This is a genomic window from Kitasatospora sp. NPDC048296, from assembly GCF_043201815.1.
GTDB lineage: Bacteria > Actinomycetota > Actinomycetes > Streptomycetales > Streptomycetaceae > Kitasatospora.
This window is the reverse complement of record NZ_JBICZB010000059.1, coordinates 6,412-51,293: the sequence shown is the minus strand read 5'-3', so window position 1 is coordinate 51,293 and position 44,882 is coordinate 6,412. Positions and strand designations below refer to the sequence as shown.

Genomic DNA, 44,882 nt, shown 5'->3' with positions numbered 1-44,882 from the left:
GAACAGTGATCTTGGCCGACACGGTTCTAGCAGGAGCTCCGTCCCATTTCAGGCGACTTGACGCAACCGCCCAAGGCTCTATCTACACGGCGTTGAGGCTAGCCCGGCCCGCGGCACCGCCCGGCACACCCCCCGACGACACCCACGGCACCGCCCGGCACACCCCCCACACCCGCGACACCGCCCGGCACACCCCCCGACACCCCCCGGGGTGCGCCCCACCGCCCCCACGGTGTACAGAGGAAAGGTGCCCCTCCGGCAGCGTGCCGAACAGCCGCGTCCTCGCGCCCGCCGCCGCGCCTGGCGGCCCGACCGCCGCGTGCTGACGGCGCTGTCGCTCGCGCTGATCATCCTGATCACCGTCGTCGACATCCTCTCCCCGCCGGAGATCCACCTCGGCCCGCTGCTGATCGTCGCCCCCGCCCTCACCGCCTCCTTCGCGGGTGCCCGCGCCACCGCCGGGGTCGCCCTGCTCGCCCTCGGCGCGCTCACCTTCATCGGCGCCGTCCGGGACGGCCTGACCAGCGCCAACATCGAGACCCAGCTCGGGGCACAGGTCGTCGTCTCGGCCCTGATCGTCGGCCTGCGGGTGCTGCGCGACCGGCACGAACGCGAGCTGGCCCGGGTCCGCTCGGTCTCCGAGGCCGCCCAACGGGTGCTGCTGCGCCCGCTGCCCGAACGGATCGGGCCGCTGCACCTGGCCTCCGTCTACCTGGCCGCCGAGGCCGAGGCACAGGTGGGCGGCGACCTGTACGCGGCCGCCCGCACCGCCACCGGCACCCGGCTGCTGGTCGGCGACGTGCGCGGCAAGGGCCTGTCCTCGCTCGGCGACGCCGCCCTGCTGCTCGGCGCCTTCCGCGCCGCCGCCCACCTGCACGCCGACCTGCCGGACCTCGCCGCCTACCTGGACGGCAGCGTCTGCTGGGACCTCGCCCAACTGGCCGAACAGTCGCGGCAGGCCCGGCTGGCCCGTGCGTCCCTGCGCCCGGGGGTCCACGAGGCCCCCGACGAGGGCGGCGAGTCCTTCATCACCGCCGTCCTGCTCGACATCCCCGACGACGGCTCGCCGGTCCGCCTGATCGACTGCGGCCACCCGCCGCCGCTGCTGCTGCGCCCCGAGGGCATCACCACCATCGTCGCCCCCCACCCGGCGCCGCCGCTCGGCCTCGGCGAGCTCACCCCGGTGGAATACGAGGTGGAGGCTTTCCCGTTCCGCCCCGGCGACCGGCTGCTGATCTACACCGACGGCGTGATCGAGGCCCGCGACGCCCAGCGCCGCTTCTACCCGCTCACCGACCGGGTCACCGACTGGCAGGCCGAACGCCCGGCCGCCCTGCTGCAGCGGTTGCGCCGCGACCTGCTCGCCCACGTCGGCGGGCGGCTGGACGACGACGCGGCGATGGTCGTGGTCGAGCGGCTGCCGTAGCCGCCGCCGTGCCCCCTGACCGCCCCTGGTCCGTACCGCCCGATCGTCCGGTCGGCTCCCTCCCCCAGCCGGTGACGCCCGGCCCGGGCGGCGCACCCTCCGACAAGTCGGCACCGTTCGCCATGACCTCCCCCACCGACGGCAAACGGGTCGTCAACTTCCCTCCCCAGCCCTTGTTGTCGTGACCTCGCCCTCACTACCGTCATCGGGCCCGCGCCGCTCGACCCCCAGGTGGCCGTGGGCAACTCCCGACGCACTGCCCCAGGTTCACCCCCAGACCGCAGGAGGCATCCCGTTGCGCGATCGCAGACTCGCCCTGCTGCTCGGCCCGGCGCTGCTCGGCCTCTCCCTCCTCTCCCCCTCCTCCTCCGCCGCGACCGGGGGCCCGGCCCTGCCCCAGGGCACCCAGAGCGACTCCGCGTACGCGGCGAGCCAGGCGGCCGACGCCGTCAGCAACGTCGAGGCCACCACCGCCCGGACGAGTTGTTTCCGGCCCGAGGTGCCGTACACCACCGACAGCGGCCCCGCCGAGGGCTACAGCGGCATGACGCCCTGCCCGGCGGGCGGCGCGACCACCGGTGAGGACACCGGCGCGGCGGGCCCGTACGCGTCCCAGGTCGGCAGCAACCCGGGGTACCCGGCGGCGACGCCGATGCTGGTCAAGGGGCACTCGGAGTCCGACCTGCGGGTCGACCCGACCAACCCGAGCCACCTGATCGGCGCCTCCAAGTGGGTGGCCGGCGCGGAGGGTTACAACCACCTGCTCGGCTTCTTCGAGTCCTTCGACGGCGGCCACAGCTGGCCGGTGCAGGGCCACATCCCCGGCTACGAGGGCTGGACCGACAACACCGACCCGGTCGGCGCCTTCGACACCTGGGGCAACTACTACTCACTGCTGCTGCCGTACCAGTTCGTCTACGACGCCGACGGCTCCCACGACTTCGTCCCCGGCACCGCCCAGGAGGCCAACCCGGCCGTCCCGTCCCAGGTCATCTCGGTCTCGGTGCGCCCGCACGGCGCCACCACCGCCACCCAGTGGCTGAGCACCCACGGCGGCCACCCGGACTACGTGGCGACCTACGACAGCATCGGCAACGGCCCCGACAAGCAGTGGATCGCGATCGACACCAACCCCAACAGCCCGCACCTAAACCGCATCTACGCCATGTGGGTGGACTTCCACAGCAAGACGGCGGTGCCGTACGTCGCGTACGCCGACGCCCGCCCGGACGGCACCCACACCGACTGGTCGACCCCGCAGGTGCTGCCCGAGCCGCCGAGCACCCCGCAGGGCGCCACCTACCTGCTGCCGCACGTCGCCCCGGACGGGACGGTGTACACCACCCTCACCAACTCCGACCCGGCGCACCGGTTCTGCTGCGACGCGATCGTCCTGGACGCCTCGCACGACGGCGGCCGGACCTGGTCCACGGTGTCCGGCCTGCCCGGCACCATCACCCCGCCGCCCGGCTCGTACGCCAACACCACGTTCCGCGACGGCATCGAGGACACCTTCACCCTTGGCAGCCGGCCGGTGAACGGCCACTACCCGCTGTACGTCGCGTACGAGGACTACGCCACCGGCGTGGTCAACGTCCTGCTGACCGCCTCCTACGACGGCGGCGCGAGCTGGAGCGACCCGGTCCGGGTCAACGACAACGCCGCCCCGGTGGACGAGTTCCAGCCCAACCTGACCACCGGCCCCGACGGCACGGTGAGCGTCGCCTTCTACGACCGGCGCCTCGCCTGCCCCGCCGCCGGCACCGCCGAGGCGCAGGCCGCCGGGCTCGCCCTGGACACCGCCAACCCCAAGCACCCCGGCGCGCCCTACGGCGCCACCGACTACTGCGTGGACACCAGCGTCCAGTTCTACGACCCGACGCTGAACCCGCTGGGCCACAACCTCCGGCTCAGCGCCCACTCCTTCGACCCGCAGCTCGACGCCCCGGTCGAGGGCTCCGACACCTTCATCGGCGACTACTTCGGCAACACCATCGGCGGCACCACGGACTACACGACCTCGGTGACCACCTACGACGACGGCACCAACCCGGCCCACCTGCAACAGCAGCAGGTCACGGCGGTGGCGGTCCCGCGCCACTGACCCGGCCCACTCGAACGGCCTGGCCCCCGGCGTCCGCCGCACCGGGGACCAGGCCTCGCCGCTTCCTACGGCTGGTACACGTACGGCGTGGTGGTGCTCAGCCGCGCGAAGCCGAGACGCTCCAGGATGGGGCGGCTCTGGTCGCTCGCGTCGACCTGGAGGTACTCGTAGCCGAGGTCGGCGGCGAGGCGGGCCCGGTGGGCCACCAGGGCGCGGTAGATGCCGCGGCCGCGCCAGCCGGGCACCGTGCCACCGCCCCACAGGCCCGCGAAGCCGGTGCCCGGGGTCAGCTCCATCCGGGCCGCGCTCACCGGCTGGTCGCCGGCCATCGCGAGGACCATGAGGACCGTCTCCGAGTTGTGCCGCAGGGAGTCCAGCATCTGCTCCCGCAGGCCGGGCCGGTCGGCGCCGAAGGCCTGCTCGTGGGCCGCCACCATGAGCTCCACCCCGGCCGGGTCGGTCACCGCCTCCAGCCGGACGCCCTCGGGCAGCACCGGCCCGGTCGGCAGGTCCGCGATCCGGGCGATCATCAGCGCCTCATCCGGCTCGGCTGTGAACCCGGCCGCCAGCAGCCGCTGCCCGAGGTCGGCGGGGCGGTCGTGGGCGTAGGTCTTCCACTCGAACTCCCGCCCCAGTGCGCTGAAGTAGCGCACCTGGGCGGCGATCACCGCGTCCGCCCCGGCCTCGTCCAGGCCGGACCAGACGACGCCGTTCCAGTCGTGCTCCCCGCCCACCTGGCGCACCACGGCTCCGTCGAGCTCGACGCGGACCCCCGGGCCGTCGGGCCGCGCGTTGCGCCGGATCCGGTCGTCAAACAGGGCGAGCACCTGATCATGATCCATCCGATCACTCCAGCACGGCCGGCCGGTGCGTGCCACCGGTTTTCCGTCCCGGCGTGTCGGCCCTCGGCCTGCGGATCAGCTCGCTCGGCGCCTCCGCGCCCATGATGGCGTCCAACAGCGCCCGCGCGGCCGCGAGTTCGTCCAGCTGCCGGGTGATCCGGGCTCGCTCCCGGGCCAGACCGTTCAGCAGCTCCGGGCAGGTCGGACCGGGGCGGCGGCGCCCCGGCAGCGGCAGGCCCGGGAGGATCTCGGCGATCACGGCGCTGTTGAGGCCGGCCGCGAGCAGGGTGCGGATGCCGTGGACGGTGTCCACGTCCCGCTCGCCGTACTCGCGATAGCCGCTCGGACGGCGCTCGGGGGTGAGCAGCCCCTGCTCCTCGTAGTAGCGCAGGGCGCGCGGGGTGGCCCCCGTCCGCCGGGCGAGCTCTCCGATCCGCATCGCGGCACCTCCCTTCGACCGTCCGACGGCCTTGACTCTGCCGCCGGCGTGAAGGTCTAGCGTAACCGCCGTGCCGAACGAACGATCTTCCTCAATCTCCCCTGCCCGCACCGCGGTTGCCGTCCTCGGCCTGGGCCCGATGGGCCGGGCGCTGGCCGAGGCGCTGCTGGCCGCCGGCCATTCCGTCACCGTCTGGAACCGCACCCCGGGCCGGGACACCGAACTGCTCGCCCTCGGCGCGCGACCGGCCGCGAGCGCCGCCGGGGCCGTCGCGGACGCCCCGCTCGTCCTGCTCTGCGTCCGCGACCAGCCGGCCGGCCGGACCGTACTGGATGCCGCCGGGCAGGCGCTGCGCGGCCGCACCGTCGTCAACGCCACCTCGATCGCACCGGAGGACGCCCGGGCCAACGCCACCGACGCCGGGGCCCGGGGCTTCCGGCTCCTCGACGCCGCGATCCTCACCCCCACCCCGACCATCGGCCGCCCGGAGGGCACCGTCCTGCTCAGCGGCGCCCCGGAGGCCTTCGCCGCCCACGAGGCGACGCTCCGGGCCCTGGGCACCGTACGCCACGTGGGCGCGGACCCGGGGCGGGCGGCGGCCTTCGACGCGGCGCTGCTGGACCTGTTCTGGACCACCGTGCACGGCTGCCTCCACGCCCTGGCACTGGCCCGCGCCGAGGGCATCAGCGGCGCCGAACTCGCCCCGTACGCCCAGGGGTTGCCACGCCTGCTGCCGCCGCTGATCGAGGACTTCGCCCGGCGCGCGGACGACCGCCACCACCCGGGCGACCGCAGCAACGTGGCCTCCGCCGCGGCCGGGCTGGAGCACGTCGCCCACACCGCCCGCACCCGCGGCCTGGACACCTCCGTCCTGGACGCCGCACTCGCACTCACCCGGCGGGCGGTGACGGCGGGGCACGGCGCGGACGGGGTGTCGGCCCTGGTCGAGTTGCTCGGCCGCTAACTGTCGGACACGGCCCCGCCGTTCACGCTCCAGGTGCCCTACTGCGCCAGGTACCCGCCGTCGACCGGCAGCACCGCCCCGGTGATGAAGGAAGCGTCGTCCGAGGCGAGGAAGAGGACAGCGGCCGCGACCTCGGCCGGGTCGCCGAGCCGCCCCATCGGGTGCAGCTTCTCGATCGCCTCCAGGTACTCGGGCCCGCCGGGCTCGTCCCGCAACCGGGCCACCCGCTCGGTGGAGATGGTGCCGGGGGCGACGGCGTTGACCCTGATCCCGCGGTCGGCCCACTCGACGGCGAGGTGCTTGGTCAGCCCGGAGGCGACGAACTTGGCGGGCCCGTACACCGCCTGGCCGCGCTGGCCGGCCTCGCCGGAGATCGAGGACAGGCACACGATCGAGCCGCCGGGCCGCTCCTGCGCGGTCATCGCCCGGATCGCGTACTTGCAGGTGAGGAACATGCCCCGGCCGTCGACGGCCATCACCTGGTCCCAGTCCTCGGCGGTGGCCTCGGTGATCTCCATCAGCGGGATCACCCCGGCGTTGGCCACCAGCACGTCCAGCCGCCCGTACCGCTCGACGGCCGCGTCGACCATCCGCCGGGCGTCCCCGTCCCGGGACACGTCGCCCACCACCGTGCTGACGGCGCCCGGCAGTTGCTCCGCCAGCCGGCGCAGCCCCTCGGCGTCCACATCGGTGGCGACCACCGACGCGCCCTCCCGCACGAACCGCTCGGCCACGGCCCTGCCGATGCCACTGGCCGCCCCGGTCACCACGCACGAGCGCCCGGCCAGCCGCCCCGCCGCGTTCAGAGTCACCATGGGCGGGACTCTACCGAGCAAGGGGCCGGAAACCGGGCTTCCACAACGATCCCGTGTTCGGTCAGACCGTGAGGACGATCTTGCCGCGCAGGTGCCCGCGCTCGCTGACCCGCTGCGCCTCGGCCGCCTCCGCCAGCGGGAACACCCGGTGCAACGGCAGCCGCAGGGTGCCCGCCTCGTGCAGGGCGAGCGCGGCGGCGTAGCCGCGCCGGTGGTAGGACTCGACGCCCTCGGCGCCGCCGGAGAAGCGGATGCCGTGTTCCTGCGCGCCCGGGATGTCGGCGATCGTCAGCACCCGGTCCGCACTGCCCGTCAGCTCGACCGACAGCGGCAGCACCCCGCCCCGCCCGGCCGCGTCCAGCGCCCGGTCCACCCCGCCCGGGGCGGCCGCCCGCACCCGCTCGGCCAGGCCCTCGCCGTACGTCACCGGGATCGCGCCCAGCTCGCGCAGATGGGCGTGGTTGGCCTCGCTCGCGGTGCCGACCACGGTGATCCCGCGCTCCCGGGCGAACTGCAGCAGCAGAGTGCCGACCCCGCCCGCTGCGCCGTGCACCAGCAGCGTCTGGCCGGCCCGCACGCCGAGCAGGCCGAGGACGCGCTCGGAGGTCTCGGCGGCCACCGGGATCGCTGCGGCCTCCTCCCAGCCGAGCGTGGCGGGCTTGGCCACCAGCTGGTCCGCGGCCACCAGCGCGTGCTCGGCGTAGCCGCCGCCCATCAGGGCGCCGAACACCTCGTCGCCGGGCGCGAAGCCGGTCACCTCGGCGCCGACCGCCTCCACCACGCCGGACAGCTCGTAGCCGGGCACGGCGGGGAAGGTGACCGGGAAGAACCCGGCCAGCTCACCGCTGCGCACCTTGTGGTCCAGCGGGTTGACGCCCACCGCGCGGACCGCGACCCGCACCTGGCCGGGGCCGGGGGCGGGCAGTTCGATGTCGATCGAGCGCAGCACGTCCGCGCCGCCGTACTGCGGGAAGGCAATCGCCTTGGTCATGGAAGATCCTTGAGGTTTCGGTGAGTTGAATGCTTCCGGCAGCTCCATCCTGCGGCGGGGGCAGCGGACGCCCGGCCAGCCGTTCGGACAGTTCGACCTGGCCGAACGGACGGGCGGCCGGCATCGGCTCCCGGACTAGGCTGGACGGCATGGACGAGACGTGGCAGGAACACTGGGGCCGCCCCGAGGACGCGCTGGCGCGGGCCGTCGAGGTGCTGCGCGCACCCCGGCCGGATGTCATGCTGCGACTGTCTGAGGTAATCGCCACCCTGGTCCCACACGCGGCGATCGCGCACCTCAGCGGCATCTGCACCTACTCGCCCACCCACAGCTACGGCCCGCCCGAGCTGACCGAGGGCATCAGCGGCCTGGAGCTGGCCCAGCTGGCCGACCGCGCGGCCGCGACGACCGCGACCGGCAACCCCTGGCAGGGCGAGGCCGAACTCGCGGGCCGCAGCCGGCCGGTGGTGGTGGTCTCGGCGGCGCCGGGCGACGGCAAGGGCGCGGTCCTGGTCCTCGTCCGGGCGAGGGACGAGCCGGTGGCCCCGGGCGCGCTCGCCGTCCTCCAGCAGCTGTGCGATCTGGTGATCACCCACTCCGACCACCGCGCCACCGACGCCGACCCCGGCCGCGCGGCGGTCTCCCGCGCCGCCGCCAACGCCCGCGCCCGCGCCATCGCCGAGTTCACCGGCACCCACAGCGCCGCGCTGAGCGCGATCCTGGCACCGCTGCGCTCGGCCGACCTGGACGACGCGGCCGCCCGCCGCGCCGCCGCCGAGCTGGCCGTCACCGCCCTGCTCGACCTGCGCCGGGGCGCCGACCTGGACCGCACGCTCAGCGAGGAGCCCGCCGACGCCGCCTTCGCCCGGCTCGCCCGCGAACTGCGCCCGCTGCTGCGGCACACCCGGGTCCGGCTCGACCTCGCTCCGCCGTCGGACGCCACCCGGTCCGTCCCGGCGGACACCGCGCACACCGCGCGCGACGCCGTCCGGGCCGCCGTCCTGCTGATGCTGGAACAGGACAAACCGACCCGACTGCACGTGAGTTGGCAGTTCACGGTCGGCGGTTCGCTGCGCGCCGTGGTCCGCGACGACGGCCTCGGCCTACTCGCCACCGACGCCCTGACCGTCCACCGCACCGCCGACCGGATCGCCGCCCTCGGCGGCCACCACACCGTCGAGGCCGTCCCCGGCTGGGGCACCACCGTCACCGTCGACCTGCCGCTCGCCCTGCCCTCGCCCACGGTGGCCACCGACCCGCTGGACGGGCTCCAGCCGCGCGAGCTGGAGGTCCTCGACCAGCTGGCCCAGGGCCGCCGCAACCGGGACATCGCCGCCGCACTGCACATCAGCGAGTCCACGGTGAAGTTCCATGTGGCCAACATCCTGGCCAAGTTGGGCGTCGCCTCCCGCGGCGAGGCGGCCGCCCTCGCCCACCGGGCGGGCCTGCCGGGGGCGCCGCGGCTGCACGTGGCGTCGTGAAGCTCTTGGGCCACCCCGGAATCTGATAGATCAGACGGCATGACCGACCAGCCGCCGCCCACCGCCTGGGACCCCGCCGCCCCCGGCGTACTCCGCCTGCCCTCCGGCCGCCTGCTGCGCGGCCGCGGCCTGAGCAACCCCCTGCCGCCCGGCCCCCGACCCACCTTCGGTGTCTACCTGCTGGGCCGCCCGCCCAAGGCCCTCGACTGGCAGACCCGCTGGGTCCGCTGGCCCGACTTCCGGCTGCCCTCCGACCGCGCCGACGCGGCCGCCGCCTTCCGCGAGGCCTGGTCACGCTGCGCCGTCGACCGCGTCGAACTCGCCTGCGCCGGCGGCCGCGGCCGCACCGGCACCGCGCTCGCCTGCATCGCCATCCTCGACGGCGTCCCGGCAGCGGAGGCCGTCGCGTACGTCCGGGAGCACTACAGCCCGCACGCGGTGGAGACGCCCTGGCAACGCAAGTTCGTCGAGCGCTGGAGCGGCTGACCCGGGTTCGCTCACGCCTCCCGGACGAGCGAGTCCCCCGTCATCGTGAAGCGCAGCTCCGCCCCCGTCTCCTCCGGCCGCCACCCGGCGGCCAGGCCCGAGCGGACGAGGTCGGCAGTGAGCGCCGGGGTGACGGGTTCCAGCTGGAACACCTCGGCGATCCGCTCGGGCGGGGCCGTCAGCAGCACCCCGTAGTGCAGCCACGGGTCGTCGAAGCGCCGGGTCACGACGAGAGGCCGGAACGGCCCGCCCTCGCCGTCGAGCCAGACGCGCACGACCACGTGTTCGCCGTCGCGGAAGCGGACCACCCAGCGGTAGTCACGGCCGTCGACGCGGATGCTGCGCGGTGTCCTCTGTGCCACCCCGCGACGATACGCCCCCGGCCCCGGGGACCAGCAGGGCGCGGTCCCGCCAGCCGCGCTCGAACTGGCGGGTCATGCCCGGGTAGACGACGTAGTGGCGGAACGGTGCGATGAGGTCCATGTAGCGGCGGCCGAGCCAGCCGTTGGGCTTGACCAGGACGGCCATCCGCAGCTCGTGGCCGCCCCCGGCGAGGGGGACCCAGCCGAGGTGCATCAGGCCGTGGACGGTGCGGTTGGCGATCTCGGCGACGTACTCGGTGTTGGTGCGGTACACCGGGGTGAGTGGCGAGCCGACGGGGTCGACGGTGTCGCGGAGGTCCTGCGGCAGGCGCTCGCGCAGGGATGGGACGCGGCTGCCGAGGCCGGTGGCGGGGTCGTCCCAGCCGAGGAGGGCGCCGAGTTTCCAGCGGACGGCGAAGAGGATGCGGGCCGGGAGGTCCTGGGCGGAGGGTCCGCGGTCGGCGCGGACGGCGGCGAGCACCAGGGGGAAGTCGTCCGGGCCTGCGCCCGGGGTGCGGTAGGACCAGACGTCCTCGATCCGGAAGTCCCCGGCGAACTCGTGGATCCGCCAGGGCTGTCGGGCGTGTGCTGCACGTGGAAGCCGCATGATGGCCACCCCCTTCACCGGACGAGGCTAGACCTCCTTATCCGGTCACCGCTCCCAGGGCTGCTCGGCCGCCCACTCCTCCACCGTCTGCCAGCGGATTCCCGGGTGGGCGGCGTGCAGGGCCGCGGTGTCGACGTCGAGGCCGGGCTCCTGGAAGTAGCGGAACATCGCGGCCAGGTCCTCGGAGTAGGTCTCGACGACGGCGAGCGGCACCTCCTCGCAGCGGATCGGGCGGCCGCTCGCGGCGGCGATGGCGGCGGCGATCTGCTCGCCGGTGCACCACTGGGAGGCGATGTCGATGCGTCGGCCGGTGTAGGCCTCGGGGTGGGTGAGGACGTGGGCGGCGAAGGCACCGATGGTCTCGGCGGCGATCACCGGGAGGGGGACTCCGGGCGGCATGGGGAGGTGGTAGACGCCCTCGCGGAGGGACTGGAGGGTCCAGTCGTTGGCGTAGTTGTCGAGGAAGGCCGCCGGGCCGATGACGGTCCAGGGCAGGTCCAGGCCGGCGAGGTGCTGTTCGATGCGCTGCTTGGTGTCGAAGTGCGGGATGCCGGTGGAGCGGTCGGCGTTGGTGGCGGAGGTGAAGACCACGTGCCGTACGCCGGCGGCGGCCGCCGCGTCGAGCAGGGCGATGCCCTGGCGGACCTCGGTGTCGAGCTCCGTCCCGAACGGGGTGGACATCGCGAACAGCGCGCCCGCGCCGTCAAGGGCGGCGGCCAGCGAGGCCGGGTCGTCGAAGTCGGCGCGCACCAGGTCGGCGCCGAGGGCGGAGAGTTCACGGGCGGCCGGGGAGTCGACGGCACGGGTCAGCGCCCGGACGGGACGGCCCGCGCGCAGCAGTGCGCGGGCGGTGGCTCCGCCCTGGGCGCCGGTGGCACCCGTGACGGCGACAGGAAGCTCAGTTATCTGCGTCATGCAGATAAAAATAGAGAGGGACGCCTGCGTCGCGCAACTATTTATCGGGAACCCGGCTACCCTTCCCCCCATGACCACCCGCGACGAACTGATGGCGCAGCTGTGGCCGGTCTCGCGCCGCTACCTGGCCTCCTACGTGCTGTTCAACCAGGCCGTCGCCGACCACCTCGGCATGCACCCGACCGACGTCCAGTGCCTGAACCTGCTCACCCTGGAGGACGGACCGGTCACCACCGGACGGATCGCCGAGCTGACCGGCCTCACCAGCGGCTCGGCGACCCGGCTGGTCGACCGGCTGGAGAAGGCGGGCCTGGTGGCCCGGCAGCGGGACGAGGCGGACCGCCGCCGGGTGCTGGTGGCCGTCCTCCCCGAGGCGCTGGAGCGCTTCGGGGAGGTGTGGCGCGCCCTCAGCACCGGCTGGGTGGCGATCTTCGCCGAGGACAGCGAGGACGAACTCGCCTTCCTGCTCAAGCACATGAACCGCACGGTGGACCTCAGCCACCGGCAGATCGCCCGCCTCGCCGACAAGGACCTCTAGGTCTTCCGCAGTTCCGGCGCCGGAACCCCGATCAGCAGCCGCCGCACCGCGTCCCACGCCGTCCGCAGCGCGGCCGCGCAGGCCCGGGAGTCCGAGCCGAGCAGCCGCAGCCAGGCGCCGCCGTCCTGCGGCAGCACGCTGACCCCGTACAGCAGGCCGCGGTCGGCCAGCGCCTCGTGCAGCACGTCCGCGATCCGCGCCGCCGGGGCGAGCGGGCTGAGCACGTACAGGCTGGACATCACATCGTGCCCGCCGAGCACGGCCGGACCGGCGACGCCGCCGCCCGCGGGCTCCAGCCGCACCGTGTCCAGGGCCACCAACTCCCCGTCCGGCCGCCGCACTTCGAGGTCCGACGCGAACACCTGGTAGGCGTTCCGCTCGCCCCGGGCGAGCCGGCCGGCAAGCAGGCTCTCCCCGGCGACGACGGTCGCACCGGCGTCCACGGTCAGCACCGTCCGCTGGTAGAACCGCGAGTCGACGAAGGGGATCACCGGCTCGGGCAGGTACTCGACGTAGGAGCCCGGCCCGGCCGAGAGGTTGACGAGCTGGGTCGCGTAGTCGTGCTCCATCCGGTAGACCTTGGTGGCCGCCTGGGTGGTCAGGTGCACCGCCGTGTCGGCGCCGCAGCGGATGTCCGTGCGCAGCCGGTCGGCCTGCAGGATGCCGCCGCCGGTGGACATCAGGAAGGTGACGGCGAGGTCCGGGCGGGCCGGGTCGAAGTAGAGCGGGCGCATGATCTGCAGCGGCGACTTCTGGTAGTGGCCGGTGAGTTCGGTGCGTCCGCCGATCCGCTCGAAGGTCAGCTCCAGCAGCCCGACCTTGCCGGGGCGCCCGACCGCGAGGGTGTCGGGCGTCCCGGCGTGCCGGCGGACCTCGTACGGGACACGGGCCGGCTCGTAGTGGCGGGGGTCGAGCCGGGGCACCGGCCCCTGCGGGGGCGCCGACCCCTCCGCCAGGACGGTCACGCCGGGACCTTCCGGAAGGTCTCCAGGAAGCTCGCGATCTCCTCCAGGCCCTCCCCCGTCAGGCAGTTGGTGAGCACCACCGGCCCGCCCTCCCGGACCCGCCGGGCGTCGGACTCCATGATGCCGAGGTCGGCGCGGACGTACTGGGCGATGTCGATCTTGTTGATGACCAGCAGCTCCGACTCGGTGATGCCCGGGCCGCGCTTGCGGGGCATCTTCTCGCCCTCGGCGGTGTCCAGGACGAACAGGAAGAGGTCGACCAGCACCGGGCTGAAGGTCAGGGTCAGGTTGTCGCCGCCGGACTCGTACAACAGGGTGTCGACGTCCGGGAAGCGCTCCAGCATCTCGGCCCCGGCCGCCAGGTTCATCGTCGGGTCGTCCCGTACGGCGGTGTGTGGGCAGGCGCCGGTCTCCACGCCGACCACCCGCTCCGGGTCGAGCACCCCGGCGAGGGTGCGGCGCACGTGCTGGGCGTCCTCCTGGGTGTAGATGTCGTTGGTGATGACCGCCGGGCGGTGGCCGCGCGCGATCAGCACCGGGACGAGCGCCTCGATCAGCGCCGTCTTGCCGGAGCCGACCGGGCCGCCGACGCCCACCCGGAGCACGTTCTCGGTCATGCTGTCTGGTCTCCTCTGCTTGCTTGTGTACGAAGGGGGTTCAGCTCGCGAACAGCCGGGCCTCGGCCCGCTCGTGCCGCCCGGACATCGCGTCCGCGACCGGCACGCAGCCGCCGAGGTCGGCCGGCTCCCGCACCAGGGCGGCCGCCACCACCTCCCGGATCACCGGCGCCACGGCCCGCAGCACCACCTGCGCCTTGCGGTGGTCGGTCAGCCGCAGCCGCAACGCGGCGCCGACGAAGCTGGTGCAGAAGGCGAACAGGTCGCCGGCGACAGCCTGTTCGACGGGGACGGCGGCCGAGGCGTAGACGACCCCGGCCGCCACCGCCTGGCAGCCGGGGGCCCGCTTGGCGGCCACCAGTTCGGCGTACCGCTCCAGCGGCTCGCCGCCCACCGACTCCCGGGCGATGTCCAGGAGTTGGCGCCCGGTACGGGTGGCGGCCAGCCGCAGCTCGCGGTTGAGCTTGGTGGCGTGCAGCCGCTGGTCGGTCTCGGCCAGCAGCGGCCAGTCCCCGGCCGAGGCGGCCCGGTGGGCCAGCGCCAGTGCCGTGGCGTCGGACGGTCCGACGCTGTGCCGCAGCAGGTCGGCGAGCAGCTCGGGCATGGTGTCCGGGGTGACGGCCTTGGCCTGGGCGTAGCCCTCCAGTCCGTGCGAGAGGGTGTAGAAGCCGCTGGGGAAGGCGGAGTCGGTCAGCTGGAGGCTGACCAGCAGGGCGTCCAGTCCGTTGCCCGAGAACGGGACCGGGACCGACTCCGAGACCGACTCCGAGACCGACTCCGGGTCCGAGCGCGAGCCCGAGGTGATGCTCATGCGAGGTAGAACAGGTGGTTGAGCGGCAGCTCACGGGCGGGCTCGATGGTGGCCGGTTCGCCGTCCAGGGTGACCTTGTACGTCTCCGGGTCGACCGCGATCTTCGGCAGCGCGTCGTTGCGCACCATGTGCTGCTTGCCCACCGAGCGACACCTCCGCACCGGCAACACCCGGCTGTCCAGCCCGAGTTGGGCCGGGACCCCGAGGTCCACGGCGGCCTGGGACATGAACGAGACCCGGGTGGCCTGCTTGGCCCGCCCGTACGCGCCGAACATCGGGCGGTAGTAGACCGGCTGCGGGGTGGGCAGCGAGGCGTTCGGGTCGCCCATCAGGGCCCAGTTGATCACGCCGCCCTTGATGACCATCTTGGGCTTGGCGGCGAAGGAGTTGATCGGCCAGAGCACGATGTCGGCCAGCTTGCCGGGCTCCAGCGAGCCGATGTGGTCGGCGGTGCCGGAGGCGACGGCCGGGTTGACGGTGAGCTTGGCGAGGTAGCGCAGGACGCGGAAGTTGTCGTTGCGCTCGGTGTCGCCGGCCAGCTTGCCGCGCTGCTCCTTGCAGTGGTGGGCGGTCTGGAAGGCGCGGGTGAAGGACTCCCCGATCCGGCCCATGGCCTGCGAGTCGGAGGAGAAGATCGAGATCACGCCCTCGTCGTGCAGCACGGTCTCGGCGGCGATGGTCTCGGCGCGCACCCGGGAGTCGGCGAAGGAGACGTCCTCGGGGATGTCGTGGCTGAGGTGGTGGCAGACCATCACCATGTCCAGCAGCTCGTCCACCGAGTTGACGGTGTAGGGCAGCGTCGGGTTGGTGGAGGACGGCAGCACGTTGGGCTCGCCGGCGATCCGCATGATGTCGGGGGCGTGGCCGCCGCCCGCGCCCTCGGTGTGGAAGGTGTGGATGGTGCGGCCGTCGATCGCGGAGAGGGTGTCCTCGAAGTAGCCGGACTCGTTCAGGGTGTCGGTGTGGATGGCCACCTGCACGTCGTACTCGTCGGCGACGCCCAGCGCGCTGTCGATCGCGGCCGGGGTGCTGCCCCAGTCCTCGTGCACCTTCAGGCCGCACACGCCCGCCTCGACCTGCTCGCGCAGCGCGCCCGGCAGCGAGCCGTTGCCCTTGCCGAGCAGACCGACGTTGACCGGGAGGTCCTCGACCGCCTGGTACATCCGCCCGATGTTCCACGGGCCGGGGGTGCAGGTGGTGCCGTTGGTGCCGTCGGACGGGCCGGTGCCGCCGCCGATCAGGGTGGTGATGCCGTTGCTCAGCGCCTCCTGGACCTGCTGCGGGGCGATGAAGTGGATGTGGGTGTCGATGCCGCCGGCGGTGGCGATCAGGTGCTCGCCGGAGATCACCTCGGTGCCGGGGCCGATCACCAGCCGGGGGTGCACCCCGCTCTGGGTGTGCGGGTTGCCGGCCTTGCCGACGGCGGTGATGAAGCCGTCCTTGACGCCGATGTCGCCCTTGACGACGCCGAGCACCGGGTCCATGACGATCACGTTGGTGATGACCAGGTCGAGCGCGCCCTGCACGGAGGTGGCGGCCGGGTCCTGGGCCATGCCGTCGCGGATGCCCTTGCCGCCGCCGTAGACGGCCTCGTCGCCGTAATGGCCCTGGTTGTGGTCCTGCTCGATCTCGACCACCAGGTTGGTGTCGGCGAGGTGGAAGCGGTCGCCGACGGTGGGGCCGAAGAGGTCGGTGTACTGCTTGCGGGACAGGATGGCCATCAGCGGTCGCCTTCCTTGCGGTTCGCGCGGTTCTCGGTGCTCTCGTGGTTCTCGGTGCTCGCGCGGTTCTCGTGGTTCTCTCGGTCCTCGCGGCTGTCGGCGTGGAAGTCCGCGCGGGGGTGGTCTTCCTTGAGGTCGAGGTTGGTGCCCTTGAAGCCGAGGGCGATCGCCCGGTCGATGGCGCGGGCGCGGGTGGCGGGCGCGGTGGTGCCGCCGTCCACGAGGTTGCTGAAGCCGACCAGACGGCGGTGGCCGCCGAACTCGGCGAGCGTGACGTCCTTGGTGTCACCGGGCTCGAAGCGGACGGCGGTGCCCGCCGGGATGTCGAGGTGCTTGCCGAAGGCCGCGTTGCGGTCGAAGTCGAGGGCGCGGTTGGCCTCGAAGAAGTGGTAGTGGGAACCGACCTGGATCGCCCGGTCGCCCGTGTTGCTGACCGTGATGACGGCCTTCGCGCGGCCGGCGTTGATCTCCACCGGGTCGTCGCCGTACAGGTATGTGGCGCCACCAGACATGGCTGGCCTTCCTCTCTGCCGGTTCAGTGGGGGGTGTGTGCGGGGGTGTGTGCGGGGGTGCGGGGGTGTTGGTGCGTGTGCCCGTGGCCGTGGGAGTGCGCCTCCCCCGGCCCGTGGCTGTGGGCGTAGCCGTGCCCGTGCTCGGCATCGAGGCCGGCCGCGATGCCGTCCTCGCCGTGGCCGAGCAGGTGCAGCGCCGCCGCCGTCCGGGCCGCGACGACCCCGGCGATCGCGGACGGCCGCAGCAGCGGCCCGCCGTCCCGTACGCCGGGCAGGGCGGTGCGCAGCGCCGGACCGAAGGAGGCCGGGACGGCCGTCACCTCGGCCGCCCCGAGCAGGCGGCAGCGCTCGGCGCCCTCGGCGGGGTCCGGGTCGCCGCCCGCGAGGGCCACCTCGACCCAGCGGTGGCGCCCGTACTGGCGGACCAGGCGGGCGATCCGGAACAGTTCGGCGTCCTCGAAGGGGCCGGCCGCCGGGGCGGTGACCAGGACGGCGCCCTCGCCGACGGCTCCGGCCGCGGCGCGCAGCCAGCCGATCAGGTGCTCGGCGGCGCCGAAGGGGGCGGTGAGCGCGAGGCGTCCCCGGCCCTGGTCGGCCGCCAGCCAGCGCAGGGCGCGGGCGGTGTCGGCGACCAGCCTGGGGTCGCGTCCGAGCGTCATCGGCACGACGCACACCGGTCCGTCGGTGGCCGCCAGCGCCGACCGTACGGCCTCGGCGAGTGGTCGGCCCGCGGCGGCGACGGCGTGCACGGTGGGCCCCTTCGCCGTGGATCGGCGCTCCACCAGGGCGGCCAGGTCGCGGCCGTCGTCGCTCTCGTGGCCGCCGGCCAGCACGACGGTGGCGGGCCCGATCCCGGCGGCCTGTCGTGCGGTCATGGCTCAGGCACCCACCGGGTCGTGACAGGAGACCAGCTTGGTGCCGTCCAGGAACGCCGCCTCGACCTGGAGCAGCGGCAGCATCTCGCGCACGCCGGGCATGACGTCCGCGCCGCTGACGACCTGCTTGCCGATCTCCATGCACTCGGCGACGGTGCGGCCGTCCCGGGCGCCCTCCATGATCGCCTCGCTGATCAGCGCGCAGGCCTCGCTGTAGTTGAGCTTGACGCCGCGGTCGCGGCGTTTACGGGCCAGATCGGCCACGACGTAGATGTAGAGCTTGTCCATCTCACGCGGGGAGAGATTCACGGGAATCACTCGTCCTTTCCGAGAATCCGATGAAATGCAAGGGAGTTGGACGACGGAGAACCGGGTTCGGCGCCACCGCGCTCAGACCCGACGCAGCCGGGGAATCGCCGGTACCGCTGCCAGGAAAAGCATGGTGGTCAGGACGAACGGCCAGGTGAAGGCGTGGCCGCCGAAGGGCGCGGAGATCGCGCCGAGCGCCGGGGTCAGCACGGTCGCGGCGGCCGCGCCGAGTACGGCGTAGGCCGCGCTCCAGCCGTCGGGCGCGACGAACACCCTGCACAGCGCGAGCGCCACCAGCACGCCGCTGCAGCCGAGCAGCCCCTGCCCGACGGCCTCGGCCGGCGCGCCGAACGCCCAGGCGGTGAGCAGCCCGGTGGCGCTGCCGGCACAGGCCATCAGCCCGGCCGGCCGGCCGGCGACGAACAGTGCGGTGACGAAGAAGAGTCCGCACACGGCGGACGGCATGAAATCGACCTGGGCGACACCGCGCAGGACTTCGACGACTAACTTGACGGATATCGGACGGGCAACCCCGGCGGCGCCTTCGGAGGTTTCACCGAAGACACCTTCCCCACCCTTTTGTTGAGCCATGCAGCGCACCAATTCCCGGTACGGCCGAGGGGGCTCGGGAGATTGCTCGGGAGCCCGTTCGGCGATTCGTTGGGAACCGTACTCCTGCGGATTGCCGATCGGGATAGGCGCATGGCGTTACGCCAAATCAACCGTGAGTGACCGGCGAGCCGCTGAGCTGCAACATTCTGTTGAAGATTCACCCCCGGCGAGTGGTTGGAGGGGGCAATTCTTTGCGAAGTTTTACTTGCCGGTAACGGACGCCGGAATGTGCCCATGCCAACCAATCCGCGACAAATTCCCCCCACCCCGGCAATACGGACACCCCAAGCTGTGGGAACCCTGTGAAACGGGATGCCGATGTGACGGAAACGTGTTCGATGCGGGATGCACTCGCGCCGGATTCCGTCAGTCGACCGCACGCGCCCGCGTGCCGAGCTTCCGGAGCAGGAACCGCTCCGATGAATCCAGCTCGAAGTCGGGCACCGCCAGATGGCCCCCGGGATTGGCGTGCAGCGTCCGCTCCGCCGATCCCAGCGCGCCGTACACCGCCAACGCGCTCTCGCGCGGCACGAGTTCGTCGTCCCACTGCAGCACGAACCGCACCGGCACCCCGACCCGCCGCGCCGCCTCCAACTGGGACGCGTGCCCGGTCAGCCCGAACACCGCCACGGCGATGCGGGGTTCGGCCGCGACCAGCGGGATACCGATCACGCTGCCCAGCGACAACCCCCAGTAGCCGACCGGGCCGAGACCGCCGCCGGCCTTGTCCAGCGCGTCCAGCACCGCCCGCCACTCGGGCACGGCCCGCTCCGCGAGCGCCGCCGAGTGCCGCGCCACCCACGCGCTGATCGGCCGCCCGGCCGCCAGCAACTCCCCGGTCTCCGTGGCGAATCGCTCGTCCTGCGCGGTGCGCTCCCGCTCACCGTGCCCGGGCGCGTCCAGCGACACCGCCGCCCACCCGTACCGCGTCACGCATCTGTGAGCCCGCTCCACCACGCCCGGCCCCAGCTTGTGCTTCCCGCCGCCGTGTCCCAGCAGCACCAGCGGCCTGGCGCCGAGGGCGGATCCGTCCGGCTGCCAGAGCACGCCGGGTACGCCGTCGAGGGTGAAGCGGTGCTGCGTGACGCCGTTCGAGGAGGTGTGAGAGGTGAGGTGCATCCCCTCATGATGGTGCCCGACAGACGTTCGAGTCCTGCCATTTCACCGCCCTGGCCAATAGTCACCACGCGGTCGGCGCATCGGGGGCCAGGGCGGGGAAGTCTGCTTCGGGCCTCGCCTTCGGGCCTCGCCTTCGGGCCCCGTCAGCGGACCACGTCGAAGACCTGCTTCTGCAGGCCGTTGCTGTAGACCGCGTGCTCGACCAGCTTCAGCTTCTGGGTGTCCTTGTCCGTGCTGCTGAACAGGCGCTTGCCGGCGCCGAGCAGCAGCGGGTAGACGAGCAGGTGGTAGCGGTCGATCAGGCCCGCGTCCGAGAGGGCCTGGTTCAAGGTGGCACTGCCGTGGACGATGATCGGGCCGCCCTCGGTCTCCTTCAGGGCGGCGACCTCGTCCAGCGAGCGCAGGATGGTGGTCTCACCCCAGTTGGAGACCAGGGCGTCGTCGGTGAGGGTGGTGGAGACGACGTACTTCGGCATCGTCTTGTAGCGGGCGAACTCCGCCATGTCCGGCCACACCGGGCTGAACGCCTCGTAGCTGACGCGGCCCATCAGGATCGCGGTGGCCTCCTGCTGCTCCCGCTCCTTGATCTCGTAGGCCTCGGGGACGAACTCGACGTCCTTGAAGGTCCAGCCGGAGTTGCGGTAGCCGGGTTCGCCGCCGGGGCCCTCGACGACGCCGTCGAGCGAGATGAAGGCGGTGCTGATCAGGGTGCGCATGAGTGGTTCCTCGGTTCTCGTGTGTCTACCGGTGTACGTGTTCGGGGCTCAGCCGAGGAGCCCGGCCAGCCACTGCTGCCAGGAAACGTCGATGCCCTCCGGCGCCGGACCGAACAGGTGATGGAACATCAGGACCATGCCACCGCCGTGGTGGAAGGTGTGGATCGCGTCGGCGGAGCGGACCTCGAAACGCTCGTCGTCCGCCCAGACCACCTCGCCGTCCAGCGGCGGCAGGCCGGCCGGCGCGGCGTGGACCGGCGCGCCCACGGCGACCGGGAGCGGCAGCGCGAGGGCATCGGCGAGCGCCGCCCGCACCTCCGGCTCCGTCCGCCCGCCGGACGGCGCGGCGGCGAACACCGGTACGGCGGTGCGCCCTTGGAAGTGGGCGAGGTACTCGCGGAGCGTGTTGAGGTGGAACGGCCAGCCGCGGCGCAGTGCGTCGTACTCGTCCTGCCAGTCGTCGCCGAGCAGTCCGCTGTGGACGACGCGCAGCACGGTGCTGCCGCCGTCCCGCCCCTCCACCAGGTACTCGAAGGCCATGAACCGGCCGTCCTCGCCGGTGGCCGTACGGGTGGCCAGGCGCTTGCCGGGTTCGTAGGCGGTGATCACCGCCTGCTCGCGGTGGCCCCCGATGTCCATGACGGCGGCCCCGCCCTCACGCGGGTCGAGTTCGTTGCGGCCCATGAACCAGGAGTCGAGTCCCGGTCCGGTGGCGATCGCCTCCCAGACCTCCTCCGGACTCGCCGGCAGGGTCGTCTTCAGCTCGATCTCGAACGGGTGGGTCATCGGGGGTACTCCTGTTCCGGTTCGGTCCCGGCGTCCTCGGCCGGGTCGGCCGACGCGGCGTCGGGGGCTGCGGCGTCGGGGGCTGCGGCGTCGGGGGCTGCGGGCGACGCCGCGGGGATCTGGTGGAGCCCGACGACCACCCGGTGGCTACGGCCCCCGGGGGCGGACTCGTCGTGGTAGCGGCTGACCAGCGTCGCCACCGCCTGGGACAGCTCCTCGGCGAAGGCCGCCCGGTCGGCCGCCGAGGCGAACCGCACCTGCGCGTCGATCCCGAAGGTGGCGACCCGCTTCCTGGCCCGGGAGGCCCCGGTCAGCAGCGCCCCGACCTCCTGCACCAGCCGCGACCCCAGCGCCAGCAGCCAGCGGGCGGAGAGCTGGTCCGGCGAGCGCGAGGGGTCCGGGCTCACGGCGGCCAGGACGCTCGGCGAGATCACGTACGAGGCGGCGGTGGCGCGGTACACCCGTTCGGTGACGTTGCCCTTGCGCCGTTCCTCGGCGAGTTCGACGAGCTTGTGCCGCTCCAGCTCCTTCAGGTGGTAGTTGACCTTCTGCCGGGGCAGCCCCAGGCGGGAGGCCAGCATGGCGGCCGAACCGGGTTCGGCGAGGGCGGCGAGGATTCGGGCCCGTATCGGATCCAGGGAGGCCTCGGCCGCGGCGGGTTCTTCGATCACGGCGACGTCCAGCATGGTTCCAGAGTCGCGCCGACAAGAAAATTTGTCAAGGACAGAATTCTTGTCGGTCTCCACCGTCACCTCGGCCACACCTCCACCGCCCTCCACCACCCTCCACCACCCTCCACCTCCCTACGCCGCCTCCCGGCCAACGGCCCGGCACACTGAACGCGGCCCGCCGGGCCAGGGGCACACGACAGGGAGGCGCAGTGGAACGCATCGGAATCATCGGCGTGGGCGAGATCGGCCGGGCCATCGTGGTCGGCCTGTGCGACGGCGTCGAGCGGGCGCCCGAGATCCTCCTGTCGCCGCGAGGGGCCCGTGCGGCCGCCGAGTTGTCCCGGCGGTATCCGAACGTGCACGTGTGCGCCGACAACCAGGAGGTGGCGGACCGTTCCGGGACGGTGATCCTCGCCGTCCGCCCCCAGGACCACGCCGAGGCCCTCGCCGGGCTCCGGATCGGCGGCGACAGCGTCGTCATCAGCGTCATCGCCGGCATCGGCATCGCCGACCTGCGCCGGACCCTCGGCACCGAGGCCCCGCTGGTGCGCGCCATCCCGCTGCCCGCCGTGCGCGAGCGCCGGTCCGTCACCGTCACGTGCCCCTCCCACCCGGTCGTGGACACCCTCTTCGACCGGCTCGGCGGGGCGCTGCCCGTCGCGGACGAGGCGGCCTTCAACGTCTTCTCCGCGCTGACGGCCACCCTGACCACCCACTACCACTACCTGGCCACCCTCACCGCCTGGTCGTCCCGGCGCGGCATTCCGGCCGAGGACGCGGACCGGTACATCCGCAGCCTCTTCCAGGGCGTCGGACGCGCACTGGGCGACGACACCCGCACCCTGCACCAGCTCGCGCAGGACCACGAGACGCCCGGCGGACTCAACGAGCGCATCCGCACCACCTGGTTCGACACGGCCAGCTCCGAGGCGCTGACCAAGGCGCTCGACGCGCTCCTCTCCGACCTCACGTAGCCGCGAGCGGCGGGCCCCTGCGCCCCGCCCCGACGCGTCAGCCGAAGCACCCGGAGCAGGAAGTCGGCCCAGTCGACTTCCTGCTCCGGCCCGTTCCTACCGGCCTGCCAGCGACTCCCGCAGGAAGTCGGTGAGCAGCGCCGTCACCTCGGCCGGGCGCTCAAGGTTGGGGAGGTGGCCGGCCCAGGGCAGTTCGCGGTGGCGGGCGTTCGGCAGCAGGGTCGGCAGGGAGGCGGCGATCTGGCGGAAGTCGGGGAGGTCGTGGGCGCCGGAGAGGGCCAGGGTGGGAGCGGTGATCTCGGTGAGGTCTACCTCCTCCTTCCGCGGGCCGACCTGTGCCGTCAGCTGCACCTCGAAGTTGTGCCGCTGCATCCGGCGGACCAGCTCACGGGTCGCCTCGTCGGCCTCCGGGCCCAGCCAGGTCCGGACGTTGAGTTCGACGGCGCCCTCGATGTCGCCCGCCGTGAGCAGTTCCTCCTCCTGGGCGTCGAAGGCGAGGAGGGTGTCGGTCGGCTCGTGTCCGGGCTTGGCCGCGCCGAGGAGGGCGAGCGCGGTCACCGCCGTCGGGCGGAGAGCCGCGACCGTCAGGGCGATGCGGCCGCCGTAGGACGCGCCGATGAGGGCGGTGGTCTCGATGTCGAGGTGGTCGAGCAGGGCCAGGACGTCGGCTGCGACGCCGTAGGGGGCGTCGGCGAGGCGCGTGTCGCCGAAGCCGCGGAAGTCGCAGCGGACCACCCGGTGGCCGGCGTCGAGCAGGGCCTGCCACTGCGGGTCCCACATCCGTCGGTCGCACACCGAGGAGTGCAGGAGGACAACGGCGGGTCCGGTTCCGGATACGTCATGAGAGATGATCATTCGGCGGATCGTAACGAGCGCGGTAGCCGGGCGCGAGGGAATTGGGGACCGGCGACGGCGCGCAGTAAGCGCTTTCGTCCCTGCCCGGGCTCTGGGTGGGTGAGGAGGTGCTCATGGGAGATCCGAGGAGTGCGCGGGACGAGGAGTTCCGGGCGTTCATCGTCGGGGTCTGGCCCCGACTGGTACGGACGGCGTTCCTGCTGGCCGGAGAGCAGTACGCGGCGGAGGACCTGGTGCAGTCCGCGGCGGAGAAGGCCTGCGCGGCCTGGCCGAAGGTGCGGCGGGCGGACGATCCGTACGCGTATGTGCGGCGGATCCTGGTGAACCAGCACGCCCGGCGTTGGCGCCGGCGCCCACCGGAGCTGCTGGTGGACGCGGTGCCGGACACGGCGGGGGTGGAGGACGGTTTCGCCCGCTCGGACCAGCGCGGGCCGCTGCTGGCCGCGCTCGCCACCCTGCCGCCGCGTCAGCGCGAGGCGGTGGTGCTGCGGCACTGGGAGGACCTGAGCGACAGCCAGACGGCCACGGCGATGGGCTGCTCGGTGGGCGCGGTGCGCAGCCATGCGGCGAAGGGCATCGCGCGGCTGCGGCAGGTCTCAGCGCTGGTTGAGCTCAAGGACAGGACACGGATCGGAGGGGCGGTATGAGCGCGGACGCGGAGAAGGACGCTGACCTGTGGGTCGGCCTCGGCCTGGCCGAGGCGGCGGCGGGCGCGAAGGTGGGACCGGCGCCGGTGGCGGAGATCCTGGCGGGCGGGCGCCGGATCCGGCGGCGTCGCCGGACGGTGGTCGGCGCGCTGGCGCTGGCCGCGGCGGTGGTGCTGTCGGGCGGGGCGCTCGCCGAGCTGCGTCCGGAGCCGGCGGCCTCCCACCCGCTCGTCCCGGCCGGCGCCGGGCTCGGCTCCGGCACCGGCGGCCCGCCGTCGGCCGGGGCGACCACCCCGGCGGCGCGGGACCCGTTCGCCCCTGCCCGGGTGGTGCTCGGTCAGGGCACCACGCCGGACGGCAAGGAGTGGAAGCTGTGGCAGGCGCTGTGGCCGGTGGCGCCGAGGGAGCGGGCGCACGAGCAGGCGCTCGCGGTGTGGCAGGAGCGCGGCCCGTACGACTCGGCGGTCGCCAAGCCGACGAAGGAGTTCGTCGACCGGTACTACGACCCCAACTCCGATGTGATCAACACCTATTTCACGGTGGACGGGGTGCGCCTGAGCCACGACGCCGAGGGCACCACCCCCTCGCCGGGCAAGCTCGACCCCCGCGACGGGGCCCACATCGCCGGCGGCCTGGTCGGCCACCGGGGCAAGGACGACACCGTGGCCCCGCTCGACGTGGTCGTGCTGTCCCTCGGCCCCGACATCGCCCGGGTGAAGGTGACGTGGACGGACGGCACGGTCACCGAGCCGCCGTTCGTCACCGTCGCCGACTCCCCGCTGCGCCAGATGGCGGTGGCCCGGCCGGAGGGCAGGAAGGCGAAGCTCTGGGAGTACTTCGACCGCAACGGCAACAAACTCCCGGACTCCGGCAGCCAGTTCCTCCGGGAGTAACTCCATCCCTGGTCGGACGCGAAGCGTTCCGGCCTCGTGGTTCGGTGGAGGGGTGACGGTTCAGGGGAGTTCGGCGGGGACCGGGGCCCGGGCGCTGTGGGTGGCCCGGTGCGGGTGGGGCGGGCTCGGGTTGTTCCTGCTCACCTGGACGGTGTTCGAGGCGGTGAAGCACGCGGGGCCGACGATCCCGCTGGCAGTGGCCGGCCTTGCCGTTCCGGCACTGTCAAGGATCCTTCGGGATACGGCAGTTGTGCGGCAGGTGCTGCTCCGGGCCTGGGTTCCACTGGCCGTCACGGTGGTCTGCGCCGCCGTTCCCGGCCCGGCCGAGGACACCGCCGCTCCCTTCACCTTCGGCCTGGCCTGGCTGGCCCACCTCGCGCTGCGGCACGCGGCGGGCAGGGCGGGAGCGGGAAGTCGCTAGGGCCGACTTCCCGCTCCCGCTCAGGCGATCCGCTTCTCGAACCAGTGGTGGGCGTACGGCTCGTCGTTGAACGCGGCGACCTCCTGGTAGCCGCAGGAGTGGTACAGGCCGATGGCGGCGGTGAGTGCCTTGTTGGTGTCCAGGCGCAGCACGGTGCGGCCGTGTCGGGCGGCGCGCGTCTCCAGTTCGGCGAGGAAGCGGCGGCCGAGGCCGAGGCCCCGGGCATGGGGTGCGACCCACATGCGTTTGATCTCGCCCGAAGCGTCGGGCGGCAGCTTCAGACCGGCGCAGCCGATCGGCTCGCCGTGCAGCCGGGCGACCAGGAACAGGCCGTGCGGGGGCCGGAGTTCGCCCGCGTCGGGCAGCAGGCTCAGTGCCGGGTCGAAGCCGGTCTCGAAGCGTTCCTGGATCTCGGCGTAGTAGGAGCGCAGGCAGTGCCGGCCGTCGGGGTGGTCCGGGTCGACGGTATCCAGGGTGACGGTCGCGGCGGTCAGCAGCCGGTCCACCTCGGCCATGGCGGCGACCAGCCGGGCCCGCTGGGTGGCGTTGAGCTGCTCCAGCAGGGAGGCTGCCAGTTCGTCGCTCCGGGCGTCGAGCGCGGCGCGTTCCGCGCGGCCGGCGTCGGTGAGCCGGACGGTGCGCAGCCGTCTGTCCCGGGGCTGCGGCTCGACCGTCACCAGGCCGTCGGCCTCCAGGGAGCGCAGCAGTCGGCTGAGGTACCCGGAGTCGAGCCCGAGGCGTTCCCGCAGCCGGCGCACGTCCTGGCCCTGTTCGCCGATCTCCCACAGCAGTCGGGCCTCGCCGATGGGGCGGTCCTGGCCGAGGTAGTGGTCGTGGAGCACGCCCACGCGTTCGGTGACGGTGCGGTTGAACCGCCGCACCTGGTCGATCTGTGCGCCGGTATCGGTATCGGTATCGGTATCGGTATCGATGCGAGCGTCGATCTGCGCCGGATCCATTCTCTGACCTTAGTCAGAGAATGGATCCGACGCCAGCGGACACCCTGCCCAGCCTCAGCCCGCCGCGTCGAGGAGCAGCTGCGCCGCCACCGCCGTCCCGTCCGTGCGGATCCCGCCCGCGAACGCCGCCGCCCGGGCGCCGACTTCGGGCGTCAGGGCCTGCTCAAGCGCGGCCGAGAGCGAGTCGACCGTCGGCGCCGGGCCGTCGTGGGCCGCGCCGATACCCAGGGCGGCGACGCGGTCGGCCCAGTACGGCTGGTCGACGATCTGCGGCACCACGACCTGCGGCGCCCCCGCCACGGCCGCGGTGGTCGTGGTCCCCGCCCCGCCGTGGTGGACGACCGCGGCGACCCGGGCGAACAGGGCCTGCTGGTTGACCTCGCCGACCGCGAAGCAGTCGTCCCCGCCGTCCACCGGCGCCAGGTTCGCCCAGCCCTGGGCGAGCACGATCCGCCGGCCCAGCGCCCGGACCGCCTCGATCGCCACCGGCCCGGCGTCCGGAGCGCCGTGCAGCGGCATGCTGCCGAAGCCCACGTACACCGGGGGCTCACCCGCCGCCAGGAAGGCCGACAGGTCGGCGGGCAGCGGACGGTCGTCCGGCAGCAGCCAGGCGCCGGTTTGCACGACCTCACGCTCGGCCGGCTGCCGCCAGGGGCCGAGCAGCGGGTCGGTGGCCAGCCACGGGCGGTCGGTGAACACGTGGTCGCGCACGTTCTCCACCTCCGCGAGGCCGACCGACGCCCGGTGGGCGTTGACCTGCTCCCGGAACAGGGCGTTCATGGTGCCGATGTTGAACTCCCACAGCTCCCGGTGGTCGGTCAGCTCCGGCGGGTACGGCTGGCTGGGGAACTCGAACGGCCGGTGGTGCGGGGACGGCAGCATGGTCGGCTGCAGCGCGACATACGTGAAGCGGGCGCCCACCCGCTCGGCCGCCGCCTGCGCGCCGGCCACGGCCGGGAACAGCCCGGTCGCCACCACCGCGCCGCCCGGCTCGGCCACCGCGGCGACCGCCTCGTGGAACTGCCCGACCAGCATCGCCACCCGCGTCGGGAAGTCCACCGCCGGCGAGGACGCCCCGCTCGCCAGCGCCCGCACCGACTCCCCGACGGGCACCATCTCCACCCCGACGGCGGCCAGTCGCCGCGCGAACTCCTCGTCCGGCGGCGCGCACACCCGCACCTCGGCACCGAGCTCCCGCAGCTTCACCGCGAGGCCCGCCAGCGGCTGGACGTCACCGCGCGACCCGTACGTGGACAACACAACTCGCATCTCGCGCATCTCCCGTTCCCCCAGGCTGCCCTGGAGTTGGAGATTCTGCGGCAGGACCGGGGCCTTGCGGCAAGGCCCCCCGCGCGCTATAGGTTGAGAGTGGCGGGGAGTGGGTGACATCGACCCCCATCAGCTTCGCAGCGCCGCCACGGCCTCCTCGACCAGCTTCCGCGCCCGCTCCACGGTCTGCGTCAGCCCCTCGGGGCCCTCCCCCACCGCGCCCAGCAGGCCTCGCACCCGAGACCCGAACTCCACTGGCACGCCGGGCAGTTGTGCGGCGACGGCGAGCGCGCCCTTCTCGTTGAGGCACCAGTGCCGGTTGCGCGCGTACAGCGCCTGCACCAGCACCCCGACCGCCCGGGACAGGCAGAGCGCGACGTACAGGGTGTCGCCGCTCGCCGCCCCCTTGGCCGCGCCGCCGACCAGGAACTCCGCCTCCCAGACGCCCGCCGTCAGCGCTGCGCGCAGCGGCTCGGGGTACGTGGCGGTCTGCGCCTGCAGCGCCGCCAACTCTCCCGTGGGATCGGCGAGTACGCGCCCGAGCGCGACCTCGCCGGCGTAGCACGGCGACCAGAAGCCGAGCGGATGCCCGGCCTGTACGCCCACCTCGTACCGGCCCTCCCGGCAGTCCGCCCACACCCGCTCGACCCGGTCGAGGTCCCGCAGGATCCAGTCGACGGCGACTCCGTCGACCTGCAGCCACGCCCCGCCGTTCACCCACGGCCCCCAGCCGCCGGGCCCCGCCACCTCCACCTCCGGCCCGGCCAACTCCCGCAGCGCGGCGAGGTCCAGCTCACCGCGGTAGTAGACCCCGAGGTCCCAGTCCGAATCCGGCCGGTGCGCACCACGTGCCCGGCTCCCACCGAGCATCACCCCCACCACACCCGGGACCTCGGCCAGTCGGCCCGCCATCTGCTCGATCAACGCATGCATGGCGGGAAGTCTGGCGGCCGGAACAGCGCCGGACCAAGGGTTTTGGACACGGCAACCCGATCGGGCGGGCGTTCATCGCCTTCGCGACCACCTGAGCGGATTGTCGGACGCGGCCGCCGCCAGAGTGGCCGCGGCCGCCGAGACCTCCTGCTCCCAGGCCCGGTAGGCCTCGGCGTTGTCGGTCTCCAGCTCCAACAGGCAGGAGGAGCAGCAGTTCCGGAGGACCGCCTCGGCGAACTGCCATTCCACATCGGTGGCGGTCTCCCCCATGCCGAGCCAGGCCCTGCCGGCCGCCTCCTTGGCCGTCAGCTCACCCGCGACCACCCCGGCCGCCAGGTGTCGGAGCAGGCAGCGCTCGGCCAGGCCGCTGTCCGGACGCGGAACGTCGAGCTCCGCCAGCGCCTCCCGGAGCAGCTGATCCAGCTCGGCCGTCGGCTCGCCCCGGCCCCGCCCCGCGAGGTCGCACAGGGCGGATGAATCCTCGCCCGCCGCCAACAGCTCGGCGGCGGCCATCGGCAGGTCCTCGGGGAACACCAGGCCGACGGCGTGCTGCCAGGCCAGGGTGAATACGGCGTCCATGGCGCCATCATGTCGTGCCCGGCTCCCCGGCGACCAGCGGTTTGGCCGGTCAGGAACCGCCGCCGGAGCGCCGCCGCCACTCCCGCCCCTCGGGATCGTTCGGGTCCATCGCCAGCAGCACCTTCGCCAGCGACCGCTGCGCCGCCGGGTCACCGGCCCGGGCGGCCACCCTCAGCAGGGCGGCCGCCTGCTCGGGCTTTCCGGCGTCCAGCCGTCCCTGTGCGTCCGCGTGCACACCGAGCGAGGCCCGCCCGAGCAGGTCCCACATCTCCTCCGACGGCTGCGCCCCGGTGCGGGCCGCCTGCTGCTGGAGGACGGACAGCAGGTTGAACTGCGCCTGCCAGTCGCCCGCCTCGGCGGCCGGACGCAGCACCGCCTCCGCGCCGTCCAGGTCGCCTGCGGCACTGAGCGCGGCGCCGAGGATCGGGGTGATCAGGTGTTCCCCCTCCTGCACCGCCCGGCGCAGCAGCGGCACCGCGCCCGCCGGGTCGCCGTCCTCGTACAGCCAGAGCCCGGCGAGCTTGGCGGCCCCCGCACGGCCGCCCCGGCCGGCCTGCTCCAGCAGCTCCAGGGCCCGCCCGGTCTCGCCCCGGTCGCGCAGTCGAAGCGCCAACTCCCAGGCGGCGTCGGCGATCCCGCCCCTCGCGGCGACGTCCAGCCAGCGCTCGGCCTCCTCGCCCTCGGCGAGGTCCAGCAGGTTCATCGCCGCCCGGTGCGCGGCGGCCGCGTCGCCCCGCTCCGCCTCGGCCACGTCCGTCGCGACGGACTCCCGTGCGGCCCGGAGCTTCGCCATGTCGAGGCCCAGGTACTCGATCGCCTTCTGGTGACCCGACTCGGCGGCCCGCAGCATCCAGCGAGCGCCCTCCTCGCTGTGCTCGTCCTGGGCGAGCAGAAGGGCACCGAGGTTGAAGGCGGCCGGGAGGTAGCCGCCCTGGACGGCGATGCGCAGGTACTCGACGGCCTGCTGGTGCTGTCCCTGGGCGACCAGCCGGCCGGCGAGCCAGACCGCCGATTCCACCTCACCGCCGGCGGCGGCCTGCCGGTGCCAGAGCACGGCCTCCGCCGCCTTGCCCTGGTACTCGAGGATCCGCCCCAGGTGGCCCATCGCCTCGACGTCCCCGGCCTCGGCCCGGCGTCGCATGTCCTTGGCGATGCGCTTGATCTCCGCCGGCGAGGCCTCGACGTGCAGGCGCGTGCCGCCACCGATGTCGAGCCCGGCCACCGAGGGCTGGTTCTTCTTCCGACCGAATATGCCCATGTGCCACTCCCATTGACGCACCCGAAGCATTCACGATCGACCCTGGGGGTGGATCTTTCAACAGCCAATCCGACGGCAGTGGACCTCACCGGCTCGACACCCCGGGAGGGGATCCGGGGGCGTCGAGGCCGGGTTCGGCCCGGGCGGTCACCGCCGAGGTGGGCCCTAGAGGGTGGGCACGATCATCGCGGTGTGCGGGACGGTCGCCGCGAGGCGTTCCTCCAACAGCGCCCGGTAGTCCTCGGACTCGTAGACGGCGCGGGCCTGTTCGGCGTCGGCGAAGCGCAGCACGACGGTGTGGGTGCCACCGGACGGGCGGCCGCCTTCGTGGAGGTGGACGGTCCGGTCGGTGCTGGCGAGGAGTTCGCCGGCGTCCGGGCCGAGCAGGACAGGGGCGGCGGCCTGGCGGTAGGCGTCCAGGCGCTCGGGGTCGGTCACGTCGTAGTTCAGGATGAGCAGGGCAGGCCTGATGACTCCTCGTCAACTCGCAAGGGGTGGGGCGGCCAGACGGTCGAGGAAGCGATCGATCGTCGCGCCGTCGAAGCGGTCGCCGCGGGCGGCCAGGTAGCCGTCCGGGCGGACCAGGATCCAGTCTCCTTCGGCGCCGCCGAGGACCCGGTGCAGGGTCAGGTCGGGGTCGGTGGTGCCGCCGGGGGTGATGCGGTGGGCGCGCAGCCAGGACGGCAGCGTGGCCGGCACGGCCGGTGAGGGGCCGAACACCAGCAGGTGCCAGGTCGGCTCGCGCAGGGCGGCGCGCAGGAGGGTCCAGCCGGGGCTGTCGGCGTCGGCGGCGTCGACCTGGGTCAGCCGCTCGCCCGGGCGCGGGCCGGGGCCGTCCCCACTCCCCAGGGTGAGCGGGCTGTCCGCGTAGTGCAGGCCGAGGCCGGACATGTCACGCACCAGGCGGCGCAGGAACGGGTGATCGGATCCGGGGGCGTCCTCGGCGGTGGTGGCGACCATGGCGGTCTCGGCGACCTGACGGGTGGTGGCGAGCAGGGCCCGGCCCACCGGCAGCCGCTCGGCGGTGTAGGTGTCCAGGAGCGCGGGGTGGGCCTCGCCGCGGACCACCATGGCGAGTTTCCAGGCGAGGTTGTGGGCGTCCTGGATGCTCACGTTCATGCCCTGGCCGGAGGCGGGCGAGTGGACGTGCGCGGCGTCACCGGAGACGAAGCAGCGGCCGACCCGCATCGTCGGTACGGCGCGCTGCTGGGCGGTGAAGGCCGACACCCAGGCGGGTTCCTCGACCGCGACGGGCACGCCGAGCGCCTGGCCGATGCGCGCGCCGAACCGGGCCGCGATCAGTTCGGGTCGGCCCGGGTCTCCCTGGCCGCCGGTGTCGAGCAGACGCCACTTGCCGGGGTCGGGGAACGGGAAGAGCAGCACCGCGCCGCCGGGCGGGAACAGCCAGTGGATGGCGTCCCGGGCCAGGGCGGGGCCGTCGATCCGCGCGTCGACGATGAGCCAGTTGTGCGCCGTCTCCCCCTCCAGCGGCAGCCCGAGGGCCTTGCGGACGGTGGAGTGGCCGCCGTCGCAGCCCCACAGGTAGCGGGCGCGGACCGTCTCGGTGCCCGCCGGACCCGCCAACCGCGCTCGCACACCGTCCTCGTCCTGGGTGAACGAGTCCAGCGCCGTGCCCCACTCCACCGGGGCGCCATGGGCGGCGGCATGGCCGCGCAGCACCCGTTCGGTGATCACCTGGTCGACCATGAACATGTACGGGAAGCGGGTGGCCAGGCCGTCGTAGGCGTACTCCACCCGCACCGGGCCGTGCGGCAGGTGGCGCACCAGCGCGTGCACCCGGGTGCCGAAGGGCGCGAGGTCGCCGAGGACGCCCAGTTGGTCGTAGAGCTCCAGCGTGCGGGCGTGGGTGTTGAGCGAGCGACTGGTCGTGGCCGGGCCGGACTTGGCGTCCACCAGGCGCACCCGGACGCCGCGTCGGGCCAGGTGCAGCGCTGCGGTCAGTCCGGCCGGACCGGCCCCGGCGATCAGGACGTCCACGTCATGCATCGAATCCATCTGGGACGCACCCCCTGTGTCAGCTAGGCTGACACTGACGATACGCCGACTCGCCGAAAGGGCAAGGGATGACCGAACCCGAGGACACCGGAACGGAGTTGTCGCTGCTCGGGTTGCTGTTGCAGAGCGCCCGCCGGCTCCAGGAGGAGCTGGCACGCAGGCTGGACGAGGCGGGCGTCGAACCGACCACCCCGGCCCACATGACGGTGCTGGCGCACCTGCGCGACGGCGACGCGCTCAGCATCGCCGAACTCGCCCGCCGCGCCGGAGTCACCCGGCAGACCATGCACCGGGCGGTGCACCAACTCACCGACGAACGCCTGCTCGTCACCGAACCGGGAGCGGGCTTCCCCCGCAGCGCACTGGTGCGCCTCACCGACCGGGGCGTTCGACGCCGCGAGGTCGCCGCCCGCATCCTCGCCGACCTGGAGGACGAACTCGCCGCCCAGCTCGGCACGCAGAACGTCACCACCCTGCGCGAGACCCTCCGCGAAGCCCTGCGCCACCCCTGGCCGCCGCACCCCGATCCGACCCTGGAGGACACGACATGACCTGGACGGGCCGCCCTCCTCCTGCGTCAGTCCGTCGCCACCACAGCGCTCGGAGTGCCGGCCGTCACCCGCAGCAGTTCCTCGTACGTCATCGGCACGACGGTGTGGGGGTGTCCGGCGGCCGCCCACAGCACCTCGTACCGCTGCAGTGCGGTGTCGACGACCGTGCGCAGCGGCGCCGGGTGGCCGGTGGGGGCGACACCGCCGATGGCCTGGCCGGTGGCCTCCCGGACCTGGGCGGCGGAGGCCCGGTCGATCGCGTCGGCGCCCAACCGCGCGGCCAGGTAGGCGGTGTCGACCCGGTGGGAGCCGCTGGTCATCACCAGCAGCGGCTCGCCGTCGCAGCTGAACACCAGGCTGTTGGCGATCGCGCCGACCTCGCAGCCGAGGGCGGTGGCGGCCTCGGCTGCCGTCCGGGCGGAGTCGGGCAGGACGACGATCTCACCGGAGACGCCGGCCGCCGCCAGCGCCTCGGCGACCGCGAGGCTTCGGGCAGGGAGGGAGGAGGTCATCGCTCCATCATGCTTTCCCCGTCCCGACCGCAGCACGCCCGGCCGCGCTCAGGACCACCCGCACCCCCGCCGTGAGCCGGCGGCGACCCGCGCCCGGCTGCTCAGCTCTTGGCAGCGGAGCCCCGGACTGGGCGTCACACAGTTTTCACACGACGGCCATCCGGCGTCAGCGCGCGCCGTTGACACTGTGTCTAGCACTGCCGAATCAGGCTGCTTCGGATACAAACGGTCAACGTGCGGGTGACATTGTGCCCAACCGGTGCGCAAGCACCGCTCGGGCAGCGAACGGGCATTCACGCCAATCACACGATATGACTAGTATCGCCTCGTCAAAGCCCCGTGCCCGGACGGCCCGCCACTCACCGGCCGGCCGCCAGCCCCAAGGAGTCTGCTCTGCGCGCGCGTGCGAATCGGCGACCCCCGGCGCCGAAGGCCCCCCGCAGGCGGCCACGCCTGTCCCTGCGGGGGGCGCTGCTCGTCCTGGCCGTCGTCCCCAGCCTGGCCCTGGTCGCCCTCTGGGCGGTGGCCAGCGGTGAGACCGTCTCCGACTTCCATCGCGAGGCCGCCCATGGTCTGCTGGCCAAGAAGGCCGGCCAGCCGTCCAACATCGTCTACTACAACCTCCAGGAGGAGCGCCGGCTCAGCGCCGAGGCGCTCGCCAGACCCGGCGCCAACACCGACCAGCTTCGCCACCAGCGGCAGCTGACCGACGACGCGGTGCGCCAGTTCCAGGCGCTGTCCGGCGAGGCCGTCGACGACGCCCCGGCCGACGTGCGCACCGCCGTCGCCGAGGCCCGGCAGGCCATGGGCAAACTGGCCGAGCAGCGCGCCGCCGTGGACAAGGGCTCGATCGACCAGCAGACGGTCTTCACCTACTACACCGACCTGATCGCCGTCGACCTGCGACTGTTCACCGCGCTCAGCCACGTCGACGCGGGCGAGGTCACCTGGGTGTCCAAGACCCTGGTCAACTCCTTCTGGGCGAAGGAGATGCTGGCCCGCGAGGACGCGATCCTGGCGCGCGGGTGGCCGGCCGGACGGCTCAGCACCGCCGACTACCAGCAGGTCCAGCAGCTGATCGGCGCCGAGGACCACCTGTTCACCGTCCAGGTCGTCCCGTACATCCCGGACGGCGAGGCCGGCGCCTGGCACGACCTGATGAACAGCCCGGGCTGGCAGGCCAAGGCCGCCGTCGAACAGCAGCTCACCCGGCCCACCGCCGCCGACTCCAACGGCACCGTCAGACTGCCCGCCGCCCAGGACCAGTGGCGTCAGGGCGTCGACCAGCTCAACCCGCAGCTGGTCAAGGCGATCGAGACCCGCACCAGCGCCGTCGTCGAGGTCGGCAAGGGCGCCGTCCTCAACCTGCTCACCCGCGTGGTGCTGACCGCCGTCGTCGGCCTGATCGCCGTGGTCGCCGTCGTCATCGCCTCCTGGCGGATCAGCCGCTCACTGCGCCGCCGGATCAAGGAGGTGCACACCCAGGCCGAGGAGATGGAGCGCACCCTGCCCGAGGTGGTCGACCGCCTCGGCCGCGGCGAGCAGGTCGACGTCGAGGCCGAGACCCGCGCCGTCACCACCGGGGCGCACGGCAACGGCGCCGACGAGCTCGCCCGCCTCGGCCAGACGCTCAACCTGGCCCGCTCCGCCGCGCTGGAGGCCGCCGTTCGGCAGGCCGAGCAGCACCGCGGCTTCGAGCGCCTCCTCCAGCGCATCGCCCGCCGCACCCAGCTGCTGATCGGGCGCCAGCTGCGCAAGCTGGACGAGCTGGAGCGCAAGCACGAGGACCCGGAGGTCCTGGAGGGCCTGTTCGACCTCGACCACCTCACCGCCCGCCTGCGCCGCTACGAGGAGAACCTCGTCATCATGGCCGGCGGCCAGCCGCAGCGGCGCTGGCGCAAGCCCGTCCCGCTGCTGGACGTGCTGCGCTCCGCCCAGGGCGAGGTGCAGGACTACCGCCGGATCATGATCGACGTCGAGGGCCACCCGTGGCTCTCCGAGCGGGCCGTCGGGCCGGTCGCGCACGTGCTGGCCGAGCTGATGGAGAACGCCACCACCTTCTCCAAGCCGCCCACCCCGGTCGAGGTCCGGGCCGCCATGGTCGGACGCGGGCTCGCGGTCGAGATCGAGGACCGGGGCCTGGGCATGGACCCGGAGCAGTACGACGCGGCCAACGAGCTGATGAGCCGCCCGCCGCGCACCGACGTGCTGGCCCGCGCCGACGACATCCGGCTCGGCTTCCACGTCGTCGCCCGCCTCGCCGCGCTGACCGGGCTGAAGATCGAGTTCCGGCCGTCGGCCTTCGGCGGCACCAGGGTGGTCGTACTCGTCCCGGACGAACTGGTCATCGACGGCGACGCCGAGCTCCTGCCGGAGACCACGCCCGCCGAGCCGATCCCGCTGGTCCGGCGTTCCCGCCGGGCGGTGCGCTCCGCCTCCGACGAGCCGCCGCAGCCCGCGGTGCCGGTGGGGCCGCCGGTCGCACCGGTGGACTCCTTCGGGCCCGTCGAGGCCGTCGCGCCCGCCTTCCAGAAGCCCACGTTCCAGGAGCCGACGTTCCAGGAGCCGACGTTCCAGGAGCCGACGTTCCAGGAGACCGCCTTCCAGCAGCAGGCGGTGCGGGGACAGGCGGCGCAGCAGGAGCAGGCGAACGAGCAGCCCATCGAGCACAGCTCCCCCGCCGACCCGTCCCCGGTCTGTCAGGCCCAGGCCGCGCACGACGCCCCGCCCGCGCACGACGCCCTGCCCGCGCACGACACCCCCGCCTACCCGGACATCGCCTACGCCCGGGTCACCGAGGCCGAGGCCCCGTACGCCGACGAGCAGTACCGCCCGGCCGACCACTACCGGCTGGCCGAGCGGCGGCAGCCCCGCGAGTACCCCTCCGCCGTGCCGGTGAGCCCGGTCGAGGGCGGGCAGCCTCCGCTGCCGCAGCGGGTCCGCCAGGCCAGCCTGGCCGCCGAGCTGCGGGTGCCGCCGCCGACCCGGCAGCAGTGGGTCGAACCGGCCGACGGGCAGCCGGCCGACGGGCAGCCCGTCGGCGGCCCGTTCCACCGGCTCGACCAGACCGACCAGCCCGACCAGCCGGACCGCTCCGGGCGTCCGGTCCGCCGCTCCGGCGCGACCATCGGCGCCTTCCAGCGCCAGTCCCGAGCCGCCCGGGCCCAGGACAGCGGCGAGCACCCGCTGCCCCGGGCCGCCGCCACCCCGCCGGCGCCCCCCAGCACGCCCGCCGGTCCCCCCGCCTCCGCGTCCGTCGCGTCCCCCTGGGCCCTGCCGGCCGCGGAACCCCGAACCACACGAACGGATGACAGGCCATGAACCGCACGATCGCCACCCACCAGGACCTGGACTGGCTGCTGGACGGACTCGTCGACTCGGTGCCCGGGACCCGCAACGCCGTCCTGCTCTCCGACGACGGCCTCGTGGTCAGCCACTCCCGCACCATCGAGCGGGCCGACGCCGAGCGCCTGGCCGCCGTCGCCACCGGGCAGCAGTCGCTCGCCCGGGGCGTCGGCCAGCTCTTCGACGGCGGGCCGGTGCACCAGGTGATCGTCGAGCTCGCCGAGTGCTGGCTGTTCGTCATCGCCGCCGCCCAGGGCACCCACCTGGCCGTGGTCGCCTCCCAGGAGGTGGACGCCGAGGTGATGTCCGTCGCGATGCACACCCTGGTGCAGCAGGTCGGCCAGAAGCTCACCACCCCGAACCGGGCCGAGGCCGCGCCGACGTCCTTCGACGTCTTCGCCAGCCGGAACCGGGGCTGACGGCCGCGTGGGCCCGTACAGCGAGCCGGGGGACGGCCGGGCGCGCGGCCGGGTGCCGCACTGGAGCGAGCTGGAGGAGCCGGAGGCGGAGGACGAGACGGGCGTCATGGTGCGCCCGTACACCATCACCCGCGGCCGGACCGCGCCCGAGCGCGACGACCTCACCCTGATCACCGTGCTCACCACGATCGACGAGGAGGCCGACGCGGCCCTGGCGCGGGGCAGCCGCGCCGGTGCCCGCGGCCTCCAGCCCGAGCACCGGCTGATCCTCGACCGCTGCCGGCGCCCGGCAGCCGTCGCCGAGGTGGCGGCCGGCCTGGACCTCCCGGTCTCGGTCACCAAGATCCTGCTGGGCGACCTGGTCGCCCAGGGCCTGCTGAAGGCCCGGGCACCACTCTCGGTGGCCCGCGCCGCCGGGGGCGTGGACCTCGGCCTGCTCACGGCCGTACGCGAAGGACTCCGGAGACTGTGAACATGGCAACACCCCACTCCAGCGGTTCCGTTGACGGACTCGCCGCCGCCCCCGCCGCCGTCAAGATCCTGATCGCGGGCGGCTTCGGCGTCGGCAAGACCACCCTGGTCGGCTCGGTCAGCGAGGTCACCCCGCTGCGCACCGAGGAGTACCTGACCACGGCCAGCGTCGGCGTGGACGACCTGGCCGGTGTCGACCAGAAGGACACCACCACCGTCGCCCTGGACTTCGGCCGGATCACCATCAGCCCCGAGCTGGTGGTCTACCTGTTCGGCACGCCCGGGCAGGAACGTTTCTGGTTCATGTGGAACGACCTGGTCAACGGCGCCCTCGGCGGGATCGTCATCGCCGACACCCGGCGGCTGGAGAGCAGCTTCGCGTCCATCGACTTCTTCGAGAGCCGGGGCATCCCGTTCGTGGTCGCGATCAACTGCTTCCACAACCACAACACCCGCACCCCGGACGAGATCCGGGCCGCGCTCGACCTCGACCCGCAGGTCCCGATGCTGATCGGCGACGTCCGCGAGCGCGCCTTCGGCCGCGACCTGCTGCTCGCCCTGGTCGACCACCTGATGGACCTCGCCGCCGTCGCCCCCGTCGGCTGAGCCGTTTTGGAGCCCCTCATGACCACGCCCCTGCGTGTCCTCGTCCACGGCGGCGGCATCGGCGGCCTCACCCTCGCCACCGCCCTCGCCCGCCGCGGCCACCACGTCGAGGTCGCCGAACTGCGCGACCAGCTGGAGGCGCTCGGCGTCGGCATCATCCAGCCCTCCAACGCGCTGCACGTGATGCGCGAGATCGGCGTGCTGGCGGAATGCCTGGCCGTCGGCTTCGAGTGGGAGGTGCTGACCATCTGCGATCCGGCCGGTGCCACCCTCGCCCGGATCCCCCAGCCCCGGATGGGCGACGCCCCCTCCAACAACGGCATCCCGCGCCCCGCCCTGGCCCGGGTGCTCGCCGCCGCCGCGACCTCCGCGGGCGCCGTCGTCCGCTTCGGGACGACGATCGAGTCGGTGAAGGACGACGGTTCCGGCGTTGATGTCACCCTCACCGACGGACACGGCGGCCGCTACGACCTGGTCGTCGGCTTCGACGGCATCGGCTCGCCGCTGCGCAGGCACCTCTACGGGGAGAAGTACGCCCCCGAGTACACCGGTTTCGCCAACTGGCGTGTCACACTGCCGCGTTCGCCCGAGGTCCAGGGTGTGGTGATGTCGGCCGGCAACCTCAAGGCCAAGGCGCTGCTCACCCCGATCAGCGACGAACTCATGTACCTGGGCGCGGTGTTCGCCGAGGCCGAGGACTTCCGCCCGGACCCGTCGACCGCCCATGAGCAGCTGCGGGAGCGGCTGGCCGGCTTCGGCGGCCCGATCGCCGAAGCCCTCGCCCAGGTCACCGACCCGGTGGCGGTCGTCTATTCGCGGATCTCCCAGGTCACCGTCGAGGAACCCTGGCACGTCGGCCGGATCGCCCTGGCTGGCGACGCCGCCCACGCCTCCACCCCGCACCTCGCCCAGGGGGCGGCCATGGCCGTCGAGGACGCCCTCGTGCTGGCCGAGAGCCTGGAGGCCGCCTCCGACGTCCCGGCCGCACTCGCGGCGTGGGAGGAGCGGCGCCGGCCGCGCGCCATGTGGGTGCAGGCGATGTCCCGGGCGATCCTCAAGCAGGAGACCGGCAGCCCTACCACGGCGGAGGAGGACGAGCTGCTGAAGGTCGGCATCCCGGGCGCCGCGCACGTGCTGGTCCAGCCGTACTGAGCCGATCGAGCCATCGGTCCCGCGCGGTCTTGTGCCCGCGCGGGACCACGTAGCAGGCTGGCGACCGTCCGTGATCGGCCGACGCCCTGGGGGTACGGTGACGTCCCTGTTCCGCATGCTCGACCTGCACGAGGCCGTGGAGCGCGAGCGGCTGGACCAGGGCGGACGCCTGTTCGTCTCGGACTACAACGGCGGACACCCGTTCGTGGCCGACTACCTCGGGCCGCTGGCGCACACCCCGCCGTCCCTGCTCGGCGACGTGACCCGGTACTCGGCGATCGACGAGGACCAGGCACTGCGAGCGAAGATCGCCCGGCTGCACAGCACTTGGGACGAGGTGGAGTACGGGCCGGGCCAGGTGATCCCGGCCGGCGGGTCCAGCAGCGTGCTCGGGACCTTCTGCACCTGGCTGTACCTGAGCGGGGTGCGGCGGGTGCACTACCTGCCGCCGGTGTACTACAAATTCGCCTATTTCTTCCGCCAGTTCGGCATCGAGCCGGTACGGGTGAGCGAGCAGCACGCCCATGATCGCGACTTCGCACCGGAGTTGCCCGACGAGCGGACGGTACTGCTGCTCACCGACCCGCTCTGGTACGCCGGGCAGCCGGTGCCGGCCCAGGTCCTCAAGCGGATCGGCGAGTGGCAACGGGCCACCGGGTCACTGGTGTTCGTGGACGGCAGCTTCCAGTACCTGCGCTGGGACGGTGGGCGGCGCGAGGAGAGCGCCGCCGCGCTGCCGGCGGACCTCACCCTGCGGCTGGTCTCCCCCACCAAGTACCTGTCCATCCACGGCTACCGCTGCGCTCACCTGCTCGCACCCGAGCACCTGCGCGAGCCGCTCGCCGAACTGCACATCAACCTGCACGGGGACGTCACCGTCGCCGACCGCCTGTTCGCCCACCGGGCCGCCGACCTGATGCTGGACGGCGAGGGCAACCGGCGACTGGTCGAACACATCCGCGCCAACTACCGGCGCCTGTTTCACAGCGGCGCGCTGCGGGCCAGCGCGCCGGTGGAGACCGGGTACTTCCTGTTCGCCCGCCCCGCCGCCCCCGTCGGGCGGCTGCTCGCTCTCGACCAGCGGCACTTCGAACTCAATGGGCATGACGGGTTCGTGCGGATCAACCTGCTCAACGAGGCGGCGCTGGACGGCCTTCAGGCCCTCGCGGCACGGTGATCTGCTTGCGCCGCTTCCAGACCGCCGCCGAGATCCGGGCCACCAGCCGGGCTGCCGGGTCGTCCCGGTCCGTGCCGGAGGCGAGCGGGCCGGTGTAGCAGACCGCGATCAGGTACGGCGGGCAGTCGTAGGGATGGACCAGGCCGACGCTGTGCCGGACGCCTGGAAACCAGCCGTTCTTGAACGCGATCCGGGTGCCCGGCGGAAGGCCGGCGGCGAGGTCCACCCGGAAGTCGTTGCGCTCCAGCAGGGCGAGGAGTTCCGGCTCGTCCGCGAGGGAATGGAGGAGTCGAACGAGGTCGCGGGCGCTGACTTGGTTGTGCACGCCCGCGTTGCGCGCCGCGTAGTCCTCGATTCCGCGCGGGCTGGCGCTGCGGGTGGCTCCCGCCTGGCGCCAGACCTCGGCCACGGCTCGCTGGTCGGTGCGGGCCAGGCAGAGGTTGGTGGCGAGGTTCGAGGAGTGGGTGATCATCCGCTCGGCGAGCAGGCGGAGTGGGACATGGGTGCCGAGGAGTTCCCACGGCAGCGGATCGCTGTCCCACTCCGGATCGTTGCCGAACTCCCCACCCACGACGGACTCGAAATGGTTGACGACCGGCACCTCGGCATCGAGGTTCGCCCCACTGCGGGTGAGTGCGGCGAGCACCGCGATCTTCATCGTGCTTGCAGCATCGTGCAGTTCATCCGGCGCATGCGTGAACACCGGCTCGGCATTGCTGGCCCAGGGGGCCACCACCACGGACAACATGGCGGCAGGATAGAGGAGATCCGGTCAGACCTCGGCCGTTGCGGCGAACGACACGAACGCCTTCCACGCGGCGGGGTCGAACGAGAGTTGGGGGCCGCTCTTGTCCTTGGAGTCACGCACGTGGACGACACCGGGGATCTCGGCGACCTCGACGCAGGCGCCGCCCTCGTTGCCGCTGTAGCTGCTCTTGAACCATGCGAGTTCCATGTCTTCTGACGGTACGCCAACGGCCCGCCGCCCGGAAGGCGGTGGGCCGTTGAGGGGAGGTCCGATCAGACCTCGGCGGTGGCGGCCAACGTCACGAACGCCTTCCACGCGGCCGGCTCGAAGGCCAGCTGGGGGCCGCTCTTGTCCTTGGAGTCACGCACGTGGACGACACCGGGCGCCTCGGCGACCTCGATGCAAGCACCGCCTTCGTTGGTGCTGTAGCTGCTCTTGAACCATTCCTGCTTCATCGTTCTCCCAACATCTTCTCGATCAACGTCAGGGACTCCTCCGGCGTGTGAGCCTGCGCTCTGAGGGCGCCGTAGCGTGCATTCATGATACGGACTTCCTCCTGATCCATGATCAGTCGACTGCTCTGTTGCGCCTCGATATATCCAGCCTGCGGACGCCCCTTGGGAGTAATCAGATTGAACGGGCCGCCCAGCCCGGCGTGCTCACTCCTGTTCAACGGCATGATCTGGATGGCCATGCCTCGCATGCGTCCCACGGCTAGCAGGTGGAGTAGCTGTTCTTCATGAACGCCCCAGCCTCCCAGAGGCCGCAGGAGCACACTCTCATCGATGACCCAACTGAAGATCGCACGCGGCCATCGCGTCAGGATCTCCTGCCGGGCCATCCTAGACGCCACGCGCTCCTCGATGACGTCTTCGGTCAGCAAGGGCTGCCTCATCCCGTACACGGCTCGCGCGTGCGCCTCGGTCTGCAAGAGGCCCGGGATGGCGTACAGGCTGTACTCGTGGGCCTCGACCGCCACGGGCTCCAGCGCGGCGTATCCCCGGAACCAGCCCGGGTGCCGCACGCGCGCCTTGGCCCGCGCACTCACCACGTCATCCTTCGCGACCGCCAGCATCCCGCCAGCGTTGAGCAGCTTGTCCACCGCAACCAGCAACTCCGGCTGCGGGGTCCGCACCCCGCGTTCCACCGCGCTGATCAGGTGCTCTCCGTATCCGACGCGCTCACCGAGTTCCTTCCGCGTCAGTCCGGCCTGCTCCCGCAGGAGCTTGATCTGCTTGCCGATCGCCCGGAAGAAGTCCGAGACCTCCGTCAGGTCCTCCGGCAGTTCCGTCCGCACGTCGTCGCCCGACTCGCTGTTACGCGCCGCACCCATCGCGACCACCCCGCCTGTGATTGAGCCACGAGACAAAAAGCTGTCCGCACCCGCACAAGCACTCTCCGTACTCGCCAGATGCATGGTCAGCGTACGTCCGCGCCGCCACGCTTTCTCCCATGACGACCCAAATCCCCCTCGACAGCCCCCTCCTTCACACCACCACCCTCGCCGGCACTCCCAAGGGCGCCGCCATCTGCCGGCGCATCGCCAGACGTCAACTCACCACCTGGGGGCTGAACTCCACGCACACCGAGCCGTTCCACTCCGCGCTCCTGATCGTCGCGGAGCTCGCCGCGAACGCGATCACGCACGGACGCGTTCCGGGGCGCGGCTTCGAACTGCACCTCGCCCTCACCACCACCGCGCGCCAGGGCACCACCCTCCGTATCGAGATCAGCGACCCGCGCGGCGACCGGCTCCCCCTCCTCCCGACCGTCCACGTCCCCAACTCCCAGTCCGGGCGCGGCCTCACCCTCATCGACGCCCTCTGCGACCGGTGGGGCACCATCCCCCGCCACCCCAACTCCAAGACGGTCTGGGCCGAACTCGACCTGGCCACCACCCCCGATGCCGTCTGAACCCCGCCATAGCGGGGGCCACGCAACCCTCTACACCCTCCTCCCCTTGGCCCTCCTCCTAGCCCTCCTCGCCTGGGTCTATCCCCTCACGACCAACCACCCTCCCCCACACCCCACTTCGAGCCCAACCGCCACCCCCTGAGACAAGCAGGAGCGGGAAGTCGGCCCCACCGACTTCCCACTCCGCTGCCACGAAGACCGTGAACGCGCGCACGGCGCCGCCAGTCCCCCGGTGCCGCAAGTGACCCCCGAGCAGGGAGAGAACTTATGTGATGTGCGTCGAACAAGCGTTCCGGTGGTCGCCGCCTGCTCTACGATGCGCATCGACCGGGAACGCTCACTTGGGGGAAGTCATGTCCTTTCTCGACAACTTGACGTCGCGTCAGCACCGTTGGCCGGTGACGGCCGCCGCTGCCGCACTCACCGCCGCCACGATCTTCACCGCCACCGGCAGCGCGGCCGAGGCCGCCGCCACCCCGCCCGGCGGGCTGCCGGGCTTCAAGGACGGGTACGCCGTCAACGACGGCCTGCGGATCCACTACGCGGTGGCCGGGCACGGCCCGGCGCTGGTGCTGCTGCACGGCTGGCCGGAGACCCTGCAGGCGTGGGACCAGGTGGCGCCCGCGTTGACCAAGGACCACACGGTGATCGCGGTGGACCTGCGCGGCCTGGGCCGTTCGCAGGCCTCCGACAGCGACGCCTACGGCAGCTATACCCCGCTCACCTTGGCCGATGACGTGCACGCCGTGGTGGACCAGCTCGGCTTCGGTAATGCCAAGGTCGCCGTCGCCGGCCACGACATCGGCGGCGGAGTGGCGCTGGCCTACGCCGCCCGGTATCGCGACCAGGTGAGCCACCTGGCGATCCTGGAGGCGCCGCCCACCATCTGGTACCTGAAGCTGGTGGCCGAGAAGCCCGACTTCCTGTGGTGGGACTCCTTCGTCAACGGCCAGCAGCCCGGGGTGGCGGAGCAGCTGGTGGCGGGCAAGGAGAAGATCTTCTACGGCTCGGTCTACAACAACGGCGGCCCGGGCGGGGCGCCGAGCGCCAAGAACCAGAAGGAGTACATCGCCGCCTACAGCCGGCCCGGCAGCACCCGCTCCGGCTTCGACTTCTTCCGCCAGCAGGACACGGGCATGAAGGAGCTGCAGGCACTGCTCGACAACAACAAGCTGACCATGCCGGTCCTCGGCCTCGGCGGCCAGCACAGCATGGGCGAGTCGATCGGTACGGAGATGCAGGACGAGGCCACGAGCGTGACCACTGCCGTGGCGCCGAACGCCAACCACTGGGTGCTGGAGGAGGACCCGCAGTTCGTCATCGACCAGCTGCGACAGCTGATGGCCCGCTGAGGTCACCGACTTCAAGCCCAACCGCCGCCCCCTGAAACGACCAGGAGTGGGAAGTCGGCCCCACCCACATCCCACACCACCGAGCAAACGCCCGTCCGCTCAAAGCTCGGCGCGGTACGCCACCAGGCGCTCGGCCCGCACCTTAGG

51 protein-coding genes are annotated in these 44,882 nt (G+C 72.9%); 19 read left to right on the top strand and 32 right to left on the bottom strand.

The genetic code is table 11. The annotated features are described in order from the left end of the window. Positions 1 to 247: 247 nt before the first annotated feature. Together ACGF12_RS28475 and ACGF12_RS28470 are read left to right on the top strand one after the other, a co-directional pair. Entirely contained in the window at positions 248 to 1,426 is a 1,179-nt protein-coding gene (locus tag ACGF12_RS28475) for a PP2C family protein-serine/threonine phosphatase (RefSeq protein ID WP_393035932.1), read from the top strand. 295 nt (positions 1,427 to 1,721) lie between these two features. Continuing rightward, the gene (locus ACGF12_RS28470) at positions 1,722 to 3,530 is read left to right on the top strand and encodes a hypothetical protein (protein ID WP_393035929.1); all 1,809 of its coding nucleotides are present in this window, start codon (positions 1,722 to 1,724) and stop codon (positions 3,528 to 3,530) included. Between the two features lie 65 nt (positions 3,531 to 3,595). Here the strand turns inward: ACGF12_RS28470 and ACGF12_RS28465 are convergent, their stop codons facing one another. Further along, positions 3,596 to 4,372 carry a GNAT family N-acetyltransferase gene (locus ACGF12_RS28465; RefSeq protein ID WP_393035926.1) on the bottom strand — a complete coding sequence of 259 codons (777 nt, stop codon included), beginning with the start codon at positions 4,370 to 4,372 and terminating at the stop codon, positions 3,596 to 3,598. 4 nt (positions 4,373 to 4,376) lie between these two features. Beyond that, positions 4,377 to 4,811 (bottom strand): MerR family transcriptional regulator, encoded by a 435-nt coding sequence (locus ACGF12_RS28460; RefSeq protein ID WP_393035923.1) that lies wholly within the window; start codon positions 4,809 to 4,811, stop codon positions 4,377 to 4,379. Positions 4,812 to 4,881: 70 nt separating this feature from the next. On the opposite strand from ACGF12_RS28460, the gene ACGF12_RS28455 reads away from it, so the two are divergent. Then, positions 4,882 to 5,775, top strand: coding sequence for an NAD(P)-dependent oxidoreductase (locus ACGF12_RS28455; protein ID WP_393035920.1), 894 nt, complete (start codon positions 4,882 to 4,884; stop codon positions 5,773 to 5,775). 38 nt (positions 5,776 to 5,813) lie between these two features. On the opposite strand, the gene ACGF12_RS28450 is transcribed toward ACGF12_RS28455, so the two are convergent. Both ACGF12_RS28450 and ACGF12_RS28445 read right to left on the bottom strand, forming a co-directional pair. Beyond that, positions 5,814 to 6,590: an SDR family NAD(P)-dependent oxidoreductase gene (locus tag ACGF12_RS28450; RefSeq protein WP_393035917.1), complete on the bottom strand. Its 777-nt coding sequence runs from the start codon at positions 6,588 to 6,590 to the stop codon at positions 5,814 to 5,816. 61 nt (positions 6,591 to 6,651) lie between these two features. Continuing rightward, positions 6,652 to 7,581, bottom strand: coding sequence for an NADP-dependent oxidoreductase (locus tag ACGF12_RS28445; protein ID WP_393035914.1), 930 nt, complete (start codon positions 7,579 to 7,581; stop codon positions 6,652 to 6,654). Positions 7,582 to 7,730: 149 nt separating this feature from the next. Here ACGF12_RS28445 and ACGF12_RS28440 point away from each other — a divergent pair, with 149 nt between their 5' ends. Beyond that, positions 7,731 to 9,062 carry a LuxR C-terminal-related transcriptional regulator gene (locus ACGF12_RS28440; protein WP_393035911.1) on the top strand — a complete coding sequence of 444 codons (1,332 nt, stop codon included), beginning with the start codon at positions 7,731 to 7,733 and terminating at the stop codon, positions 9,060 to 9,062. Between the two features lie 39 nt (positions 9,063 to 9,101). Further along, a complete protein-coding gene (locus ACGF12_RS28435) occupies positions 9,102 to 9,548 on the top strand; it encodes a protein phosphatase (RefSeq protein WP_393035908.1) in 447 nt (148 codons plus the stop codon). 11 nt (positions 9,549 to 9,559) lie between these two features. Here the strand turns inward: ACGF12_RS28435 and ACGF12_RS28430 are convergent, their stop codons facing one another. Genes ACGF12_RS28430 through ACGF12_RS28420 form a run of 3 tightly spaced genes read right to left on the bottom strand, consistent with a single transcriptional unit; the run spans position 9,560 to position 11,432 of the window. Beyond that, positions 9,560 to 9,910, bottom strand: a complete 351-nt coding sequence (locus ACGF12_RS28430; RefSeq protein WP_393035905.1) for a hypothetical protein — start codon at positions 9,908 to 9,910, stop codon at positions 9,560 to 9,562. Then, positions 9,867 to 10,517, bottom strand: coding sequence for a DUF2867 domain-containing protein (locus ACGF12_RS28425; RefSeq protein WP_393035902.1), 651 nt, complete (start codon positions 10,515 to 10,517; stop codon positions 9,867 to 9,869). The genes ACGF12_RS28430 and ACGF12_RS28425 overlap by 44 nt, the downstream gene beginning before the upstream one ends. Before the next feature lie 45 nt (positions 10,518 to 10,562). After that, entirely contained in the window at positions 10,563 to 11,432 is an 870-nt protein-coding gene (locus ACGF12_RS28420) for an NmrA/HSCARG family protein (protein ID WP_393035899.1), read from the bottom strand. Positions 11,433 to 11,502: 70 nt separating this feature from the next. Here ACGF12_RS28420 and ACGF12_RS28415 point away from each other — a divergent pair, with 70 nt between their 5' ends. Then, the gene (locus tag ACGF12_RS28415) at positions 11,503 to 11,970 is read left to right on the top strand and encodes a MarR family winged helix-turn-helix transcriptional regulator (protein ID WP_393035897.1); all 468 of its coding nucleotides are present in this window, start codon (positions 11,503 to 11,505) and stop codon (positions 11,968 to 11,970) included. On the opposite strand, the gene ACGF12_RS28410 is transcribed toward ACGF12_RS28415, so the two are convergent. From ACGF12_RS28410 to ACGF12_RS28355, 12 genes are all read right to left on the bottom strand, one after another. Further along, the gene (locus ACGF12_RS28410) at positions 11,967 to 12,926 is read right to left on the bottom strand and encodes an urease accessory protein UreD (protein ID WP_393035944.1); all 960 of its coding nucleotides are present in this window, start codon (positions 12,924 to 12,926) and stop codon (positions 11,967 to 11,969) included. The two genes, ACGF12_RS28415 and ACGF12_RS28410, sit on opposite strands and share 4 nt — an antisense overlap. Positions 12,927 to 12,931: 5 nt before the next feature. Continuing rightward, complete coding sequence (ureG, locus tag ACGF12_RS28405; RefSeq protein WP_393035894.1) at positions 12,932 to 13,552, bottom strand: urease accessory protein UreG; 621 nt, start codon at positions 13,550 to 13,552, stop codon at positions 12,932 to 12,934. Between the two features lie 40 nt (positions 13,553 to 13,592). Beyond that, positions 13,593 to 14,363 (bottom strand): urease accessory protein UreF, encoded by a 771-nt coding sequence (locus tag ACGF12_RS28400; RefSeq protein ID WP_393035891.1) that lies wholly within the window; start codon positions 14,361 to 14,363, stop codon positions 13,593 to 13,595. Further along, entirely contained in the window at positions 14,360 to 16,084 is a 1,725-nt protein-coding gene (ureC, locus tag ACGF12_RS28395; protein ID WP_393035888.1) for an urease subunit alpha, read from the bottom strand. Before ureC ends, ACGF12_RS28400 begins: the two co-directional genes overlap by 4 nt. Next, positions 16,084 to 16,596 (bottom strand): urease subunit beta, encoded by a 513-nt coding sequence (locus tag ACGF12_RS28390; RefSeq protein ID WP_393035885.1) that lies wholly within the window; start codon positions 16,594 to 16,596, stop codon positions 16,084 to 16,086. Before ACGF12_RS28390 ends, ureC begins: the two co-directional genes overlap by 1 nt. A gap of 23 nt (positions 16,597 to 16,619) precedes the next feature. Then, positions 16,620 to 17,471, bottom strand: a complete 852-nt coding sequence (locus ACGF12_RS28385; protein ID WP_393035882.1) for a cobalamin biosynthesis protein CbiX — start codon at positions 17,469 to 17,471, stop codon at positions 16,620 to 16,622. A gap of 3 nt (positions 17,472 to 17,474) precedes the next feature. Then, a complete protein-coding gene (locus ACGF12_RS28380) occupies positions 17,475 to 17,780 on the bottom strand; it encodes an urease subunit gamma (protein WP_316524538.1) in 306 nt (101 codons plus the stop codon). Positions 17,781 to 17,861: 81 nt separating this feature from the next. Continuing rightward, positions 17,862 to 18,371, bottom strand: coding sequence for an urea transporter (locus tag ACGF12_RS28375; protein WP_393035941.1), 510 nt, complete (start codon positions 18,369 to 18,371; stop codon positions 17,862 to 17,864). 387 nt (positions 18,372 to 18,758) lie between these two features. Then, positions 18,759 to 19,511 (bottom strand): alpha/beta hydrolase, encoded by a 753-nt coding sequence (locus ACGF12_RS28370; RefSeq protein ID WP_393035879.1) that lies wholly within the window; start codon positions 19,509 to 19,511, stop codon positions 18,759 to 18,761. Between the two features lie 143 nt (positions 19,512 to 19,654). Continuing rightward, the gene (locus ACGF12_RS28365; protein WP_393035876.1) at positions 19,655 to 20,227 is read right to left on the bottom strand and encodes a dihydrofolate reductase family protein; all 573 of its coding nucleotides are present in this window, start codon (positions 20,225 to 20,227) and stop codon (positions 19,655 to 19,657) included. A 48-nt stretch (positions 20,228 to 20,275) separates the two neighbouring features. After that, a complete protein-coding gene (locus ACGF12_RS28360; RefSeq protein ID WP_393035874.1) occupies positions 20,276 to 21,013 on the bottom strand; it encodes an SRPBCC domain-containing protein in 738 nt (245 codons plus the stop codon). Next, the gene (locus ACGF12_RS28355) at positions 21,010 to 21,699 is read right to left on the bottom strand and encodes an ArsR/SmtB family transcription factor (RefSeq protein WP_393035871.1); all 690 of its coding nucleotides are present in this window, start codon (positions 21,697 to 21,699) and stop codon (positions 21,010 to 21,012) included. The genes ACGF12_RS28360 and ACGF12_RS28355 overlap by 4 nt, the downstream gene beginning before the upstream one ends. Positions 21,700 to 21,893: 194 nt before the next feature. Here ACGF12_RS28355 and ACGF12_RS28350 point away from each other — a divergent pair, with 194 nt between their 5' ends. Beyond that, positions 21,894 to 22,658, top strand: a complete 765-nt coding sequence (locus ACGF12_RS28350) for an NAD(P)-binding domain-containing protein (protein ID WP_393035868.1) — start codon at positions 21,894 to 21,896, stop codon at positions 22,656 to 22,658. Positions 22,659 to 22,754: 96 nt separating this feature from the next. Here ACGF12_RS28350 and ACGF12_RS28345 read toward each other — a convergent pair whose 3' ends face one another. Beyond that, the gene (locus ACGF12_RS28345) at positions 22,755 to 23,513 is read right to left on the bottom strand and encodes an alpha/beta fold hydrolase (RefSeq protein ID WP_393035865.1); all 759 of its coding nucleotides are present in this window, start codon (positions 23,511 to 23,513) and stop codon (positions 22,755 to 22,757) included. A gap of 113 nt (positions 23,514 to 23,626) precedes the next feature. Between ACGF12_RS28345 and ACGF12_RS28340 the strand changes: the two genes are divergently transcribed. The 3 genes from ACGF12_RS28340 to ACGF12_RS28330 all read left to right on the top strand — a co-directional run bounded on the left by ACGF12_RS28340 (position 23,627) and on the right by ACGF12_RS28330 (position 25,474). Then, the gene (locus tag ACGF12_RS28340) at positions 23,627 to 24,160 is read left to right on the top strand and encodes a SigE family RNA polymerase sigma factor (protein ID WP_393035863.1); all 534 of its coding nucleotides are present in this window, start codon (positions 23,627 to 23,629) and stop codon (positions 24,158 to 24,160) included. After that, positions 24,157 to 25,053: a hypothetical protein gene (locus ACGF12_RS28335; RefSeq protein WP_393035860.1), complete on the top strand. Its 897-nt coding sequence runs from the start codon at positions 24,157 to 24,159 to the stop codon at positions 25,051 to 25,053. The genes ACGF12_RS28340 and ACGF12_RS28335 overlap by 4 nt, the downstream gene beginning before the upstream one ends. A 250-nt stretch (positions 25,054 to 25,303) precedes the next feature. Then, entirely contained in the window at positions 25,304 to 25,474 is a 171-nt protein-coding gene (locus ACGF12_RS28330; protein ID WP_393035857.1) for a hypothetical protein, read from the top strand. 20 nt (positions 25,475 to 25,494) lie between these two features. Here the strand turns inward: ACGF12_RS28330 and ACGF12_RS28325 are convergent, their stop codons facing one another. The 7 genes from ACGF12_RS28325 to ACGF12_RS28295 all read right to left on the bottom strand — a co-directional run bounded on the left by ACGF12_RS28325 (position 25,495) and on the right by ACGF12_RS28295 (position 32,488). After that, complete coding sequence (locus ACGF12_RS28325; RefSeq protein WP_393035855.1) at positions 25,495 to 26,433, bottom strand: GNAT family N-acetyltransferase; 939 nt, start codon at positions 26,431 to 26,433, stop codon at positions 25,495 to 25,497. Positions 26,434 to 26,487: 54 nt separating this feature from the next. Beyond that, positions 26,488 to 27,702, bottom strand: a complete 1,215-nt coding sequence (locus ACGF12_RS28320) for a glycosyltransferase (protein ID WP_393035938.1) — start codon at positions 27,700 to 27,702, stop codon at positions 26,488 to 26,490. Positions 27,703 to 27,831: 129 nt separating this feature from the next. Continuing rightward, complete coding sequence (locus ACGF12_RS28315; RefSeq protein WP_393035852.1) at positions 27,832 to 28,635, bottom strand: nucleotidyltransferase domain-containing protein; 804 nt, start codon at positions 28,633 to 28,635, stop codon at positions 27,832 to 27,834. 72 nt (positions 28,636 to 28,707) lie between these two features. Then, complete coding sequence (locus ACGF12_RS28310; protein ID WP_393035849.1) at positions 28,708 to 29,214, bottom strand: hypothetical protein; 507 nt, start codon at positions 29,212 to 29,214, stop codon at positions 28,708 to 28,710. A 49-nt stretch (positions 29,215 to 29,263) separates the two neighbouring features. Next, the gene (locus ACGF12_RS28305; protein ID WP_393035846.1) at positions 29,264 to 30,472 is read right to left on the bottom strand and encodes a tetratricopeptide repeat protein; all 1,209 of its coding nucleotides are present in this window, start codon (positions 30,470 to 30,472) and stop codon (positions 29,264 to 29,266) included. A 165-nt stretch (positions 30,473 to 30,637) separates the two neighbouring features. Then, positions 30,638 to 30,922, bottom strand: coding sequence for a DUF1330 domain-containing protein (locus ACGF12_RS28300; protein WP_393035935.1), 285 nt, complete (start codon positions 30,920 to 30,922; stop codon positions 30,638 to 30,640). A gap of 30 nt (positions 30,923 to 30,952) precedes the next feature. Then, positions 30,953 to 32,488 (bottom strand): FAD-dependent oxidoreductase, encoded by a 1,536-nt coding sequence (locus ACGF12_RS28295; protein WP_393035843.1) that lies wholly within the window; start codon positions 32,486 to 32,488, stop codon positions 30,953 to 30,955. A 68-nt stretch (positions 32,489 to 32,556) separates the two neighbouring features. Between ACGF12_RS28295 and ACGF12_RS28290 the strand changes: the two genes are divergently transcribed. Then, complete coding sequence (locus ACGF12_RS28290; protein WP_393035840.1) at positions 32,557 to 33,039, top strand: MarR family winged helix-turn-helix transcriptional regulator; 483 nt, start codon at positions 32,557 to 32,559, stop codon at positions 33,037 to 33,039. A gap of 26 nt (positions 33,040 to 33,065) precedes the next feature. Here ACGF12_RS28290 and ACGF12_RS28285 read toward each other — a convergent pair whose 3' ends face one another. After that, positions 33,066 to 33,551, bottom strand: coding sequence for a YbaK/EbsC family protein (locus ACGF12_RS28285; RefSeq protein ID WP_393035837.1), 486 nt, complete (start codon positions 33,549 to 33,551; stop codon positions 33,066 to 33,068). 522 nt (positions 33,552 to 34,073) lie between these two features. Here ACGF12_RS28285 and ACGF12_RS28280 point away from each other — a divergent pair. The 6 genes from ACGF12_RS28280 (at position 34,074) to ACGF12_RS28255 (ending at position 40,721) form a co-directional block, all read left to right on the top strand. Further along, on the top strand, positions 34,074 to 36,872 hold the full coding sequence (locus tag ACGF12_RS28280; RefSeq protein ID WP_393035834.1) for a nitrate- and nitrite sensing domain-containing protein: 2,799 nt from the start codon (positions 34,074 to 34,076) through the stop codon (positions 36,870 to 36,872). After that, positions 36,869 to 37,315, top strand: coding sequence for a roadblock/LC7 domain-containing protein (locus ACGF12_RS28275; RefSeq protein ID WP_393035831.1), 447 nt, complete (start codon positions 36,869 to 36,871; stop codon positions 37,313 to 37,315). The genes ACGF12_RS28280 and ACGF12_RS28275 overlap by 4 nt, the downstream gene beginning before the upstream one ends. 106 nt (positions 37,316 to 37,421) lie before the next feature. Beyond that, on the top strand, positions 37,422 to 37,787 hold the full coding sequence (locus ACGF12_RS28270) for a DUF742 domain-containing protein (protein ID WP_380609690.1): 366 nt from the start codon (positions 37,422 to 37,424) through the stop codon (positions 37,785 to 37,787). A 2-nt stretch (positions 37,788 to 37,789) separates the two neighbouring features. After that, positions 37,790 to 38,392, top strand: coding sequence for an ATP/GTP-binding protein (locus ACGF12_RS28265; RefSeq protein ID WP_393035828.1), 603 nt, complete (start codon positions 37,790 to 37,792; stop codon positions 38,390 to 38,392). Positions 38,393 to 38,410: 18 nt separating this feature from the next. After that, entirely contained in the window at positions 38,411 to 39,544 is a 1,134-nt protein-coding gene (locus ACGF12_RS28260) for an FAD-dependent monooxygenase (protein WP_393035825.1), read from the top strand. A gap of 97 nt (positions 39,545 to 39,641) precedes the next feature. Further along, a complete protein-coding gene (locus tag ACGF12_RS28255) occupies positions 39,642 to 40,721 on the top strand; it encodes an aminotransferase class I/II-fold pyridoxal phosphate-dependent enzyme (protein WP_393035822.1) in 1,080 nt (359 codons plus the stop codon). Here the strand turns inward: ACGF12_RS28255 and ACGF12_RS28250 are convergent. The 4 genes from ACGF12_RS28250 to ACGF12_RS28235 form a co-directional block, all read right to left on the bottom strand. Beyond that, positions 40,675 to 41,469 (bottom strand): serine hydrolase, encoded by a 795-nt coding sequence (locus tag ACGF12_RS28250; protein ID WP_393035820.1) that lies wholly within the window; start codon positions 41,467 to 41,469, stop codon positions 40,675 to 40,677. The genes ACGF12_RS28255 and ACGF12_RS28250 overlap by 47 nt on opposite strands. Before the next feature lie 24 nt (positions 41,470 to 41,493). Beyond that, on the bottom strand, positions 41,494 to 41,676 hold the full coding sequence (locus tag ACGF12_RS28245) for a DUF397 domain-containing protein (RefSeq protein WP_393035817.1): 183 nt from the start codon (positions 41,674 to 41,676) through the stop codon (positions 41,494 to 41,496). 65 nt (positions 41,677 to 41,741) lie between these two features. Further along, a complete protein-coding gene (locus tag ACGF12_RS28240) occupies positions 41,742 to 41,924 on the bottom strand; it encodes a DUF397 domain-containing protein (protein ID WP_393035814.1) in 183 nt (60 codons plus the stop codon). Then, the gene (locus ACGF12_RS28235; protein WP_393035811.1) at positions 41,921 to 42,802 is read right to left on the bottom strand and encodes a Scr1 family TA system antitoxin-like transcriptional regulator; all 882 of its coding nucleotides are present in this window, start codon (positions 42,800 to 42,802) and stop codon (positions 41,921 to 41,923) included. The genes ACGF12_RS28240 and ACGF12_RS28235 overlap by 4 nt, the downstream gene beginning before the upstream one ends. A gap of 119 nt (positions 42,803 to 42,921) precedes the next feature. On the opposite strand from ACGF12_RS28235, the gene ACGF12_RS28230 reads away from it, so the two are divergent. Next, positions 42,922 to 43,383, top strand: a complete 462-nt coding sequence (locus ACGF12_RS28230) for an ATP-binding protein (protein WP_393035808.1) — start codon at positions 42,922 to 42,924, stop codon at positions 43,381 to 43,383. Positions 43,384 to 43,781: 398 nt separating this feature from the next. Beyond that, on the top strand, positions 43,782 to 44,735 hold the full coding sequence (locus ACGF12_RS28225) for an alpha/beta fold hydrolase (protein WP_393035806.1): 954 nt from the start codon (positions 43,782 to 43,784) through the stop codon (positions 44,733 to 44,735). Positions 44,736 to 44,882 lie beyond the last annotated feature (147 nt).

Bases quoted from the DNA above. Each gene is read 5' to 3' on its own strand.
- ACGF12_RS28270 (WP_380609690.1), top strand. From the start codon at position 37,422: ATGGTGCGCCCGTACACCATCACCCGCGGCCGGACCGCGCCCGAGCGC.
- ureC (WP_393035888.1), bottom strand. From the start codon at position 16,084: ATGGCCATCCTGTCCCGCAAGCAGTACACCGACCTCTTCGGCCCCACC.
- ACGF12_RS28315 (WP_393035852.1), bottom strand. From the start codon at position 28,635: ATGCATGCGTTGATCGAGCAGATGGCGGGCCGACTGGCCGAGGTCCCG.
- ACGF12_RS28445 (WP_393035914.1), bottom strand. From the start codon at position 7,581: ATGACCAAGGCGATTGCCTTCCCGCAGTACGGCGGCGCGGACGTGCTG.
- ACGF12_RS28305 (WP_393035846.1), bottom strand. From the start codon at position 30,472: ATGGGCATATTCGGTCGGAAGAAGAACCAGCCCTCGGTGGCCGGGCTC.
- ACGF12_RS28355 (WP_393035871.1), bottom strand. From the start codon at position 21,699: ATGCTGGACGTCGCCGTGATCGAAGAACCCGCCGCGGCCGAGGCCTCC.
- ACGF12_RS28325 (WP_393035855.1), bottom strand. From the start codon at position 26,433: ATGGATCCGGCGCAGATCGACGCTCGCATCGATACCGATACCGATACC.
- ureG (WP_393035894.1), bottom strand. From the start codon at position 13,552: ATGACCGAGAACGTGCTCCGGGTGGGCGTCGGCGGCCCGGTCGGCTCC.
- ACGF12_RS28360 (WP_393035874.1), bottom strand. From the start codon at position 21,013: ATGACCCACCCGTTCGAGATCGAGCTGAAGACGACCCTGCCGGCGAGT.
- ACGF12_RS28335 (WP_393035860.1), top strand. From the start codon at position 24,157: ATGAGCGCGGACGCGGAGAAGGACGCTGACCTGTGGGTCGGCCTCGGC.
- ACGF12_RS28365 (WP_393035876.1), bottom strand. From the start codon at position 20,227: ATGCGCACCCTGATCAGCACCGCCTTCATCTCGCTCGACGGCGTCGTC.
- ACGF12_RS28310 (WP_393035849.1), bottom strand. From the start codon at position 29,214: ATGGACGCCGTATTCACCCTGGCCTGGCAGCACGCCGTCGGCCTGGTG.
- ACGF12_RS28345 (WP_393035865.1), bottom strand. From the start codon at position 23,513: ATGATCATCTCTCATGACGTATCCGGAACCGGACCCGCCGTTGTCCTC.
- ACGF12_RS28460 (WP_393035923.1), bottom strand. From the start codon at position 4,811: ATGCGGATCGGAGAGCTCGCCCGGCGGACGGGGGCCACCCCGCGCGCC.
- ACGF12_RS28240 (WP_393035814.1), bottom strand. From the start codon at position 41,924: ATGAAGCAGGAATGGTTCAAGAGCAGCTACAGCACCAACGAAGGCGGT.
- ACGF12_RS28375 (WP_393035941.1), bottom strand. From the start codon at position 18,371: ATGGCTCAACAAAAGGGTGGGGAAGGTGTCTTCGGTGAAACCTCCGAA.
- ACGF12_RS28400 (WP_393035891.1), bottom strand. From the start codon at position 14,363: ATGAGCATCACCTCGGGCTCGCGCTCGGACCCGGAGTCGGTCTCGGAG.
- ACGF12_RS28420 (WP_393035899.1), bottom strand. From the start codon at position 11,432: ATGACGCAGATAACTGAGCTTCCTGTCGCCGTCACGGGTGCCACCGGC.
- ACGF12_RS28275 (WP_393035831.1), top strand. From the start codon at position 36,869: ATGAACCGCACGATCGCCACCCACCAGGACCTGGACTGGCTGCTGGAC.
- ACGF12_RS28385 (WP_393035882.1), bottom strand. From the start codon at position 17,471: ATGACCGCACGACAGGCCGCCGGGATCGGGCCCGCCACCGTCGTGCTG.
- ACGF12_RS28425 (WP_393035902.1), bottom strand. From the start codon at position 10,517: ATGCGGCTTCCACGTGCAGCACACGCCCGACAGCCCTGGCGGATCCAC.
- ACGF12_RS28285 (WP_393035837.1), bottom strand. From the start codon at position 33,551: ATGACCTCCTCCCTCCCTGCCCGAAGCCTCGCGGTCGCCGAGGCGCTG.
- ACGF12_RS28440 (WP_393035911.1), top strand. From the start codon at position 7,731: ATGGACGAGACGTGGCAGGAACACTGGGGCCGCCCCGAGGACGCGCTG.
- ACGF12_RS28340 (WP_393035863.1), top strand. From the start codon at position 23,627: ATGGGAGATCCGAGGAGTGCGCGGGACGAGGAGTTCCGGGCGTTCATC.
- ACGF12_RS28245 (WP_393035817.1), bottom strand. From the start codon at position 41,676: ATGGAACTCGCATGGTTCAAGAGCAGCTACAGCGGCAACGAGGGCGGC.
- ACGF12_RS28230 (WP_393035808.1), top strand. From the start codon at position 42,922: ATGACGACCCAAATCCCCCTCGACAGCCCCCTCCTTCACACCACCACC.
- ACGF12_RS28465 (WP_393035926.1), bottom strand. From the start codon at position 4,372: ATGGATCATGATCAGGTGCTCGCCCTGTTTGACGACCGGATCCGGCGC.
- ACGF12_RS28435 (WP_393035908.1), top strand. From the start codon at position 9,102: ATGACCGACCAGCCGCCGCCCACCGCCTGGGACCCCGCCGCCCCCGGC.
- ACGF12_RS28260 (WP_393035825.1), top strand. From the start codon at position 38,411: ATGACCACGCCCCTGCGTGTCCTCGTCCACGGCGGCGGCATCGGCGGC.
- ACGF12_RS28450 (WP_393035917.1), bottom strand. From the start codon at position 6,590: ATGGTGACTCTGAACGCGGCGGGGCGGCTGGCCGGGCGCTCGTGCGTG.
- ACGF12_RS28370 (WP_393035879.1), bottom strand. From the start codon at position 19,511: ATGCACCTCACCTCTCACACCTCCTCGAACGGCGTCACGCAGCACCGC.
- ACGF12_RS28265 (WP_393035828.1), top strand. From the start codon at position 37,790: ATGGCAACACCCCACTCCAGCGGTTCCGTTGACGGACTCGCCGCCGCC.
- ACGF12_RS28390 (WP_393035885.1), bottom strand. From the start codon at position 16,596: ATGTCTGGTGGCGCCACATACCTGTACGGCGACGACCCGGTGGAGATC.
- ACGF12_RS28320 (WP_393035938.1), bottom strand. From the start codon at position 27,702: ATGCGAGTTGTGTTGTCCACGTACGGGTCGCGCGGTGACGTCCAGCCG.
- ACGF12_RS28250 (WP_393035820.1), bottom strand. From the start codon at position 41,469: ATGTTGTCCGTGGTGGTGGCCCCCTGGGCCAGCAATGCCGAGCCGGTG.
- ACGF12_RS28295 (WP_393035843.1), bottom strand. From the start codon at position 32,488: ATGGATTCGATGCATGACGTGGACGTCCTGATCGCCGGGGCCGGTCCG.
- ACGF12_RS28290 (WP_393035840.1), top strand. From the start codon at position 32,557: ATGACCGAACCCGAGGACACCGGAACGGAGTTGTCGCTGCTCGGGTTG.
- ACGF12_RS28415 (WP_393035897.1), top strand. From the start codon at position 11,503: ATGACCACCCGCGACGAACTGATGGCGCAGCTGTGGCCGGTCTCGCGC.
- ACGF12_RS28235 (WP_393035811.1), bottom strand. From the start codon at position 42,802: ATGGGTGCGGCGCGTAACAGCGAGTCGGGCGACGACGTGCGGACGGAA.